Annotated in this window: 56 protein-coding genes (2 of these 56 cut by a window edge); 40 read left to right on the forward strand and 16 right to left on the reverse strand. The window is 56.1% G+C overall.

The window, feature by feature from the left end:
- The 6 genes from BMW97_RS04145 to uspE form a co-directional block, all read left to right on the forward strand.
- Positions 1-1,434, forward strand: the 3' portion of a protein-coding gene (locus BMW97_RS04145; RefSeq protein WP_045910352.1) for a M20 family metallopeptidase. Its footprint begins 12 nt before the window's first position; 1,434 of the gene's 1,446 nt are visible here — the last part of the coding sequence; the start codon falls outside the window, past its left edge; the stop codon is at positions 1,432-1,434.
- Between the two features lie 41 nt (positions 1,435-1,475).
- Positions 1,476-3,002: a p-aminobenzoyl-glutamate transporter gene (abgT, locus tag BMW97_RS04150; protein WP_045910351.1), complete on the forward strand. Its 1,527-nt coding sequence runs from the start codon at positions 1,476-1,478 to the stop codon at positions 3,000-3,002.
- Positions 3,003-3,012: 10 nt separating this feature from the next.
- Positions 3,013-3,528 (forward strand): methylated-DNA--[protein]-cysteine S-methyltransferase, encoded by a 516-nt coding sequence (gene ogt / locus BMW97_RS04155; protein ID WP_045910350.1) that lies wholly within the window; start codon positions 3,013-3,015, stop codon positions 3,526-3,528.
- Positions 3,529-3,711: 183 nt separating this feature from the next.
- Positions 3,712-4,464: a fumarate/nitrate reduction transcriptional regulator Fnr gene (gene fnr / locus BMW97_RS04160; protein ID WP_006174991.1), complete on the forward strand. Its 753-nt coding sequence runs from the start codon at positions 3,712-3,714 to the stop codon at positions 4,462-4,464.
- A gap of 147 nt (positions 4,465-4,611) precedes the next feature.
- A complete protein-coding gene (locus BMW97_RS04165; protein ID WP_223540366.1) occupies positions 4,612-4,794 on the forward strand; it encodes a hypothetical protein in 183 nt (60 codons plus the stop codon).
- Between the two features lie 109 nt (positions 4,795-4,903).
- Entirely contained in the window at positions 4,904-5,854 is a 951-nt protein-coding gene (gene uspE / locus BMW97_RS04170; protein WP_090392558.1) for a universal stress protein UspE, read from the forward strand.
- A gap of 120 nt (positions 5,855-5,974) precedes the next feature.
- Here the strand turns inward: uspE and pntB are convergent, their stop codons facing one another.
- Together pntB and pntA are read right to left on the reverse strand one after the other, a co-directional pair.
- Positions 5,975-7,363: a Re/Si-specific NAD(P)(+) transhydrogenase subunit beta gene (gene pntB, locus BMW97_RS04175; RefSeq protein WP_021241158.1), complete on the reverse strand. Its 1,389-nt coding sequence runs from the start codon at positions 7,361-7,363 to the stop codon at positions 5,975-5,977.
- Positions 7,364-7,373: 10 nt separating this feature from the next.
- Complete coding sequence (pntA, locus tag BMW97_RS04180; RefSeq protein WP_008500544.1) at positions 7,374-8,903, reverse strand: Re/Si-specific NAD(P)(+) transhydrogenase subunit alpha; 1,530 nt, start codon at positions 8,901-8,903, stop codon at positions 7,374-7,376.
- A 535-nt stretch (positions 8,904-9,438) separates the two neighbouring features.
- Here pntA and ydgH point away from each other — a divergent pair.
- From ydgH to folM, 3 genes are all read left to right on the forward strand, one after another.
- On the forward strand, positions 9,439-10,383 hold the full coding sequence (gene ydgH / locus BMW97_RS04185) for a DUF1471 family protein YdgH (RefSeq protein WP_045910349.1): 945 nt from the start codon (positions 9,439-9,441) through the stop codon (positions 10,381-10,383).
- 184 nt (positions 10,384-10,567) lie between these two features.
- Entirely contained in the window at positions 10,568-11,950 is a 1,383-nt protein-coding gene (locus tag BMW97_RS04190) for an amino acid permease (RefSeq protein ID WP_045910348.1), read from the forward strand.
- Between the two features lie 39 nt (positions 11,951-11,989).
- Entirely contained in the window at positions 11,990-12,712 is a 723-nt protein-coding gene (folM, locus tag BMW97_RS04195) for a dihydromonapterin reductase (protein ID WP_045910347.1), read from the forward strand.
- Here folM and BMW97_RS04200 read toward each other — a convergent pair.
- Positions 12,709-13,044, reverse strand: a complete 336-nt coding sequence (locus BMW97_RS04200; RefSeq protein WP_045910346.1) for a GlpM family protein — start codon at positions 13,042-13,044, stop codon at positions 12,709-12,711. The genes folM and BMW97_RS04200 overlap by 4 nt on opposite strands.
- 128 nt (positions 13,045-13,172) lie before the next feature.
- Between BMW97_RS04200 and rstA the strand changes: the two genes are divergently transcribed.
- The 4 genes from rstA to tus all read left to right on the forward strand — a co-directional run bounded on the left by rstA (position 13,173) and on the right by tus (position 16,772).
- Positions 13,173-13,889, forward strand: a complete 717-nt coding sequence (gene rstA / locus BMW97_RS04205) for a two-component system response regulator RstA (RefSeq protein ID WP_021241154.1) — start codon at positions 13,173-13,175, stop codon at positions 13,887-13,889.
- Positions 13,890-14,133: 244 nt separating this feature from the next.
- The gene (locus tag BMW97_RS04210) at positions 14,134-14,394 is read left to right on the forward strand and encodes a hypothetical protein (RefSeq protein WP_045910345.1); all 261 of its coding nucleotides are present in this window, start codon (positions 14,134-14,136) and stop codon (positions 14,392-14,394) included.
- Positions 14,395-14,469: 75 nt separating this feature from the next.
- Entirely contained in the window at positions 14,470-15,768 is a 1,299-nt protein-coding gene (gene rstB / locus BMW97_RS04215) for a two-component system sensor histidine kinase RstB (protein ID WP_045910344.1), read from the forward strand.
- A 74-nt stretch (positions 15,769-15,842) separates the two neighbouring features.
- Positions 15,843-16,772: a DNA replication terminus site-binding protein gene (gene tus / locus BMW97_RS04220; RefSeq protein WP_045910343.1), complete on the forward strand. Its 930-nt coding sequence runs from the start codon at positions 15,843-15,845 to the stop codon at positions 16,770-16,772.
- Here tus and fumC read toward each other — a convergent pair whose 3' ends face one another.
- Together fumC and fumA are read right to left on the reverse strand one after the other, a co-directional pair.
- Entirely contained in the window at positions 16,773-18,167 is a 1,395-nt protein-coding gene (gene fumC, locus BMW97_RS04225) for a class II fumarate hydratase (protein ID WP_025911542.1), read from the reverse strand.
- A 182-nt stretch (positions 18,168-18,349) separates the two neighbouring features.
- Positions 18,350-19,996: a class I fumarate hydratase FumA gene (fumA, locus tag BMW97_RS04230; protein WP_028012930.1), complete on the reverse strand. Its 1,647-nt coding sequence runs from the start codon at positions 19,994-19,996 to the stop codon at positions 18,350-18,352.
- Positions 19,997-20,195: 199 nt separating this feature from the next.
- On the opposite strand from fumA, the gene manA reads away from it, so the two are divergent.
- Together manA and BMW97_RS04240 are read left to right on the forward strand one after the other, a co-directional pair.
- Entirely contained in the window at positions 20,196-21,380 is a 1,185-nt protein-coding gene (gene manA, locus BMW97_RS04235) for a mannose-6-phosphate isomerase (protein ID WP_045910342.1), read from the forward strand.
- Between the two features lie 214 nt (positions 21,381-21,594).
- Positions 21,595-23,127 (forward strand): YdgA family protein, encoded by a 1,533-nt coding sequence (locus BMW97_RS04240; RefSeq protein WP_045910341.1) that lies wholly within the window; start codon positions 21,595-21,597, stop codon positions 23,125-23,127.
- 114 nt (positions 23,128-23,241) lie between these two features.
- Here the strand turns inward: BMW97_RS04240 and BMW97_RS04245 are convergent, their stop codons facing one another.
- The gene (locus BMW97_RS04245; protein ID WP_045910340.1) at positions 23,242-24,270 is read right to left on the reverse strand and encodes a Mal regulon transcriptional regulator MalI; all 1,029 of its coding nucleotides are present in this window, start codon (positions 24,268-24,270) and stop codon (positions 23,242-23,244) included.
- A 179-nt stretch (positions 24,271-24,449) separates the two neighbouring features.
- Here BMW97_RS04245 and malX point away from each other — a divergent pair, with 179 nt between their 5' ends.
- The 3 genes from malX to add all read left to right on the forward strand — a co-directional run bounded on the left by malX (position 24,450) and on the right by add (position 28,361).
- Complete coding sequence (gene malX / locus BMW97_RS04250) at positions 24,450-26,042, forward strand: maltose/glucose-specific PTS transporter subunit IIBC (RefSeq protein ID WP_045910339.1); 1,593 nt, start codon at positions 24,450-24,452, stop codon at positions 26,040-26,042.
- 48 nt (positions 26,043-26,090) lie between these two features.
- A complete protein-coding gene (locus BMW97_RS04255) occupies positions 26,091-27,263 on the forward strand; it encodes a MalY/PatB family protein (RefSeq protein WP_045910338.1) in 1,173 nt (390 codons plus the stop codon).
- A gap of 96 nt (positions 27,264-27,359) precedes the next feature.
- A complete protein-coding gene (gene add / locus BMW97_RS04260; RefSeq protein WP_023343982.1) occupies positions 27,360-28,361 on the forward strand; it encodes an adenosine deaminase in 1,002 nt (333 codons plus the stop codon).
- A 54-nt stretch (positions 28,362-28,415) separates the two neighbouring features.
- On the opposite strand, the gene BMW97_RS04265 is transcribed toward add, so the two are convergent.
- Entirely contained in the window at positions 28,416-29,456 is a 1,041-nt protein-coding gene (locus BMW97_RS04265) for an oxidoreductase (protein ID WP_045910337.1), read from the reverse strand.
- A 243-nt stretch (positions 29,457-29,699) separates the two neighbouring features.
- On the opposite strand from BMW97_RS04265, the gene blr reads away from it, so the two are divergent.
- From blr to gstA, 12 genes are all read left to right on the forward strand, one after another.
- On the forward strand, positions 29,700-29,825 hold the full coding sequence (gene blr / locus BMW97_RS04270; protein WP_168112406.1) for a division septum protein Blr: 126 nt from the start codon (positions 29,700-29,702) through the stop codon (positions 29,823-29,825).
- Positions 29,826-30,056: 231 nt separating this feature from the next.
- Complete coding sequence (ydgT, locus tag BMW97_RS04275) at positions 30,057-30,272, forward strand: transcription modulator YdgT (protein WP_013096896.1); 216 nt, start codon at positions 30,057-30,059, stop codon at positions 30,270-30,272.
- An 86-nt stretch (positions 30,273-30,358) separates the two neighbouring features.
- Entirely contained in the window at positions 30,359-30,799 is a 441-nt protein-coding gene (locus BMW97_RS04280) for a DUF2569 domain-containing protein (protein ID WP_045910336.1), read from the forward strand.
- 76 nt (positions 30,800-30,875) lie between these two features.
- Positions 30,876-31,457 (forward strand): electron transport complex subunit RsxA, encoded by a 582-nt coding sequence (gene rsxA, locus BMW97_RS04285; RefSeq protein WP_008500564.1) that lies wholly within the window; start codon positions 30,876-30,878, stop codon positions 31,455-31,457.
- Complete coding sequence (rsxB, locus tag BMW97_RS04290) at positions 31,457-32,035, forward strand: electron transport complex subunit RsxB (RefSeq protein ID WP_032651615.1); 579 nt, start codon at positions 31,457-31,459, stop codon at positions 32,033-32,035. Before rsxA ends, rsxB begins: the two co-directional genes overlap by 1 nt.
- The gene (gene rsxC / locus BMW97_RS04295; protein WP_045910335.1) at positions 32,028-34,049 is read left to right on the forward strand and encodes an electron transport complex subunit RsxC; all 2,022 of its coding nucleotides are present in this window, start codon (positions 32,028-32,030) and stop codon (positions 34,047-34,049) included. The genes rsxB and rsxC overlap by 8 nt, the downstream gene beginning before the upstream one ends.
- Positions 34,050-35,102, forward strand: a complete 1,053-nt coding sequence (gene rsxD / locus BMW97_RS04300) for an electron transport complex subunit RsxD (protein WP_045910334.1) — start codon at positions 34,050-34,052, stop codon at positions 35,100-35,102.
- A gap of 10 nt (positions 35,103-35,112) precedes the next feature.
- Positions 35,113-35,733, forward strand: a complete 621-nt coding sequence (gene rsxG / locus BMW97_RS04305; protein ID WP_045261492.1) for an electron transport complex subunit RsxG — start codon at positions 35,113-35,115, stop codon at positions 35,731-35,733.
- 2 nt (positions 35,734-35,735) lie between these two features.
- A complete protein-coding gene (locus tag BMW97_RS04310; RefSeq protein ID WP_008500569.1) occupies positions 35,736-36,422 on the forward strand; it encodes an electron transport complex subunit E in 687 nt (228 codons plus the stop codon).
- Positions 36,419-37,054, forward strand: a complete 636-nt coding sequence (nth, locus tag BMW97_RS04315; protein ID WP_008500570.1) for an endonuclease III — start codon at positions 36,419-36,421, stop codon at positions 37,052-37,054. Before BMW97_RS04310 ends, nth begins: the two co-directional genes overlap by 4 nt.
- Positions 37,055-37,645: 591 nt before the next feature.
- Positions 37,646-39,154: a dipeptide/tripeptide permease DtpA gene (gene dtpA, locus BMW97_RS04320; RefSeq protein ID WP_045910333.1), complete on the forward strand. Its 1,509-nt coding sequence runs from the start codon at positions 37,646-37,648 to the stop codon at positions 39,152-39,154.
- A gap of 105 nt (positions 39,155-39,259) precedes the next feature.
- A complete protein-coding gene (gene gstA, locus BMW97_RS04325; protein ID WP_025758353.1) occupies positions 39,260-39,865 on the forward strand; it encodes a glutathione transferase GstA in 606 nt (201 codons plus the stop codon).
- Positions 39,866-39,942: 77 nt separating this feature from the next.
- Here the strand turns inward: gstA and pdxY are convergent, their stop codons facing one another.
- The 5 genes from pdxY to anmK all read right to left on the reverse strand — a co-directional run bounded on the left by pdxY (position 39,943) and on the right by anmK (position 44,525).
- The gene (gene pdxY / locus BMW97_RS04330; RefSeq protein WP_045910613.1) at positions 39,943-40,803 is read right to left on the reverse strand and encodes a pyridoxal kinase PdxY; all 861 of its coding nucleotides are present in this window, start codon (positions 40,801-40,803) and stop codon (positions 39,943-39,945) included.
- A 66-nt stretch (positions 40,804-40,869) separates the two neighbouring features.
- Positions 40,870-42,144, reverse strand: coding sequence for a tyrosine--tRNA ligase (tyrS, locus tag BMW97_RS04335; RefSeq protein WP_008500574.1), 1,275 nt, complete (start codon positions 42,142-42,144; stop codon positions 40,870-40,872).
- 125 nt (positions 42,145-42,269) lie between these two features.
- Positions 42,270-42,926 (reverse strand): pyridoxamine 5'-phosphate oxidase, encoded by a 657-nt coding sequence (gene pdxH, locus BMW97_RS04340; RefSeq protein WP_008500575.1) that lies wholly within the window; start codon positions 42,924-42,926, stop codon positions 42,270-42,272.
- A gap of 57 nt (positions 42,927-42,983) precedes the next feature.
- Positions 42,984-43,307, reverse strand: coding sequence for a C-type lysozyme inhibitor (gene mliC / locus BMW97_RS04345; RefSeq protein ID WP_025758348.1), 324 nt, complete (start codon positions 43,305-43,307; stop codon positions 42,984-42,986).
- 93 nt (positions 43,308-43,400) lie between these two features.
- On the reverse strand, positions 43,401-44,525 hold the full coding sequence (anmK, locus tag BMW97_RS04350) for an anhydro-N-acetylmuramic acid kinase (RefSeq protein WP_045910332.1): 1,125 nt from the start codon (positions 44,523-44,525) through the stop codon (positions 43,401-43,403).
- A 255-nt stretch (positions 44,526-44,780) separates the two neighbouring features.
- Here anmK and slyB point away from each other — a divergent pair, with 255 nt between their 5' ends.
- Together slyB and BMW97_RS04360 are read left to right on the forward strand one after the other, a co-directional pair.
- Positions 44,781-45,248 carry an outer membrane lipoprotein SlyB gene (gene slyB / locus BMW97_RS04355; RefSeq protein WP_008500578.1) on the forward strand — a complete coding sequence of 156 codons (468 nt, stop codon included), beginning with the start codon at positions 44,781-44,783 and terminating at the stop codon, positions 45,246-45,248.
- Positions 45,249-45,444: 196 nt separating this feature from the next.
- A complete protein-coding gene (locus BMW97_RS04360) occupies positions 45,445-46,806 on the forward strand; it encodes a sensor domain-containing diguanylate cyclase (RefSeq protein ID WP_045910331.1) in 1,362 nt (453 codons plus the stop codon).
- Between the two features lie 35 nt (positions 46,807-46,841).
- On the opposite strand, the gene slyA is transcribed toward BMW97_RS04360, so the two are convergent.
- Positions 46,842-47,282 (reverse strand): transcriptional regulator SlyA, encoded by a 441-nt coding sequence (slyA, locus tag BMW97_RS04365; RefSeq protein WP_021241135.1) that lies wholly within the window; start codon positions 47,280-47,282, stop codon positions 46,842-46,844.
- Positions 47,283-47,468: 186 nt separating this feature from the next.
- Between slyA and BMW97_RS04370 the strand changes: the two genes are divergently transcribed.
- Genes BMW97_RS04370 through BMW97_RS04380 form a run of 3 tightly spaced genes read left to right on the forward strand, consistent with a single transcriptional unit; the run spans position 47,469 to position 50,601 of the window.
- The gene (locus tag BMW97_RS04370) at positions 47,469-47,705 is read left to right on the forward strand and encodes a DUF1656 domain-containing protein (protein ID WP_024909360.1); all 237 of its coding nucleotides are present in this window, start codon (positions 47,469-47,471) and stop codon (positions 47,703-47,705) included.
- A gap of 2 nt (positions 47,706-47,707) precedes the next feature.
- Positions 47,708-48,568, forward strand: a complete 861-nt coding sequence (locus BMW97_RS04375) for an efflux RND transporter periplasmic adaptor subunit (protein ID WP_045910330.1) — start codon at positions 47,708-47,710, stop codon at positions 48,566-48,568.
- The gene (locus BMW97_RS04380) at positions 48,568-50,601 is read left to right on the forward strand and encodes an FUSC family protein (RefSeq protein ID WP_045910329.1); all 2,034 of its coding nucleotides are present in this window, start codon (positions 48,568-48,570) and stop codon (positions 50,599-50,601) included. Before BMW97_RS04375 ends, BMW97_RS04380 begins: the two co-directional genes overlap by 1 nt.
- Here the strand turns inward: BMW97_RS04380 and sodC are convergent.
- From sodC to BMW97_RS04395, 3 genes are all read right to left on the reverse strand, one after another.
- Positions 50,580-51,098 (reverse strand): superoxide dismutase [Cu-Zn] SodC, encoded by a 519-nt coding sequence (gene sodC, locus BMW97_RS04385; protein WP_048030739.1) that lies wholly within the window; start codon positions 51,096-51,098, stop codon positions 50,580-50,582. The genes BMW97_RS04380 and sodC overlap by 22 nt on opposite strands.
- A gap of 80 nt (positions 51,099-51,178) precedes the next feature.
- The gene (locus BMW97_RS04390) at positions 51,179-52,075 is read right to left on the reverse strand and encodes an aldo/keto reductase (protein ID WP_045910328.1); all 897 of its coding nucleotides are present in this window, start codon (positions 52,073-52,075) and stop codon (positions 51,179-51,181) included.
- A 48-nt stretch (positions 52,076-52,123) separates the two neighbouring features.
- On the reverse strand, positions 52,124-52,363 hold the full coding sequence (locus BMW97_RS04395; RefSeq protein WP_008500587.1) for a DUF1289 domain-containing protein: 240 nt from the start codon (positions 52,361-52,363) through the stop codon (positions 52,124-52,126).
- Between the two features lie 149 nt (positions 52,364-52,512).
- Here BMW97_RS04395 and eptA point away from each other — a divergent pair, with 149 nt between their 5' ends.
- From eptA to rnt, 5 genes are all read left to right on the forward strand, one after another.
- The gene (eptA, locus tag BMW97_RS04400) at positions 52,513-54,138 is read left to right on the forward strand and encodes a phosphoethanolamine transferase EptA (RefSeq protein WP_045910327.1); all 1,626 of its coding nucleotides are present in this window, start codon (positions 52,513-52,515) and stop codon (positions 54,136-54,138) included.
- A gap of 41 nt (positions 54,139-54,179) precedes the next feature.
- Positions 54,180-54,779 carry a TetR/AcrR family transcriptional regulator gene (locus BMW97_RS04405; protein ID WP_045910326.1) on the forward strand — a complete coding sequence of 200 codons (600 nt, stop codon included), beginning with the start codon at positions 54,180-54,182 and terminating at the stop codon, positions 54,777-54,779.
- A 54-nt stretch (positions 54,780-54,833) separates the two neighbouring features.
- Positions 54,834-55,931: an alkene reductase gene (locus BMW97_RS04410; protein ID WP_039023853.1), complete on the forward strand. Its 1,098-nt coding sequence runs from the start codon at positions 54,834-54,836 to the stop codon at positions 55,929-55,931.
- A gap of 100 nt (positions 55,932-56,031) precedes the next feature.
- Positions 56,032-56,439: a lactoylglutathione lyase gene (gene gloA / locus BMW97_RS04415; RefSeq protein WP_045910325.1), complete on the forward strand. Its 408-nt coding sequence runs from the start codon at positions 56,032-56,034 to the stop codon at positions 56,437-56,439.
- A gap of 95 nt (positions 56,440-56,534) precedes the next feature.
- Positions 56,535-56,957, forward strand: partial view of a ribonuclease T gene (gene rnt / locus BMW97_RS04420; protein ID WP_023618191.1) — the 5' portion only. The gene runs 237 nt beyond the window's last position; the window shows 423 of its 660 coding nt (coding positions 1-423); the start codon lies at positions 56,535-56,537; its stop codon lies beyond the right edge, outside the window.

Here is a 56,957-nt window from a genome sequence, read left to right on the forward strand (position 1 = left end):
TACGCTTTTATTGCCGATGCGATCGATACGCGATGTCGGACGTTAACCGATATTGCCGACGCGATCTGGGATCGCCCCGAAACCCGCTTTGAAGAGTTCTGGTCCGCCGAACGGCTGGCCAGCGAGCTGGAAGCCGAAGGCTTCACGCTGACCCGCGAGGCAGGCGGTATTCCAAATGCCTTTATCGCCAGCTTCGGCAGCGGAAAACCGGTTATCGCCCTGCTGGGCGAGTACGACGCGCTGGCCGGGTTAAGCCAGCAGGCACACTGCGCGACCGCGCAAACCGCCACGCCGGGGGCTAACGGCCACGGCTGCGGACATAACCTCTTAGGCACCGCGGCGCTTGCGGGCGCGGTGGCGGTGAAAAGCTGGCTGGAGCAGCACGGCGGCAGCGGAACGGTGCGTTTTTACGGCTGTCCCGGTGAAGAAGGCGGCTCCGGGAAAACCTTTATGGTGCGCGAAGGGCTGTTTGATGACGTCGATGCCGCCGTCACCTGGCACCCGGAAGCCTTTGCCGGGATGTTTAACGTCAGCACGCTGGCGAATATTCAGGCCGCCTGGCGTTTTCACGGCGTGGCGGCGCACGCGGCCAACTCCCCTCACCTGGGACGCAGCGCGCTGGACGCCGTGACGCTGATGACCACCGGCACCAACTTCCTTAACGAACACATTATCGAGAAAGCGCGCGTCCATTACGCCATTACCGATACCGGCGGGATTTCGCCCAACGTGGTGCAGGCGCAGGCCGAGGTGCTGTACCTGATCCGCGCCCCGGAGATGGCGGATGCGCAGCAAATCTACGAGCGCATCGAGAAAATTGCCCAGGGCGCGGCGTTGATGACTGAAACCACCGTCGAATGCCGCTTTGATAAAGCCTGCTCCAGCTACCTGCCGAACCGCACGCTTGAGGCGGCGATGTATCGCGCCCTGCAGCACTACGGCACGCCGGAGTGGACCGACGAAGAGCGAGAGTTTGCCCGCGAGATCCGCGCCACGCTGACGCCCAACGATTTGCAAAACAGCCTGAAAAATATTGCCGCCACGGGTGGTGAAGCGGGTAAAGCCTTTGCCCGTCGTCATCAGGCGACGCTGTTGGTGGATGAAGTCGCGCCTTATGCCGTCACCGACAACGTGCTGGCAGGTTCAACCGACGTGGGTGACGTCAGCTGGAAAATGCCGGTCGCCCAGTGCTTCAGCCCCTGCTTTACCGTCGGCACGCCGCTGCACACCTGGCAACTGGTATCTCAGGGGCGAACCTCTATTGCCCACAAAGGCATGCTGCTGGCCGGGAAAGTGATGGGCGCGACCGCGCTCAATCTGCTGCAAGACGCCGCGCTGCTGAAAAAATGCCGTGAAGAGTTCGAACAACAAATACAAGAAAAACCGTACGAGTGTCCTATCCCACGAGGCGTGACACCGTCACCTTTAAAATAAAAAAACACAACACAACAACACAACAGTCCCGAGGAACGCCCATGAGTATGTCATCCATACCTTCGCATTCCCCATCCGGTAAGCTCTATGGCTGGGTTGAAAGGATCGGCAATAAAGTGCCGCACCCTTTCCTGCTTTTTATCTATTTGATTGTGATTTTGATGGTCGCCACCGCCGTGCTCTCCGCCTTTGACGTCAGCGTGCGCAGCCCGGCCGACGGCAGCCTGGTGGCGGTGAAAAACCTGCTGAGCATTGAAGGGCTGCACTGGTTTTTACCCAACGTGATTAAAAACTTCAGCGGATTCGCCCCGCTCGGCGCCATTCTGGCGCTGGTGCTGGGCGCCGGGCTGGCTGAACGCGTCGGCCTGTTGCCTGCATTGATGGTGAAGATGGCTTCTCACGTCAGCGCGCGCTACGCGAGCTACATGGTGCTGTTTATCGCCTTCTTCAGCCATATCTCCTCCGACGCCGCGCTGGTGATCATGCCGCCGATGGGGGCGCTGATCTTCCTCGCCGTCGGGCGCCATCCCGTGGCGGGGCTGCTGTCCGCGATTGCAGGCGTGGGCTGCGGCTTTACCGCCAATCTGCTGATCGTGACCACCGACGTGTTGCTCTCGGGCATCAGTACGGAGGCGGCGAAAACCATTGATGCGGCCATGCACGTCAGCGTGATCGACAACTGGTACTTTATGGCAAGCTCGGTGATTGTCCTGACGATTGTCGGCGGGCTGATTACCGATAAGATCGTCGAGCCGCGGCTGGGTAAATGGGAAGGCCGCAGTGATGAAAAGCTGGAAACCCTGAGCAAAGAGCAGCGCTTCGGCCTGCGCGTGGCGGGGATTGTCTCGCTGGCGTTTATTGCCGCGGTGGCGCTGATGGTGGTACCGGAAAACGGCATATTGCGCGATCCGGTTAAACATACCGTCCTGCCTTCGCCGTTTATCCAGGGCATCGTGCCGCTGATTATCCTCTTTTTCTTCGTCGTCTCGCTCGCCTACGGTATCGCCACCGGTAAAATCCGCCGCCAGGGCGATCTGCCGCAGCTGATGATCGAACCGATGAAGGAGATGGCGGGCTTTATCGTGATGGTGTTCCCGCTGGCCCAGTTTGTGGCGATGTTTAACTGGAGCAACATGGGTAAGTTTATGGCCGTGGGCCTGACCGACGCGCTGGAGGCGGCCGGGTTAAGCGGCGTACCGGCGTTTGTCGGCCTGGCGCTGCTCTCCTCCCTGCTGTGCATGTTTATCGCCAGCGGTTCCGCCATCTGGTCGATTCTGGCCCCGATCTTTGTGCCGATGTTTATGATGCTGGGGTTCCACCCGGCTTTCGCGCAGATCCTGTTCCGCATCGCGGACTCTTCGGTCATTCCGCTGGCGCCGGTTTCGCCGTTTGTTCCGCTGTTTTTAGGCTTCCTCCAGCGCTATAAACCCGAGGCCAAACTGGGTACCTACTATTCGCTGGTTTTACCCTACCCGCTTATCTTTTTAGGGGTATGGCTGGTGATGCTGGTGGCATGGTATCTTGTCGGCCTGCCGATTGGACCGGGGATTTACCCGAGGCTGAACTAAAGGAATGAGGATGCTGAGATTACTCGAAGACAAGATTGCGACGCCGCTTGGCCCGCTGTGGGTGCTCGCGGACGAGCAGTTTTGTCTGCGCGCCGTTGAGTGGGAAGAGCACAGCGACCGCATGGAAGAACTGCTTGCGATTCACTACCGCTCACAGGGGTATGAACGTATCCGCGCCACCAATCCGGGTGGACTGAGCGACAAGCTAGCGGCGTACTTCGAAGGCGATCTCAGCATCATCGACACGCTGCCCACCGCCACGGCAGGCACCCCTTTTCAGCGCGAAGTGTGGCAGGCGCTGCGGGCCATTCCCTGCGGACAGGTGATGCATTACGGCCAGCTCGCGGAGCAGTTAGGTCGCGCAGGAGCCGCTCGTGCCGTAGGCGCCGCGAACGGCTCTAATCCGGTCAGCATCGTGGTGCCCTGCCATCGCGTCATTGGCCGCAACGGTACCCTGACCGGCTATGCCGGTGGCGTGCAGCGAAAAGAGTGGTTACTGCGTCACGAAGGGTATCTTTTGCTCTAGTTCCCAGGCTTTTTGTGCTTAATTTTCTACCGGTTAGGCTAAAAATCCATAATCAAGCTGTGGAATTTCAAGAAGATGGCGACGCATTGTCGTCTCTTGTCCTTATTGAGGGTTTGTCAGGCTTACGTACTTACCAAAAAGATGTTAAAATTGACCAATATCAATTAAGGCTTGAGCAAACCTATGATCCCGGAAAAGCGAATTATACGACGCATTCAGTCTGGCGGTTGTGCTATCCATTGCCAGGATTGCAGCATCAGCCAGCTCTGTATCCCGTTTACCCTGAATGAGCATGAACTCGATCAGCTTGATAATATCATCGAGCGTAAAAAGCCTATTCAGAAAGGGCAGACGCTGTTTAAAGCGGGAGACGAACTGAAATCGCTCTATGCTATCCGTTCTGGCACCATCAAGAGCTACACCATCACCGAGCAAGGTGATGAGCAGATCACCGGCTTCCATCTGGCGGGTGACCTGGTAGGCTTTGATGCCATCGGTACGGGCCATCACCCGAGCTTTGCTCAGGCACTCGAAACCTCGATGGTTTGCGAAATTCCGTTTGAAACCCTGGACGATCTGTCCGGCAAGATGCCTAACCTGCGTCAGCAGATGATGCGTCTGATGAGCGGTGAGATCAAAGGCGATCAGGACATGATTCTACTGCTTTCTAAAAAGAATGCAGAGGAGCGCCTGGCCGCGTTTATCTACAACCTCTCCCGCCGCTTCGCCGAACGTGGCTTCTCGCCGCGTGAATTCCGTCTGACCATGACGCGTGGCGATATCGGTAACTACCTGGGTCTGACCGTAGAAACCATCAGCCGTCTGCTGGGTCGTTTCCAGAAAAGCGGGATGCTGGCCGTTAAGGGTAAATACATCACTATCGAAAACGGTGAAGCGCTGGCCGTTCTTGCCGGGCACGCCCGCAACGTGGCGTAAACGCCATACGTATACAGCCAGACCGATAAATTTTCCTGATTTAGCGGTCTGGCCTGTCACCCCGTCCTTTATCTGACCTTTTCACCGTAGCACGTCCCCACACAGCACCCAAAAGGTTCTCGTTGAGGTTATGAATTGAGAGAAAGTTTGTTTTTCGTTTCAGTCGTGATTGCCTCCGTGACCTTTATCTTCATCTGGATCATGCTTGTCGGCCCAATGAAGGGGGAGGAAAAAACCTACGTTCAGGATTCCACGACCTTTGCGATAGCGGTGATGGTGCTGCTGTTTATTGCGTTTGTTGCGGTAACGACCACGGTGCTTTTCCTCTGATAAATTTTCATGAATTATTGATCTGGCAAAACCTCCCCTCTGTTTCATTCAGGATATATAGGTTACTCTTTTAATTACAGACTGTGGTGACAGTAGTAAGGAGACCTGTATGGCCAAGTATCAAAACATGCTGGTAGCAATCGATCCGAATCAGGACGATCAGCCGGCATTACGACGTGCTGTGTATTTACATCAACGGATTGGTGGCAAAATCAAAGCGTTTTTGCCGATCTATGACTTCTCGTATGAGATGACCACCCTTCTGTCGCCTGACGAGCGCACCGCTATGCGTCAGGGCGTCATCAGCCAGCGTACCGCGTGGATCCGCGAACAGGCGAAGTATTACCTGGAAGCGGGTGTGCCCATTGATATTAAAGTGGTCTGGCACAACCGACCTTTCGAAGCCATCATTCAGGAAGTCGTTGCCGGTGGACACGATCTGCTGCTGAAGATGGCGCACCAGCACGACAAGCTGGAATCCGTGATCTTCACCCCGACCGACTGGCATTTGCTGCGTAAATGCCCTTGCCCGGTCTGGATGGTGAAAGACCAGCCGTGGCCTGAAGGCGGGAAAGCCGTTGTGGCGGTAAACCTCGCCAGCGAAGAGGATTACCACAATTCGCTGAACGAGAAGCTGGTGAAGGAGACTATCCAGCTTGCCGACCAGGTCAATAATACCGAAGTGCATCTGGTTGGCGCCTATCCGGTCACCCCGATTAACATTGCCATTGAACTGCCGGAATTTGACCCGAGCGTGTACAACGACGCGATCCGCGGTCAGCATCTGCTGGCCATGAAAGCGCTGCGCCAGAAATTCAGCATCGATGAGAAAATGACCCACGTGGAAAAAGGGCTGCCTGAAGAGGTGATCCCGGACCTGGCTGAACACCTGCAGGCGGGGATTGTGGTGCTCGGTACCATTGGCCGTACAGGTATTTCTGCCGCCTTCCTCGGCAATACCGCCGAGCAGGTGATCGACCATCTGCGCTGCGACCTGCTGGTTATCAAGCCGGATGAGTACCAGACGCCGGTTGAGCTCGACGATCCGGAAGACGATTGACCCCTAACGCCCGGCGGCGCAAGCTTGCCGGGCCTACAAAACCGTAGGCCGGGTAAGCGTAAGCGCCACCCGGCAATAAAAAAACCGCCGGATTCGGCGGTTTTTTCGTTTCAACGCAACTTACAGCGCTTTCAGAATCGCATCCACGCTGGCTTTGGCATCGCCAAACAGCATATGGGTGTTCTCTTTGAAGAACAGCGGGTTCTGCACACCGGCATAGCCGGTATTCATTGAACGTTTAAACACGATCACGTTCTGCGCCTTCCACACTTCCAGAACCGGCATCCCGGCGATTGGGCTACGTGGATCGTCCTGCGCCGCCGGGTTAACGGTGTCGTTAGCGCCAATGACCAGCACGGTGTCGGTGTCGGCGAAATCATCGTTGATCTCGTCCATCTCCAGTACGATGTCGTAAGGCACTTTCGCCTCCGCCAGCAGCACGTTCATGTGGCCTGGCAGACGCCCCGCCACCGGGTGAATACCAAAGCGCACCTTGATGCCGCGCGCTCGCAGCTTCTCGGTGATTTCCGCCACCGGATACTGCGCCTGCGCCACCGCCATGCCGTAGCCCGGGGTGATAATGACCGAGTGCGAGTTTTTGAGCATCTCGGCGGTATCTTCCGCACTGATCTCACGGTGCTCACCCACTTCCTCATCGGAGCCGGTAGACGAGCCGTCAGAACCAAAGCCACCGGCGATGACGCTGATGAACGAGCGGTTCATCGCCTTACACATGATGTAAGACAGGATCGCACCCGAAGAACCCACCAGCGCACCGGTGACGATCAGCAGATCGTTGCTCAGCATAAAGCCCGCCGCCGCCGCCGCCCAACCGGAGTAGGAGTTCAGCATGGAGACCACCACTGGCATATCCGCACCGCCGATGGACGCCACCAGATGCCAGCCGAAGGCCAGCGCGATAATGGTCATCACCAGCAACGCCAGCACCTGCAGACCGACGCTTTCGGTACGCACGAAGACCACCAGCAGCACAAACGACACCACCAGCGCCGCCAGGTTCAGCTTATGGCGGTTTGGCAGCATCAGCGGCTTAGAGGAAATCTTCCCGCGCAGCTTGCCGAACGCGACAATGGAGCCGGTGAAGGTGACCGCACCGATGAAGATACCGAGGAACACTTCCGTCAGGTGAATATTCACCAGAATCGGTTCCAGACCCGGCGTGTGGTACAGGTAGCTGTTGAAGCCCACCAGCACCGCGGCCAGACCCACAAAGCTGTGCAGAATCGCCACCAGTTCCGGCATCTCGGTCATTTCAACGCGTTTCGCCAGGCGAATACCAATCGCACCGCCGATGATCATCGCCACCAGGATCCACGCTACGTTGCCAGTATCCGGCCCGAAGATGGTGGCAATCAGCGCAATCGCCATCCCGGCGATACCAAAGTTATTCCCCTGCTGAGACGTTTCGTGTTTGGAAAGCCCCGCCAGACTGAAAATAAACAGGATTGCAGCAACAATGTATGCGGCTGTCACTAATCCTCCAGACATATGCTACCCCTTAGCCTTTACGAAACATTTTCAGCATGCGCTGAGTCACGGTGAAACCACCAAAAATATTGATACTGGCGATCAGCACTGCGATAAAGCTCAGGAAGCTGATCCAGCCGCCGTGGCCAATCTGCAGTAACGCCCCCACCACGATGATCCCGGAGATGGCGTTGGTTACCGACATCAGCGGCGTATGCAGCGCATGGGAGACGTTCCACACCACGTAGTAGCCCACGACGCAGGAGAGCGCGAAGACGGTAAAGTGGCCGAGGAACTCTTTCGGCGCGACGTCAGCCAGCCAGCCGAAGAGAATAATCACCAGCGCCATGATCGCGTATTTGCGCCACGGGGAAGCCGGTTTGGCAGGTTCTTTTGGCTCAGGCGCCGCTTTAGGCGCTGCCTGAGGCTGGGCCGAAACCTGAATCGGTGGCGCAGGCCAGGTAATTTCACCTTCACGCACCACGGTCACACCGCGCACCACCACGTCGTCAAAATCGACGGTAATGTTGCCGTCTTTCTCTTTGCAAAGCAGCTTCAGCAGGTTGACGAGGTTGGTGCCGTACAGCTGAGACGATTGCGTCGGCAGGCGACCCGGCAGATCGGTATAGCCGATCACCTTCACGCCGTTCGCGGTCGTGGTCACCTGATTCGCTACGGTATATTCACAGTTGCCGCCGTTTTGCGCGGCCAGGTCGACAATCACGCTGCCCGGCTTCATGGAGTCAACCATCTCACGGGTAATCAGCTTCGGCGCCGGTTTACCCGGGATAAGCGCGGTGGTGACAATGATGTCGACATCTTTCGCCTGCGCGGCGAAAAGTTCCATTTCGGCTTTGATAAAGGCTTCGGACATCACCTTCGCGTAACCATCACCGCTGCCCGCTTCCTCCTTGAAGTCCAGCTCAAGGAATTCGGCACCCATACTCTGGACCTGTTCCTTCACTTCAGGACGGGTATCGAACGCGCGCACGATAGCGCCCAGGCTGTTTGCCGCACCGATGGCGGCAAGTCCCGCCACGCCCGCGCCAATCACCATCACCTTCGCCGGAGGAACTTTACCCGCCGCGGTGATCTGACCGGTAAAGAAGCGACCAAATTCGTGGGCCGCTTCAACGATGGCGCGATAGCCCGCAATGTTTGCCATCGAACTTAAGGCGTCCAGCGACTGGGCGCGCGAAATACGCGGCACGGAGTCCATCGCCATGACGGTGACGCCGCGCGCGGCCAGCTTTTCCATCAGCTCAGGATTTTGCGCAGGCCAGATAAAGCTCACCAGCGTGGTGCCCGGATTCAGCAGCGCTATCTCACTCTCTTCCGGTGCATTGACCTTCAGAATTACCGGCGACTGCCATACGTCGGCACCGTCCACCACTTCCGCGCCAGCCTGGATAAAGGCCTCGTCATCGAAACTCGCCAGTTTGCCTGCGCCGCTTTCAACCGCGACGGTAAAACCCAGCTTAAGCAGTTGCTCCACCGTTTTCGGTGTTGCCGCTACGCGGGTTTCATTGGCTAACCGTTCTTTTGGTACCCCAATACGCATAGTTTTCCCTTCCATCGGTTTTTGATGATGGTTTATCGATAAATGCCCGCGGTTTGTATCATTTTTCGCCATCACACAAGCAATGAGACACAATTCACCCCGGAAAATAAAACAGTAACAAACTGTCTATAACCTACTGAAAATACCGGCCGTGATCTACCGCCAGAAAACACTATTTCTTACTTTATCTGTGAAAAATAAGCGATCGGCGTCACTGACAGTGATATTTACCTTAAATTCATCGCCAGAACCGATAATTCGCGCAAGCGAAGCGGTAAAAACATGATATAGCGCCATAAGAGAACAACTTATTAACATTAAATTAACTTGTAAAAGTCATAAGCTTTATCAGTTTTACTTGTCAAACGCGTGTTTTTTCAACATATCACTAAATGTTATCGAATAAGGTGATTCAGTGAGCACAGGCAGTGAAAAATGGCGCAGACAGCGACGGGTTTTAAATGCCATAATCGGGACCGTCTCAAATTAACAACAATACCAGTACATGGTTTGCGCAAGGCGAAGGATCATTTTTATGAAGCTTAAGAACACACTCCTGGCGTCCGCACTTCTCTCCGCGACCGCCCTGTCTGCGAATGCCGCAACAGAGTTAACGCCGGAGCAAGCGGCAGCGTTAAAACCTTTTGACCATAAGGTCATTGTGGGTCGTTATAATTCTATTGGCGACGCCGTCGCCGCTGCATCAAAGGCCGCTGATAAAAACGGGGCAGCCTCGTTTTATGTTGTTGACCAGTCTGATAACGGCAACAGCGGTAACCAGCGCGTGACTATTGCGCTGTATAAAGACAACGCGCCAAAAGCTGACGCACCGAAAAATCGCGTGATCAACGGTGTTGTTGAACTGCCGAAAGATCAGGCAATTGCGCTGGAACCGTACGACACTGTCACCGTTCAGGGCTTCTACCGCAGCCAGCCTGAAGTGAACGATGCCATCACCAAAGCCGCGAAAGAGAAAGGGGCCTACTCGTTCTACATCGTGCGTCAGGTCGATGCTAACCAGGGCGGCAACCAGCGTATTACCGCGTTCATCTATAAAGAAGATGCGAAAAAACGTGTTCTGCAGAGCCCGGATGCGATTCCGGCGAACTCAGAAGCCGGTCGCGCGGCGATAGCGAAAGGTGGCGAAGAAGCGAAGAAAGTGGAAATCCCAGGCGTCGCAACGACGGCTGCGCCAAGCGCTGAAGTGGGCCGTTTCTTTGAAACGCAGTCCACGAAAGGTGGCCGTTATTCGGTTACGCTGCCAGACGGTACCAAAATTGAAGAGCTGAACAACGCCACTGCCGCGCAGATGGTGCCGTTCGACAGCATCAAATTTACCGGCAACTACGGCAATATGACGGAAGTCTCTTACCAGGTCGCGAAGCGTGCGGCGAAGAAAGGGGCGAAGTTCTACCACATCACCCGCCAGTGGCAGGAACGTGGAAACAACGTGACCATCAGCGCCGATCTGTACAAGTAACAAAATCGTTTAAGAAAGGCGGCGCAATGCCGCCTTTTTTGTTACTTTTTTTGAATTTCTGCCACACGTCATTGCATGCTTTCGTTACACTCCGTAAAATCCCGCGCCTTAGTGTGATCCACCATTTTTATGCGCCTGAGCGAAATAATTATTCTGGATTTTGACCTTTCATAACAGGAAGCCAATGGAAAAGAAACTTGGCCTGAGTGCTCTGACTGCACTCGTTTTAAGCTCAATGCTGGGTGCGGGCGTATTCAGTTTGCCGCAAAATATGGCGGCCGTCGCCAGCCCGTCTGCGCTCATCATTGGCTGGGGCATTACGGGAGTCGGAATATTGCTGCTGGCCTTCGCCATGCTGCTGCTGACCCGCATTCGCCCGGACCTGGACGGCGGCATTTTCACCTATGCCCGTGAAGGCTTCGGCGAGCTGATTGGCTTCTGTTCCGCATGGGGATACTGGCTGTGTGCGGTTATCGCCAACGTCTCCTATCTGGTGATTGTCTTCTCGGCGCTCAGTTTCTTTACCGATACGCCTGAATTGCGCCTCTTTGGCGACGGGAATACCTGGCAGTCTATCGTGGGTGCCTCGGTGCTGCTGTGGTTCGTCCACTGGCTGGTGCTGCGTGGCGTACAAACGGCCGCCAGCATTAACCTGGTGGCGACGCTCGCGAAGCTGGTTCCGCTCGGCCTGTTTATCGTTCTGGCCTTCATTGCGTTCCGTCTCGACGTGTTTAAGCTCGATTTCAGCGGCGTTGCGCTGGGCGTCCCCGTCTGGGAGCAGGTGAAAAACACGATGCTGATTACCCTGTGGGTATTCATCGGCGTTGAGGGTGCGGTTGTGGTTTCTGCCCGGGCCCGAAATAAACGCGATGTAGGCCGCGCCACGCTGCTGGCCGTACTGGCTGCGCTCGGGGTTTATCTGCTGGTCACGCTGCTGTCGCTGGGCGTGGTGGCGCGTCCTGAACTGGCTGAAATGCGTAACCCGTCAATGGCAGGCCTGATGGTGAAAATGCTCGGCCCCTGGGGCGACGTGGTGATTGCGGCGGGTCTTATTATCTCCGTCTGCGGAGCCTACCTGAGCTGGACCATCATGGCGGCTGAAGTGCCCTTCCTGGCCTCTACACACAAAGCGTTCCCACGGCTGTTTGCGCGTCAAAACAAAAACAGCGCACCGTCTGCCTCACTCTGGCTGACCAACATCAGCGTTCAGATCTGCCTGGTGCTGATCTGGCTCACAGGTTCAGACTATAACACGCTGCTGACCATCGCCTCGGAGATGATTCTGGTACCCTATTTCTTAGTGGGTGCGTATTTGTTAAAAATTGCCACTCGTCCCGCGCATTATGTCGTGGGTGTCGGAGCCTGTATTTACGGCCTGTGGTTGTTGTATGCTTCCGGACCTATGCATCTGCTGCTGTCGGTGGTGCTGTACGCACCGGGCCTGCTGGTGTTTATCTACGCCCGCCGCACGCATCAGCTGGAGAACGCGCTGAAACGCCGCGAAATGGCATTAATTGGACTCTTACTGGTTGCTGCCGTGCCGGCAACCTGGATGTTAGTGGGATAGCATCGCCTTTCCCATTGTTGAACTGTAAAGGAGAATACGATGGGAAATGCACCGCTTCGCCCCATACTGATCACCGGTGGAGGCCGCCGTATCGGCCTCGCTCTCGCCCATCACTTTCTCAACCTTCGCCATCCGGTCATTGTGAGCTACCGTACGGAATACCCGTCGATTGAAGGGTTACGCAAAGCCGGGGCGGTCTGCATTCAGGCTGATTTTTCAACCGATGAAGGCATTCTGGCCTTTGCGGAAAAGGTGAAATCCACCACTGCGGGGCTGCGCGCCGTGATCCATAACGCCAGCGCATGGCAGGCCGAAAAATCCGGTACCTCACTCAGCGAAACGCTTGCCGCCATGTTGCAGATCCATGTTAATACCCCTTATCTGCTGAACCATGCTCTGCAGGATCTGCTTCGCGGCCACGGGCATGCTGCGGGCGACATCATTCACTTCACTGATTATGTGGTGGAGCGCGGCAGCGACAAGCACATCGCCTATGCGGCCAGTAAAGCCGCGCTGGATAACATGACCCGCTCGTTTGCCCGCAAGCTCGCCCCCGAGGTGAAGGTGAACGCCATCGCCCCGGCGATGATTTTATTCAACGAAAACGATGATGCGGAGTATCGCCAGCAGGCGCTGAATAAGTCGCTCATGAAAATTGCCCCGGGCGAGAAAGAGGTCATCGACCTCGTGGATTACCTGCTCACCAGTTGCTACGTCACCGGCAGAACCTTTGCCGTGGACGGCGGCCGACCGCTGCGTTAGTGAAAGCGGCTCCAGAAGAAAATTAACAGCCAGGCGCTGAGCCCCCAGCAGACCACCGCCCCGCTCAGCGCCAGTGGGAGACGCAGAAAACCGGTGAAATACCACAGCGAAAGCAGGTAGAGAAAATACGGAATGATTGACCACATGCCAAACACGATGGTCGTGCGTAACGCTTCCGTACCGCGTTCAGATGCCACGATATAGTGGGCAATGAGCGCAAAGGTCGGGAAGAGAGGGATCAGCCCGGCAATATAGTAGTTTTTCGTTTTCGCCAGCATGCCAATCAGCAACACCACCAGCGCGCCCAGCCCGGCTTTGATCACCAGCCCCATCGTTTTCCCTATAATAATCAACTCACAATATCAGCCAGAATAACGGAACCGGCGTTAATTTTGAAAGATTAATGGAAGGTTAAGGTTTCGCGGTGTATGTTGGCTTTTTTCACGAAAACAGACGCTGTATGAATAAGATTGTTTATGTTGAAGACGAACCCGAAGTCGGGCAGCTGATCGCCGCCTATCTGGGTAAACATGATATGGACGTCATTGTTGAACCTCGCGGCGATCGTGCCGAAGAGGTGGTCGTCCGTGAAAACCCGGATCTGGTATTGCTGGATATTATGTTGCCAGGCAAAGACGGCATGACGCTCTGCCGGGACCTGCGCGCCCGTTGGGAGGGCCCTATCGTCCTGCTCACCTCACTGGACAGCGATATGAACCATATTTTGTCGCTGGAGATGGGTGCCAATGATTACATTCTGAAAACCACGCCGCCTGCCGTCCTGCTCGCTCGCCTGCGCCTCCATTTACGCCAGCACGCCAGCATCGAACGCGAAGCACCGGCGCCGTCTCTGACGCCGCACAAAGCGATGCGCTTCGGTACGCTGTCTATTGATCCGATTAACCGTCAGGTGCTGCTCTCTGGCGAGCTTATCGCCCTTTCCACCGCAGATTTTGACCTGCTGTGGGAGCTGGCAACGCATGCCGGGCAGATCATGGACCGTGACGCGCTGCTGAAAAACCTGCGTGGCGTAAGCTACGACGGAATGGACCGCAGCGTTGACGTGGCGATTTCGCGTCTGCGCAAAAAACTGCAGGATAACGCCACCGAGCCCTACCGCATTAAAACCGTGCGTAACAAGGGCTATCTGTTTGCCCCACATGCGTGGGAAACCTGATCGCCGGATAAGATAACCTGTGCGAAATGAAGGCATTGCGCGACGATGCCTTCTCTTCGGGCGTTTATTTTTACGTTTGCGCAACAATTAACTTGCTAAGCACGCGAACTATTCCATAATTACCTTCTCGACTCTCCTTTCTTCAGCTCGCCCCGCTCTTGCGATTGTTTTACTCATTTTCGCCGTGAAGCTTTCACGACATCTCTCCAATAAATCTTGAAATGAGGATTTAAGCTCATGAATTATGTATAGCTACGGTCAGGTAGAAGCGATAAAAACCAATCTTGAGTGGATTGTTAATCAGGCAACCCTGAACCACGCCTCCCCCTCACGCACCGATCAAAAAGCGCTCTTTGACCTGCTGGAACTCATTCAGTCTTACGAAATACTGCTGGACCTCATCAGCGAATACGGAACGGATGTGATTGATACGCACATTGCGGAAGGCCTGGCCGTGACGGAAAAATTCATCGCCAAGGTAAAAAACAGCGCGAAAGCCATGTAACACGCTCGACTGACGTGAAAAACCCGAAGGGTTTTCATGTATATTCTGCATATAGCGTTTTTTCGGTGAGATCCAATGAAAAAGCTGTTTGTGCAGTTTTATCTTTTACTGTTTGTCTGCTTCCTGGTGATGACCATGCTGGTCGGGCTGGTCTATAAATTTACTGCCGAACGTGCGGGCAGGCAGTCTCTGGACGACCTGATGAAAAGCTCGCTGTATTTGATGCGCAGCGAGCTGAGAGAGATCCCGCCACACGACTGGGCGAAAACCCTGAAAGAGCTGGATCTCAACCTGTCATTCGATTTACGCATCGAGCCGTTGAAAGATTTCGATCTGGACCCGCCCGCCATGCAGCGTCTGCGCGACGGGGATATCGTCGCGCTGGATGAGAAATACACCTTTATTCAGCGTATTCCGCGCAGCCATTACGTGCTGGCCGTCGGGCCGGTGCCCTATCTCTATTATCTGCATCAGATGCGCCTGCTGGACATGGCGCTAATGGCCTTTATCGCCATTTCGCTGGCGTTTCCGGTTTTTATCTGGATGCGCCCGCACTGGCAGGACATGCTGAAGCTGGAATCCGCCGCGCAGCGTTTTGGTGAGGGACACTTTACCGAGCGCATTCACTTCGACAGCGGTTCCAGCTTTGAACGTCTGGGCGTGGCCTTTAACCAGATGGCCGATAACATCAATGCCCTTATCGCCAGTAAGAAACAGCTCATCGACGGGATTGCGCACGAGCTGCGCACGCCGCTGGTGCGCCTGCGCTATCGTCTGGAAATGAGTGAGAATCTGACGGAAGCAGAGTCTCAGGCGCTTAACCGCGACATTGGCCAGCTTGAGGCGCTGATTGAGGAGCTGCTGACCTACGCGCGCCTCGATCGCCCGCAAAACGAACTGAACCTCAGCACGCCGGATCTGCCCGCGTGGCTGCAAACCCACATTGACGACGTTCAGAGCGTGAACCCGCAGCGTACGCTGTTGACACGCGTTACGCCGGGTGACTACGGCGCACTCGATATGCGCCTGATGGAACGCGTGCTGGACAATCTGATGAACAACGCCATGCGCTACAGCGAAAGTACGCTACAGATTGGGCTGGATTTGCAGGGTAATCAGGCCAGCCTGACGGTAGAGGATGACGGGCCGGGGATTGCGCCGGAGGCGCGCGAAACCGTGTTTGAACCGTTTGTCCGCCTCGATCCCAGCCGCGATCGCGCCACCGGAGGCTGTGGTCTGGGGCTGGCCATTGTCTACTCTATCGCGCAGGCCATGGGCGGCACGGTACATTGCGAGGAGAGCGAGCTCGGCGGCGCGCGCTTCTGCTTTAGCTGGCCGGTGTACCATAACATCGCCCTTCCCGTTCCTGCCTGACCTCAACCGCACGCTGGCCTGACCCGGCGTGCTGTGCTATATCATGAGTATGTTGTAACTAATGAGAGGGGCTTATGGCGACCTACGATCTTATCGAACGGCTTAACAGCACGTTTCGGGAAATAGAACACGAGCTGCTGACCCTGACAGAACGTTTGCAGACCTGCCGCCTGCTGGCCGCGCGCGTCTTTACCCTGCCCGAGGTGGTCAAAGGGGCCGAGCACGATCCGCTGGACACCATCGACGTGAAGCAGCACATCGGCAAGGCCGCGCTGGAACTGGCGATGAAACACTATCGACATCTTTTTATCCAGCAGCAGTCTGAACAGCGCAGCAGCAAGGCAGCCGTGCGGCTGCCGGGCGTGATCTGTCTGCAAACCGATGCAGTATCGCGCGAGGCGCTGGAAAGCCAGATTGCCCATATCAACAGCCTGAAAGCGGCATTTGAGAAGATCGTTACCGAGGAGTCGGGCCTGGCCCCTGCCGCCCGGTTTGAATGGGTCCACCGTCAGCTTCCGGGGTTAATTACGCTGAATGCCTATCGTACGCTGACGGTACTGCGCCACCCCGCCACGCTGCGCTTCGGCTGGGCGAATAAGCACATCATTAAAAACTTCACCCGGGATGAGATCCTGGCGCAGCTGGAAAAAAGCCTCAAGGCGCCACGCACCGTCGCGCCGTGGTCGCGTGAGCAGTGGATTGAGCGCCTGGAGCAGGAGTACCACAGCATCGCCTCGCTACCGGCGGATACGCGCCTCAAAATTAAGCGCCCGGTGAAGGTTCAGCCTATCGCCCGCGTCTGGTATTCCGGCCAGCAAAAACAGGTGCAGTATGCCTGTCCAACGCCGCTGATTGCGCTCTATGATGCCGATCAGGGGGCTATCGTGCCGGATATTGGTGAGTTGCTGAATTACGATGCTGAAAATGTCCAGCACCGTTACCGACCCCAGGCGCAGCCGCTACAGCTGATTATTCCGCGGCTGCACCTGTACGTGGCGAGTTGATTATTTCAGACTGCCGACCATCGCTTCAGGGCGCACCCAGGCATCGAACTCCGCCTCCGTCAGATAGCCCAGCGCCAGGGCGGAGGCTTTCAGCGTCAGCCCCTCCTTATGCGCTTTTTTGGCGATCTCGGCGGCTTTGTCGTAGCCAATGTGGGTATTGAGCGCGGTCACCAGCATCAGCGACTCATTTAACAGCTGGCTGATGCGCTCGCGGTTTGGCTCGATCCCCACCGCGCAGTGTTCGTTAAAGCTCTCCATGCCGTCTGCCAGCAGACGAATCGATTGCAGAACGTTGTGGATCACCATCGGGCGATAGACGTTCAGCTCGAAGTTGCCGGATGCACCGCCCAGGTTAACGGCCACGTCGTTGCCCAGTACCTGACAGCAGAGCATGGTCATGGCTTCGCACTGGGTCGGGTTGACTTTACCCGGCATGATGGAGCTGCCCGGCTCGTTTTCCGGAATGCTGATTTCACCGATGCCGCAGCGCGGGCCCGAGGCCAGCCAGCGCACGTCGTTGGCGATTTTCATCAGCGACGCCGCCAGCCCTTTCAGCGCGCCGTGGGTGTGGACCAGCGCATCGCAGGTCGCCAGCGCTTCGAACTTGTTGGGCGCCGTGACGAACGGCTGTCCGGTAATGGCCGCAAGCTCCTCCGCCACGCGCACCGCATACTCAGGATGGGTGTTTAATCCGGTGCCCACCGCCGTGCCGCCGAGCGCCAGCTCCGCCAGGTGCGGCAGGCTGTTCTCAATGTGCTTCAGGTTGTGTTCCAGCATCGCCACCCAGCCGGAAATCTCCTGGCCGAGCGTCAGCGGCGTGGCGTCCTGCAGGTGTGTACGGCCGATTTTGACGATGTCGCGGAAGGCCTGCGCCTTCTCGTTGAGCGTAGATTTCAGGACGTTTAGCTGTGGGATAAGCTGTTCGCGAATAGCAATCACCGCCGCCACGTGCATGGCCGTGGGGAAGACGTCGTTAGAACTCTGGCTCTTGTTGACGTCATCGTTCGGATGAACCTTACGCTCCATGCCGCGCACGCCGCCCAGCAGTTCGCTTGCCCGGTTCGCCAGCACTTCGTTCATGTTCATGTTGCTTTGGGTGCCGGAACCGGTCTGCCAGATGGCGAGAGGGAATTCGTCGGGATGCTTGCCCGCCAGCACTTCGTCGGCGGCATTTATGATGGCGGTGGCCTTGTCTGCCGCCAGCAGGCCTAAATCCTGGTTCACTTTTGCGGCCGCGCGTTTGGTGAGGGCCAGCGCCTGAATCAGCGAGACGGGCATTTTTTCAGTCGAGATACGGAAATGCTCCAGCGAACGCTGGGTTTGCGCGCCCCATAGCTTGTCGGCCGGGACGTCGATGGCGCCCATCGAGTCTTTCTCATGGCGTACCGTTGTCATTACTTTCTCCTTGATAACACTGTCGGGATTGCTCACATGCTTAAGGGATAAGTATTGATGACTTCTGAGAAACGTTATGGCGCTTTGTGCGCTCTTTTTGGTGTCGGGTGGCGGCTGCGCCTTAACCGACCTACGAGAATCCAGGCCGGGTAAGCGTCAGCGCCACCCGGCAATTTACAAAATTACTTCACACACGCCGAACACTGGGACGACTGGATCTGCTTGAAGAAGTCGTTGCCTTTGTCATCCACGAGGATAAACGCCGGGAAATCTTCCACTTCAATTTTCCAGATCGCTTCCATACCCAGTTCCGGGTATTCCACGCACTCCAGGCTCTTGATGCTGCCCTGCGCCAGAACCGCAGCCGGGCCGCCGATGCTGCCGAGGTAGAAGCCGCCGTGCTTGTGGCAGGCGTCCGTCACCTGCTGGCTACGGTTGCCTTTCGCGAGCATGATCATGCTGCCGCCGTTAGCCTGCAGCTGGTCGACGTACGAGTCCATACGGCCTGCCGTAGTCGGGCCTAACGAGCCAGAGGCGTAGCCTTCAGGCGTTTTCGCCGGGCCCGCGTAGTAGATCGGGTGATCTTTAATGTACTGCGGCAGCCCTTCGCCGTTGTCCAGGCGCTCTTTCAGCTTCGCGTGCGCGATATCGCGGCCCACGATAATCGTGCCGTTGAGGGAGAGACGGGTCGAAACCGGATACTGAGACAGCTGCGCCAGAATCTCTTTCATCGGACGGTTCAGGTCAACGCGAACCGCTTCCCCCTCACCCGCTTTACGCAGCGCTTCCGGAATGTATTTACCCGGGTTGTTTTCCAGTTTTTCGATCCACACGCCTTCGCGGTTGATCTTCGCCTTGATGTTGCGATCCGCAGAGCAGGAGACGCCCATCCCGACCGGGCAGGAAGCGCCGTGACGCGGAAGACGGATCACGCGCACGTCGTGAGCGAAGTATTTGCCGCCAAACTGCGCGCCGAGGCCCAGGTTACGCGCTTCTTCCAGCAGCTCCTGCTCAAGCTGCACGTCGCGGAACGCCTGACCATGTTCGTTACCTTCGGTAGGCAGGCCGTCGTAGTATTTGGTTGAGGCCAGCTTCACAGTTTTCAGCGTGCTTTCCGCCGAGGTACCGCCAATCACAAACGCGATATGGTACGGCGGGCACGCCGCGGTGCCGAGGGTGCGCATCTTCTCAACCAGGTAATTCTTCAGCTTGCCCGGGGTAAGCAGCGCTTTGGTTTCCTGATAGAGATAGGTTTTGTTGGCCGAACCGCCGCCTTTAGCGATACAGAGGAATTTGTACTCATCACCGTCGACGCTGTAGAGGTCAATCTGTGCTGGCAGGTTGGTGCCGGTGTTGACCTCTTTGTACATGTCCAGCGCGGCGTTTTGCGAATAGCGCAGGTTGTCTTCGGTGTAGGTGTTATAAACACCGTGCGCCAGCGCCGCTTCATCACCGCCGCCGGTCCAGACGCGCTGGCCTTTTTTACCGACGATGATCGCCGTACCGGTATCCTGACAGGTTGGCAGAATGCCTTTCGCCGCGATATCGGAGTTACGCAGGAACTGCAGGGCAACGTACTTATCGTTTTCGCTGGCTTCCGGGTCACTCAGAATATCGGCTACCTGCTGCTGATGGGCAGGACGGAGCATAAACGAGGCGTCGTGGAAAGCGTGCTGCGCCAGCAACGTCAGCGCCTGTGGATCCACCTTGAGGATCTCTTGTCCTTCAAACTCAGAGACGGAGACGTGATCGCGGGTTAACAGGTAATACTCGGTCTGATCCTTACTGAGGGGAAAAGGATCCTGATAATGGAAGGGTTTATTCGACATTGTTCTCTCACTTACTGCTTCGGTCTGTTTATTCAGGGCAGATGTTCCGCTGCCCGGCTTAAAAGCGAGTCAGCTTATCCTACACAATTTTTTAACAAAAACTGAGACTAGTACGACTTTTTACATCCACAGGTTACTTCCATGTGGTTTATTGCTTTAATACCCGAAGTTAATTCCATCATTGAATCAGGGCTTGATAATGCAAAAACTCATTAACTCAGTGCAGAACTACGCCTGGGGAAGTAAAACTGCGTTAACGGATCTCTACGGTATCGCGAACCCGAACAACCTGCCGATGGCAGAACTATGGATGGGGGCGCACCCGAAGAGCAGCTCAAAAATTGAAGACGCCAGCGGTCAGGTACGCAGCCTGCGTGACGTAATAGAGGCCAACAAAGCCGCGCTGCTGGGCGACAAGGTGGCTCAGCGCTTTGGCGAACTGCCGTTCCTGTTTAAAGTGCTGTGCGCAGACCAGCCGCTCTCCATCCAGGTTCACCCGAACAAGCAAGCGTCTGAAATCGGCTTTGCGAAAGAGAACGCGGCAGGTATTCCGTTAGACTCCGCCGAGCGTAACTACAAAGATCCTAACCACAAGCCGGAACTGGTGTTCGCGCTGACGCCTTTCCTGGCGATGAACGCGTTCCGCGAGTTTTCCGAAATTATCTCCCTGCTGCAGCCGGTCGCGGGTGCCCATAACGCTATCGCGCATTTCCTTGAAAACCCGAACGCCGACGCGCTGAGCCAGCTGTTTGCCAGCCTGCTGAATATGCAGGGTGAAGAGAAGTCCCACGCGCTGGCGGTACTGAAAGCCGCCCTGGACAGCCAGCAAGGTGAACCGTGGGAGACCATCCGTCTGATTTCCGAATTCTATCCGGACGACAGCGGCCTGTTCTCCCCTCTGCTGCTGAACGTGGTGAAGCTGAATCCGGGTGAAGCAATGTTCCTGTTCGCTGAAACCCCGCACGCCTACCTTCAGGGCGTGGCGCTGGAGGTGATGGCCAACTCCGATAACGTGCTGCGCGCGGGCCTGACGCCAAAATACATCGACATCCCCGAGCTGGTTGCCAACGTTAAGTTTGTGGCGAAACCTGCCGCACAGCTGCTGACTCAGCCAGTGAAAAACGGCGCAGAGCTGGACTTCCCGATTCCGGTGGACGATTTTGCCTTCTCCCTGCACGACCTGAGCAGCGACGAAACGTCGGTCGCTCAGGAGAGCGCGGCGATCCTGTTCTGCGTCGAGGGCGAAGCGACGCTGCACAAAGGCGAACAGCGTCTGGTGCTTAAGCCCGGTGAGTCAGCATTCGTTGCTGCCAATGAGTCTCCGGTTAGCGTAAGCGGCACCGGTCGCCTGGCGCGCGTTTTCAATAAGCTATACCCTAAATAATTCGAGTTGCATGAAGGCGGCGACGCAGCGAATCCCCAGGAGCGTACATAAGTACGTGACTGGGGTGAGCGAGGAAAGCCAACGCACAGGCAACTTGAAGTATGACGGGTATTAGGGACTTACTGATTTTTTTAACAACTCTTGCTAAGCTAGTTGCAGGCTTAATATCTCCAGGCGGTTTTTACCGCCTGGTTTCATTTTAGGGATAGTCGCAATGAAAAAATCGGTCGTAGCGGTAGGAGTGATTGTAGCGTTAGGCGTGGTCTGGACGGGTGCCTCCTGGTTTACCGGGAAACAGCTGGAAGGCCGTCTGGCTGAGATGGTGGCGCAGGCTAACGGAGAGATTAAGCGCAGCGCGCCGGAAGCGGGCCTTGAGCTGAGCTACCAGAACTACGAGCGCGGTGTGTTTACCAGCCGTATGCAGGTTGTGGTGAAGCCGGTTGCCGGTACGGAGAACGGCTGGCTGAAACCGGGCCAGAGCGTGGTGCTGGATGAAGTGGTAAGCCACGGTCCATTCCCGCTGGCGCAGCTGAAGTCCTTTAATCTGATCCCGTCGATGGCGTCCGTTCACACGGTCCTGGTGAATAACGACGTCACCAAACCGCTGTTCGATCTGGCAAAAAATACCTCACCTTTCGAGATCGACACCCGCATCAGCTATGCCGGTGACACGAGTTCTGATATTGCCCTGAAAGCGCTGAACTACGAGAAAGAGAATGAGAAAGTCGCTTTTAGCGGCGGTCACTTCAAACTTGACGCGGACCGCGACGGGAACGTGTTCTCCCTGACGGGTGAAGCGGAAAGCGGCCTGGTCAATGCCGTGAACGAATACAATCAAAAAGTTCAGCTCACCTTCAACAACCTGAAAGCCGACGGCAACAGCCGCATGACCGATTTCAAAGAGCGTATCGGCGATCAGAAACTGTCTCTCGATAAAGTTGCCATTGCGGTTGAAGGGAAAGAGATGGCCGTGCTGGAAGGCATGGACGTGAACGGAAAATCCGACGTGTCCAAAGACGGTAAGAGCATCAATACCCAGCTGGATTACACGCTGAAGAGCCTGAAAGTACAGAATCAGGATCTGGGCACCGGCAAACTGTCGCTGAAGATCGGCAATATCGACGGCCAGGCGTGGCACGAATTTAGCCAGAAATACAGCAAAGAGAGCCAGGCGCTGCTGACCGATACCGCGCTGCAGCAGAATCCGGAAGTGTACCAGCAGCAGGCGATGGCGGTACTGTTCAACAACCTGCCGATCCTGCTGAAAGGCGAGCCGGTGATCACCGTTGCGCCGCTGAGCTGGAAAAACAGCAAAGGCGAAACCAGCTTCAACCTGTCTCTGTTCCTGAAAGATCCGGCCACTGCAACGGGTGAACCGCAGACGCTGGCGCAGGAAGTGGATCGCAGCGTGAAGTCGCTCGACAGCAAGCTGACCATCCCGATGGATATGGCGACCGAGTTTATGACCCAGATTGCGAAACTGGAAGGCTACGGCGATGAAGATGCCGGCAAGCTGGCGAACCAGCAGGTGAAAGGTCTGGCGGCAATGGGCCAGATGTTCCGCATCACGAAGGTGGACAACAACACGATTTCCACCAGCCTGCAGTACGCCAACGGCCAGGTCACGCTCAACGGCGACAAAATGCCGCTGGAAGACTTCGTCGGCATGTTTGGTATGCCTGCTCTGGGGATGCCGGAACCGGCTGAACCGGCAGCGCCAGCCGAACCGGCGGCACCGCAACAGTAAACGTCAAAACCCCTCGCATGAGGGGTTTTTTATTGCCGGGTGGCGCTGACGCTTACCCGGCCTACGATTCAGAGCCGTTGTAGGCCCGTGCAAGCGCACCGCCGCCGGGCGATATTATTTCACCTTCACTAACCGCGCCGCCACAATCTGGTGCCCGGCCTGCACATCCGCATTGTCGATACGCTGCATGATTCTGTCCGCCAGGGTGTAACCCATCTCGCGCGCAGGGGTAGTGGCCCAGACGATCGGCAGGTCGTCGAGGGCGTTTTCTCCAACGTCGGCGAACGCCCCCAGCGCCACCTGGTGGCCGAAAAAGGTTTCCACCCCGCCCTCGCCGCTCTGACGCCCGGCGCGGATCAGGCCAAACCAGGCGCCCATGGCGATCACATCGTTATAACAAATGACAGCGCTGATGGTCGGGCTGCTTCGCAGCAGCGCGCCTATCGCTTCCGCCGCCATCTTCTGGCTGGACTCACACTCAACAACCCACTCGCTGTGGAACGGCAGGCCGTATTTAATCAGCGTCGCACAATAGCCGCCGACCCGCTCGGCGCGGGTAAGGGACGAGCTTTTACCGCCCAGCCAGGCAATGCGCTGATGCCCACGACGAATAAGATGCTCGGTCAGCATTTGCGCGGCCTGCATGTTATCCGGGCGCAACGTATCGGCTTCGTCGAGGTAGCTGGCGCGCGAGGCAAACACCAGCGGCACGCCTTTTTCGGCGGCGCGCTCGCACAGTTCACTGCCCACGCCCGATGCTCCGGCGACGATCACCCCGTCCACCCCCTGGTTCAGCAGCATATCGAGCCGGGAAAGCAGCTGATCGGCCTCGCGACCGCCATGCAGCAGAAAGACCATCCGCCCCTGCGCTTCAAGCGCTTCGGTTAAGCCGGCGGTTAACTCCGCATAGAACGGTGACGTCAGGTCACGAACAATCAGGCCAATCACCCCGCTTTGCCCACCACGCAGCGCCGACGCCTGGCGGTTACGCACAAAGCCCAACTGTTCAACCGCCTCGTTCACCCGCTGACCGGTCGCGGGAGAGATGCGCCCTTTTCCGCTCAGTACCAGAGAAACGGTGCTGACGGAAACCCCCGCCGCCAGCGCGACATCGTTGATGGTGACTTTCTTCGCTACAGCCATGTCCTGGAGTGACTCCCTGAAAAATGAGATCGGTAAAACGTTTTATCAATACGTTATCTTTATACTACCAGTCAAAGCCTGAGAATGTGATTTAGCGCGCACTAAACTTTGATAAAACGTTTTATCTTCTCGCAGCATTGAAGCAGACAAACTGATTTTAACAATAAAGGAGTCGTTTTATGACGGCGAAAGCAGCACAAAAAATATCGCTGTGGGAATTTTTCCAGCAACTGGGTAAAACCTTTATGCTGCCCGTGGCACTCCTCTCGTTCTGCGGGATCATGCTGGGTATCGGCAGCTCCCTCAGCAGTAAAGACGTCATCACGCTGATCCCGTTCCTCGGCACCCCCGTGCTGCAGGCGATCTTTATCTGGATGAGTAAAGTCGGCTCCTTCGCGTTTAGTTTCCTGCCCGTGATGTTCTGTATTGCTATCCCGCTGGGCCTGGCCCGCGAGAACAAAGGCGTCGCGGCGTTTGCCGGTTTTGTGGGTTACGCGGTGATGAACCTCGCGGTTAACTTCTGGCTGACCGCGAAAGGCATTCTGCCGACCACCGACGCTGCCGTGCTGAAAGCTAACAACATTCAGAGCGTGATTGGTATCCAGTCTATTGATACCGGGATCCTCGGGGCGGTGATCGCCGGGGTGATTATCTGGATGCTGCACGAGCGCTTCCACAATATCCGTCTGCCGGATGCCCTGGCCTTCTTCGGCGGTACCCGATTTGTGCCGATTATCACCCTGGTGGTGATGGGCCTGTTTGGTCTGATCATTCCGCTGATCTGGCCGGTCTTCGCGATGGGCATCAACGGCATTGGCCGCATCATCAACGGCGCGGGAGATTTCGGTCCGATGATCTTCGGTACCGGCGAGCGTCTGCTCCTGCCGTTTGGCCTGCAGCACATCCTGGTGGCCCTGATTCGCTTCACCGAAGCGGGCGGGACGATGGAGGTGTGCGGTCACGACGTGAGCGGTGCGCTGACCATCTTCCAGGCGCAGCTGAGCTGCCCGACGACACACGGCTTCTCCGAAAGCGCCACCCGCTTCCTGTCTCAGGGTAAAATGCCGGCCTTCCTCGGCGGCCTGCCGGGTGCCGCACTGGCGATGTACCACTGCGCGCGTCCGGAAAACCGTCATAAAATTAAAGGCCTGCTGATTTCCGGCGTGATCGCCTGCGTCGTGGGCGGGACCACCGAGCCTATCGAGTTCCTGTTCCTGTTCGTTGCGCCGGTGCTGTATCTGATTCACGCTGTGCTGACCGGTCTGGGCTTTACCGTGATGGCGGTGCTTGGCGTCACCATCGGCAACACCGACGGCAACGTGATTGACTTCGTGGTCTTCGGGATCCTGCACGGCCTCTCCACCAAGTGGTATCTGGTCCCGGTCGTGGCGGCAATCTGGTTCGTGGTGTACTACGGGATCTTCCGCTTCGCCATCACCCGCTTTAACCTGAAAACGCCAGGCCGCGATACCGATACGGCCACCAGCGTGGAACAGGCGGTTGCCGGTACCGTGGGTAAATCCGGCTACAACACCCCTGCCATTCTGGCGGCGCTGGGCGGTGCGGAGAACATCACCTCGCTGGATAACTGCATTACCCGCCTGCGTTTGTCGGTGGCGGATATGTCAAAAGTGGATACCAAAGCCCTGAAAGCCAACCGGGCCATCGGCGTGGTACAGTTAAATCAGCACAATTTGCAGGTGGTTATCGGCCCGCAGGTACAGTCAGTGAAAGATGAGCTGGCAACCCTGATGCGAACAGTAGAAGCCTGATGCCTCCGCCCCCTCACCATGAGGGGGTTTTACGTTAAGGATTAAAGCATGTTTGATTTCTCCACCGTCGTGGATCGACACGGCACCTGGTGTACGCAGTGGGACTACGTCGCCGACCGTTTTGGCGCGGACGATCTGCTGCCCTTCACCATCTCGGATATGGATTTCGCCACCGCCCCCTGCATAATCGACGCGCTGCATCAGCGCATTCGTCACGGCGTGTTTGGCTATAGCCGCTGGAAAAACGACGAGTTTCTCGCCGCCGTCGCGCACTGGTTCCAGCAGCGTTTTAACAGCCGGATTGATACTGAAAGCGTGGTTTATGGTCCGTCAGTCATCTACATGGTCTCTGAACTGATACGCCTCTGGTCAACCCCCGGCGACGGCGTGGTGGTGCACACCCCGGCTTACGATGCGTTTTATAAAGCCATAGAGGGTAACGCGCGTCGTGTTGTGGCGGTTGAGATGGAAAAGCAGGCTGCAGGCTGGCAGGGCAGTATGGCGGCCCTCGAAGCGGCGCTGGCGAAACCGGAAAACAAAATTTTGTTGCTGTGCAGCCCGCAGAACCCGACCGGCAAGGTCTGGACGCGGGATGAGCTGACGCACATGGCGGAACTGTGCGCACGCTATGACGTGGCGGTTATCAGCGATGAAATCCATATGGACATGGTGTGGGGAGAACATCGTCACACGCCGTGGAACGCCGTGGCTCGGGGCAAATGGGCGCTTCTGACCTCCGGCTCGAAAAGCTTTAACATTCCGGCGCTGACGGGGGCTTACGGCCTGATCGGCGATGTAGAGAGCCGTAACGGCTATCTCAGCGCGCTAAAAGGACGGGACGGGCTCTCTTCCCCTTCCGTGCTGGCGCTGACGGCGCATATCGCCGCCTACCAGCAGGGGGAGCCGTGGCTGGATGCCCTGCGGGGTTATCTCGAAGGGAATTTGTCGTATATTGCGCAGGAAGTAAACCGCGCTTTTCCGAAACTGAACTGGCTGCCACCGGAAGCGACCTATCTGGCCTGGATCGATCTGCGCCCGCTGAACATTGACGATCGGGCGCTGCAAAAAGTGCTGATCGAGCAGCAAAAAGTCGCCATTATGCCGGGATATACCTACGGGAAAGAGGGAAATGGTTTCGTGCGCTTAAATGCGGGCTGCCCCCGCAGCAAGCTTGAGCAAGGAGTTCAACGCCTCATCGCCGGGATTAACACGCTCCTGTAATTAACTTGCGCAACGGAATATTCCCTTGCGCAAATAGCTTTTTACCCCGTTTTGTTTTTATAATATGGCGCACTTTAACCAGAAAAGAGTGCGACCATGATTGATACACGCCTGCCTTTAACTGATATTCATCGTCACCTTGACGGTAACATTCGTGCCCAAACCATCCTCGATCTTGGCCGCCAGTTCAATTTAACGCTTCCTGCTCAGACCCTTGAGTCCTTGATCCCTCACGTACAGGTGACCTCTAATGAACCGGACCTGGTGAGCTTCCTGAGCAAACTCGACTGGGGCGTGAAGATGCTGGCGTCGCTGGATGCCTGCCGCCGCGTGGCGTTTGAGAACATCGAAGATGCCGCCCGCAACGGCCTGCACTACGTCGAGCTGCGCTTCTCGCCGGGCTATATGGCGATGACCCACAACCTGCCCGTTGCAGGCGTGGTGGAAGCCGTTATTGAAGGCGTCCGCGAAGGGTGTAAAACCTTCGACGTTCAGGCCCGTCTGATCGGCATCATGAGCCGTACGTTCGGTGAAGCCGCCTGCCTGCAGGAGCTGGAGGCGCTGCTGGCCCATCGTGATGCCATCACCGCCGTCGACCTCGCCGGTGACGAACTGGGCTTCCCGGGTAGCCTGTTTCTCTCCCACTTCAACCGCGCGCGCGATGCCGGCTGGCACATCACCGTACATGCGGGTGAAGCGGCTGGCCCGGAAAGCATCTGGCAGGCCATCCGCGAGCTGGGCGCAGAGCGTATTGGTCACGGCGTGAAGGCGGTCGAAGATCGCGCGCTGATGGATTTCCTGGCGGAGCAGCGTATCGGGATTGAGTCGTGCCTGACGTCTAACATTCAGACCAGCACCGTAGCATCGCTGTCGCAGCACCCGCTGAAAACGTTCCTTGAACACGGCGTGCTGGCCTCTCTGAATACGGACGATCCGGCGGTTCAGGGCGTGGATATCATCCACGAGTACAACATCGCAGCTCCGCAGGCGGGGTTGAGCCGCGAGCAGATCCGTCAGGCGCAGATTAACGGGCTGGAAATTGCCTTCCTGACGCCTGCTGAGAAGCAGGCGCTGCGGGATAAGGTGGCAACAGCGTAAACCCTTTTGCCGGGTGGCGGCTACGCCTTACCCGGCCTACAAAATATTAAAAAACTATGCCAGGCAGAGCGTGGCGCGATGTTTGGCAGATTCGATGCCCAGCTCAATCAGCTCCATAATCTGTATCGCCTGGCTGGCCGGAACCGGGTTCTCCCCCGTGCCGTTTAGCGCATCGCGGATAGCGGCATAATACGCCGGATAGTTACCCGGTATCGTTAGCAAGGTCTCTTCGACCAGCTCCTCGCCTTCCACCCGCGTGACAACGCCGTCGCGCATATCATAGCCCCAGTCTTCCTGCGGCAGACGCTCACCGTTTTTCAGCCTGTCTTCCTGCGGGTCGAGACCAAACTTCACGTAGCTCCCGCGCGTGCCGTGAATAATATAGCGGGCAGATTCTGCAGCCGCGACCATCGTACCGTGCAGCACAATCCGCCGCTGCGGGTAACTGAGCACCGCGTGGAAGTAATCGGTTGTCTGCGCCCCGGGTCTGAGCTGGGCCAGATCGACCGTCATGCTCACCGGAAGGCCAAAAAGATTGACGGCCTGATCCAGCAGATGCGGGGCTAAATCATACCAGATGCCGCTGCCAGGGCCGGCCTGCTCGCGCCAGCGGTTTCGTACCTGCGGACGAAAACGGTCAAAGTGGGATTCAAAAAAGAGGATCTCCCCTAACGTGCCTTCACTGAGAAGCCGTTTTACCGTCAGAAAATCGCTGTCCCAGCGGCGGTTATGAAACACCGACAGCAGCCTGCCCAGACTCTTTGCCAGCGCATCCAGCTCGCGTGCCTGTGACAGTGTCACGGTGAAGGGTTTATCGACAACCACATGTTTCCCGGCTTCCAGCGCGGCCTTTGCCAGCGGAAAGTGGGTATCGTTCGGCGTGGGGATGACGATTAAATCAATATTGGGATCGTTGAAAAGATGTTTCGGCTCTGAGACAACCGGCACGGAAGGCCAGTCGGCATGGACTTTTGTAGCGTCGCTGCTGGATACCGCCGCCAGCGCCATGCCCGGCGTCCCGGCTATCAGAGGCGCATGAAACGTTTTGCTAGCGTACCCGTAACCGATAAGCCCAACGCGGATATTATCACTCATAGTGCCATCCTCTGTTATGACGTTCTTATTTCACACTGGCTAGCCTGGCATTACCACGGATTAATAATGTGCCCTATGACGTAAAATAGCAGGTTATACGGATTGTTTTTGTTACATAGTATTAACCTACTGATTTTGTTTAAGGGAACCGTTCCCAAAGCCCTTGCCGTCAGGGAAACGTCGCTGTAACATTTGCGCCCTGTCTTTATGGATAAAGTACAATTACGTATCATGACGTCAATTATTAATCGAATCATTGAATTAGCGGGATGGATTGTCCTTGGGGTTTCGGTCATTTTGCTGGGCGTTGCCAGCCATATCGATAACTACCAGCCGCCGGAGCCTGTCACCGTCGCTCAACCTAAGTAACCGGTTACTGCAATAAAGAGTGACATAATATGTCAGTTACTTATTGCCAGCCCTGGTGAACACGGTTAACCTTCTCTTCCAGGCATCGTCTGATGCCTGAATTTCAGCAAAGAAAACTCCTAATTTCGTCGCGTTACCTGAGTGGGCTGTTTACGTCTTTATTAATCCGTTTATTATTCGAACGAATTACCTTAACTGGTATTACTCACTTTTATATGGAAACTTATTAATATGACAGTTCAGGACTATTTATTAAAATTTCGCAAGATCAATTCGCTTGAGAGCCTGGAAAAACTGTTTGACCATCTGAACTACACCCTGTCGGATAATCAGGACATCATTAATATGTATCGCGCCGCTGACCATCGCCGTGCGGAGCTGGTCTCCGGTGGTCGTTTGTTCAACGTCGGCGAAGTGCCTAAGTCCGTATGGCGTTACGTTTTATAAGAAAGTAGCCATCCGCGCGAAATGTTATATACTCTCCGCCCTGCCAACTGGCTGTACAACATTTCGCGCAGATTATGGGAGAGTTCATGACCGCAACGCCTGGAGAACGCATTGGAGGCTGGTTAATCGCCCCACTGGCATGGCTGCTGGTTGCCTTATTAAGCGCATCACTTGCGCTGCTGCTTTATACCACCGCACTGATTACCCCCCACGCCATCCAGACCCTGATGTCGCAAAGCGTGCTTAATATTGCTTTGTGGTTTGTGTCGTTCGTTTTCGCGATCGGGATGTGGTACTACACGCTGTGGCTGACCATTGCCTTCTTTAAGCGCCGTAAGAATGTGCCTAAGCACTACATTATCTGGCTGCTGGTTTCGGTCCTGCTGGCGGTGAAGGCATTTGCTTTTTCGCCCGTTTCAGACGCGCTGGCCGTTCGTCAGCTGCTTTTCCCGTTGCTGGCCGCGGCGCTGCTGGTGCCCTACTTCAAGCGTTCGACACGGGTGAAAAACACCTTCGTGAACCCGTAATAACCCTACAGATAACCTGTTGTCGCCTGCGTGTGTTTGTCCGATAATAGGCGGCTTTTTTATTTCAGGCTAAATAATGACCGATTACTTACTGCTCTTTGTCGGCACCGTGCTGGTTAACAACTTCGTTCTGGTGAAGTTCCTTGGCCTGTGTCCGTTTATGGGCGTTTCCAAAAAACTGGAAACGGCAATGGGCATGGGGCTGGCGACGACCTTCGTCATGACGCTGGCGTCCATCTGCGCCTGGTGGATTGATACCTGGATCCTCATTCCGCTGGGGTTAACCTATCTCCGTACGCTGGCTTTTATTCTGGTTATCGCGGTGGTGGTGCAATTTACCGAAATGGTGGTACGCAAAACCAGCCCGGCGCTTTATCGCCTGCTGGGTATATTCCTGCCGTTGATCACCACCAACTGCGCCGTTCTCGGCGTGGCGCTGCTGAACATCAACCTTGGCCATAACTTTATGCAGTCGGCGCTGTATGGTTTTTCTGCGGCCGTCGGTTTCTCGCTGGTCATGGTGCTGTTTGCCTCTATTCGCGAGCGCCTGGCGGCAGCGGATATTCCTGCGCCCTTTCGCGGTAACGCGATTGCGCTGGTGACCGCGGGTTTAATGTCTCTGGCCTTTATGGGCTTTAGTGGTCTGGTGAAGTTGTAATGAATGCTATCTGGATTGCCATCGCCTCTATCAGCGTCCTGGGGTTGGTGTTTGGCCTTATCCTGGGTTACGCCTCCCGCCGTTTCGCGGTAGAGGACGATCCCGTTGTAGAGAAAATTGATGAGCTTCTGCCACAAAGCCAGTGCGGGCAGTGTGGCTATCCCGGCTGCCGCCCCTATGCCGAAGCGGTAGGGGTTCAGGGTGAGAAAATTAACCGCTGTGCGCCCGGTGGCGAAGCGGTGATGTTGAAAATTGCGGCCCTGCTAAACGTTGATCCGCAGCCTGTTGACGGCGATGCGGATGTGCAGGAGCCGGTCCGCGCGCTGGCCGTGATCGACGAAGCGAACTGCATCGGCTGCACCAAATGTATTCAGGCCTGCCCGGTCGACGCCATTGTTGGCGCAACGCGCGCCATGCACACCGTGGTGGCGGACCTGTGCACCGGCTGTAACCTCTGCGTAGCACCCTGCCCGACGCAATGTATCGAGCTGCGCCCGGTTGAAACGACTACCGAAAGCTGGAAGTGGGATCTTCAAACCATTCCGGTTCGCAATATTCCTGTGGAACAACATGCTTAAGTTATTTTCTGCTTTCAGAAAAGAGAAGATTTGGGACTTTGACGGGGGTATTCACCCACCGGAGATGAAAACCCAGTCTAACGGCACGCCGCTGCGTCAAATTCCGCTGGCGACCCGTTTCGTTATACCGCTCAAGCAGCACATCGGCGCGGAGGGTGAGCTGTGCGTGAAAGAAGGCGATACCGTCCTTCGCGGTCAGCCCCTGACCTTTGGTCGTGGACGTATGCTGCCGGTGCACGCCCCCACCTCCGGTAAGGTGGTCGCCATCGCGCCCCATACGGTGGCCCATCCGTCAGCGCTCTCAGAGCTGAGCGTGATGATTGAAGCCGACGGCGAAGACCGCTGGATCGACCGTGACGGCTGGAGCGACTACCGCTCCCATAGCCGCGAAGCGCTCATCGAGCGCATTCATCAGTTCGGCGTTGCCGGTCTCGGCGGCGCAGGCTTCCCGACCGGCGTCAAACTGCGCGGCGGTGGCGATAATATTCAGACGCTGATTATCAACGCCGCCGAATGCGAACCGTACATCACCGCCGACGATCGTCTGATGCAGGACTGCGCCGCCCAGGTGGTGGAAGGCATCCGCATCCTCGCGCACATTCTGCAGCCGCGGGAAGTGCTGATCGGTATCGAAGACAATAAACCGCAGGCTATCTCAATGCTGCGCGCCGTGCTGGCCGGTAGCCACGATATTAGCCTGCGCGTTATCCCGACTAAGTACCCCTCTGGTGGTGCTAAACAGCTGACGCAAATTCTCACCGGTAAGCAGGTTCCGCACGGCGGACGCTCTTCGGATATTGGCGTGCTGATGCAGAACGTCGGCACCGCGTACGCCGTGAAGCGCGCGGTAATCGACGGCGAGCCGCTGACCGAGCGCGTGGTAACGCTGACCGGGGAAGCGGTCTCTCGTCCGGGCAACGTCTGGGCGCGTCTGGGTACGCCGGTGCGTCACCTGCTGGAGCAGGCTGAGTTTTGCCCGTCAAGCGACCAGATGGTGATCATGGGCGGTCCGCTGATGGGCTTTACCTTGCCGTGGCTCGATGTGCCGGTAGTCAAAATCACCAACTGCCTGCTCGCCCCTTCTCCGACCGAGATGGGTGAAGAGCAGGAAGAAAAAGGCTGTATTCGCTGCAGCGCCTGTGCCGACGCCTGCCCGGCGGATCTGCTTCCGCAGCAGCTGTACTGGTACAGCAAAGGCCAACTGCACGACAAGGCGAAAGCCCATAACCTGGCCGACTGTATCGAATGCGGCGCCTGCGCCTGGGTCTGCCCTAGCAACATTCCTCTGGTGCAGTATTTCCGCCAGGAGAAGGCGGAAATTTATGCCATTTCCATGGAAGAAAAACGCGCAGCAGAAGCCAAAGCGCGCTTTGAAGCACGTCAGGCGCGACTGGAACGCGAAAAAATTGCCCGTCAGGAGCGCCATAAGCAGGCCGCCGTTCAGCCTGGCGAGAAAGATCAGGATGCGATTAACGCCGCACTGGCGCGCGTTCGCGAGAAAAAAGCCACTGCGGCGCAGCCCGTGGTGATCCCGGCCGGCGAGAAGCCGGACAACAGCGAAGCGATTGCTGCGCGTGAAGCGCGTAAAGCTCAGGCCCGCGCCCGTCAGGCAGAAAAAGCGCAAACGCCCCAGGCGGATGCTGAGGTTGACCCACGCAAAGCCGCCGTTGAAGCGGCAATAGCCCGCGCCAAAGCACGCAAAGCCGGTGAGCAGAATGTGGTGGTCGAGCAGGACGCTGTCGACCCTCGCAAAGCGGCCGTTGAGGCGGCGATTGCCCGTGCCAAAGCGCGCAAGGCGGCACAGCAGACGCAAACCGCAGAACCCGAAGCGCCGGTCGACCCGCGTAAAGCCGCCGTCGAAGCGGCGATTGCCCGCGCTAAAGCGCGCAAAGCGGCGCAGCAGGATGAACAACCGCAGGCCGCCAACGATGACCCGCGCAAAGCCGCCGTCGCCGCCGCCATTGCGCGCGTTCAGGCAAAGAAAGCCGCACAGCAAGCAGTTAACGAGGATTAAATGGTTTTCAGAATCGCAAGCTCCCCTTACACCCACAATCAGCGCCAGACATCGCGCATCATGATGCTGGTCTGCCTGGCGGCGCTGCCGGGCATTGCCGTTCAGTGCTGGTTTTTCGGCTGGGGAACCCTGTTCCAGATAATCCTGGGCTGCGCCAGCGCCCTGGCGGCGGAAGCGCTTGTGCTTAAGCTGCGCAAGGCAGCGGTCTCCCGCATTCTTGCCGATAACTCCGCGTTGCTGACCGGCCTGCTGCTGGCTATCAGTATCCCGCCGTTTGCCCCGTGGTGGATGGTGATCCTCGGCACCGTATTTGCCGTGATCATTGCCAAACAGCTGTATGGTGGACTGGGCCATAACCCGTTTAACCCGGCGATGATTGGCTACGTGGTGCTGCTGATCTCCTTCCCGGTACAGATGACCAGCTGGCTGCCACCGCACGAGATTGCGGCCACGGTTCCGGGCTTCATGGATGCTCTGCACGTGATCTTTACCGGCCATACGGCACTCGGTGCCGATATGAACGCGCTGCGTATGGGCGTGGACGGTATCAGCCAGGCGACGCCGCTTGATACCTTTAAAACGTCCCTGCATGCCGGGCACAGCGTTGAGCAGATCATGAAATCGGCGATCTACAGCGGCGTGCTGGCGGGTGCCGGCTGGCAGTGGGTCAACCTGGCGTATCTGCTGGGCGGCCTGTTCCTGCTGCAGCAGAAAGCCATCCGCTGGCATATTCCGGTCAGCTTCCTCGTGACGCTGGCGGTCTGCGCCACGCTGGGCTGGGTATTCTCTCCTGAATCACTGGCCAGCCCGCAGATGCACCTGTTCTCCGGCGCGACCATGCTGGGTGCCTTCTTTATCCTGACGGATCCGGTGACGGCCTCAACGACTAACCGCGGACGCCTGATCTTCGGCGCGCTGGCAGGCCTGCTGGTCTGGCTCATTCGCAGCTTTGGTGGCTACCCGGACGGCGTGGCTTTTGCCGTCCTGCTCGCCAACATTACCGTTCCGCTCATCGACTATTACACGCGTCCACGCGTGTACGGTCATCGTTAAGGGTTTCGCCATGTTAAAAACGATGCAGAAACACGGCGTCACGCTGGCTGTCTTCGCCGCGGTCCTGACAGGGCTGACGGCGCTGGTTAATGCGCTGACCAAAACGACCATCGAAGAGCAGGCCTCGAAGCAGCAAAAGGCGCTGTTCGATCAGGTGATCCCGTCCGACTTCTACGATAACGACCTGCAAAAAAGCTGCTTTGTGGTAGACGCGCCGCAGCTTGGGAAAGGCCCGCACCGCCTCTTTATTGCCCGCAAAGGGGATAAACCGGTCGGCGCAGTGATGGAAGCGACGGCGCCTGATGGCTATTCCGGTGCCATTCAGCTGCTTGTGGGCAGCGATTTCTCCGGCACCATACTGGGCACCCGCGTGACGGAACACCATGAAACGCCGGGTCTTGGCGATAAAATTGAAACCCGTCTGAGCGACTGGATTTTGCACTTTGCCGGTAAAGTGATCCATGGTGAAGATGACACCGCGTTTGCGGTGAAGAAAGATGGCGGCGAGTTTGACCAGTTCACCGGTGCGACCATCACCCCACGTGCGGTGGTGAATGCCGTAAAACGAGCCGGGCTGTATGCTGAAACGCTGCCCGCGCAAATCAACAATCTTCCGGCCTGTGAGGAGTAATCATGAGCCAGGTTAAAGAGGTCATTGTCCAGGGGTTGTGGAAGAACAACTCCGCGCTGGTTCAGCTTCTGGGCATGTGCCCACTGCTGGCGGTGACATCCACCGCCACCAACGCGCTCGGTCTGGGTCTGGCAACCACGCTGGTATTGACCCTGACCAACCTCTCCATCTCTGCCCTGCGCCGCTGGACGCCGTCGGAAATTCGAATTCCCATTTACGTCATGATCATTGCGTCGGTGGTCAGTATTGTTCAGATGCTGATTAACGCCTACGCGTTCGGTCTGTACCAGTCGCTCGGGATCTTTATTCCCCTTATCGTCACCAACTGTATCGTGGTCGGGCGTGCGGAAGCCTTCGCGGTGAAAAACAGTCCGGCCATGTCGGCGCTGGATGGTTTTTCCATTGGCATGGGCGCCACGTGCGCCATGTTCGTGCTGGGATCCCTGCGTGAAATCCTCGGCAACGGTACGCTGTTTGACGGCGCAGATGCGCTGCTGGGCGGCTGGGCCAAAGCGCTGCGCATTGAAGTGTTCCACACCGATACGCCATTCCTGTTGGCGATGCTGCCGCCTGGTGCGTTTATTGGCCTTGGCATGATGCTGGCGATAAAATACCTGATTGATGAGAAACGTAAGCGCCGCGCGGCTGAGCGCAGCGTTCTGGAAGGGACACCCGAGAAGGCCTCATGAATAAAGAAAAGCGCATTGCGATCCTGACCCGTCTGCGGGACGAGAACCCGCACCCGACGACGGAGCTGAATTTTACCTCCCCGTTTGAGCTGCTGATCGCGGTGTTGCTCTCTGCACAGGCGACCGACGTGAGCGTCAATAAAGCCACCGCCCTGCTCTATCCGGTCGCCAATACGCCGAAGGCCATGCTGGAGCTGGGCGTGGAAGGCGTGAAGTCGTATATCAAAACCATCGGCCTGTTTAACAGCAAAGCCGAGAACGTCATTAAGACCTGCCGGATCCTGCTGGAACAGCACGGAGGCGAAGTGCCGGAAGACCGTGCTGCGCTGGAAGCCTTACCGGGCGTAGGTCGTAAAACCGCGAACGTGGTGCTCAATACCGCGTTTGGCTGGCCTACTATCGCCGTCGATACGCATATATTTCGCGTGTCTAACCGGACCAACTTTGCGCCGGGGAAAAATGTCGAGCAGGTCGAAGAGAAGCTGCTTAAAGTGGTTCCGGCTGAATTTAAGGTTGATTGCCATCACTGGCTGATTCTGCACGGCCGTTACACGTGTATTGCCCGTAAGCCTCGCTGCGGCTCCTGCATTATTGAAGATCTCTGCGAATACAAAGAAAAAGTATATCCCTGAACCACAAAACCCCACACCAAAAGAAGGGTGATGGTGCACGCTTCTTTTGGCCGCTATTTGTTCGCCTTTCGTCTCCCCCAGGCTGTCACTTGTTCGGTGCTTTAACGCTCAAACAGGTTAATACTTTTTTCATAGCCGAAAATTTCTATACATCTGTGATCGCGATCACCCTGATAACTTCATGTTGTTTTTTTGTTGTCAAAATCGAGCTAAAGCCTTTGTCTGACAAGACACTCTTCTTTTTTTACCGACGATAAGACCAGCTATTTTTCAGAATTTGGGCTATATCACTGCCAGAGACGGCAAATAGCAGAACATATCGCCAAACACCGGTCCTGACGGGTCTCTGCCAGTCGAAAAAACTACCTTTACACATCGTATAAAATTTAACGCTGAATAACATTTGTATGAACCGACGATTATACCACCCCAGATATATGTAACAGATTATTACAAACGTATTGCCAGATGGGGCAGGATAGTGAACATTACCCGCCGTTTCTCCTCCCAATATAACTATAAGGCGTATGGACTACGGCCATCACGCTATGAACACCCCCGTTAATATGGGATGTAAAAAAAGAGGTATATGTGTCTACTGCAAACAATAAACCAACAGATGAAAGCGTGAGTCTTAACGCTTTTAAACAACCAAAAGCGTTCTATCTCATCTTCTCTATCGAGTTATGGGAGCGTTTTGGTTATTACGGCCTGCAAGGGATCATGGCAGTTTACCTGGTGAAACAGCTGGGTATGTCCGAAGCCGATTCCATCACGCTGTTCTCCTCCTTCAGTGCTCTGGTGTACGGTCTGGTCGCGATTGGCGGCTGGCTGGGCGATAAAGTCCTCGGCACTAAACGTGTCATCATGCTGGGCGCCATTGTCCTGGCAATTGGCTATGGTCTGGTTGCATGGTCAGGGCACGATGCCGCTGTCGTGTATATGGGTATGGCGACGATTGCCGTCGGTAACGGTCTGTTCAAAGCGAACCCGTCCTCCCTGCTCTCTACCTGCTACAGCAAAGACGATCCGCGTCTGGACGGTGCATTTACCATGTACTACATGTCCATCAACATCGGTTCGTTCTTCTCAATGCTGGCCACCCCATGGCTTGCAGCAAAATTCGGCTGGAGCGTGGCGTTTGCGCTGAGCTTCGTCGGTATGCTGATCACCGTGGTGAACTTCCTGTTCTGCCGCAGCTGGGTTAAAAACTACGGTTCAAAACCGGACTTCGAGCCTGTGCATATGGGCAAACTGCTGGCGACCATTGTGGGCGTTGTTGCCCTGGCGGCGATCGCCACCTGGCTGCTGCACAACCAGGGCATCGCACGTGCCGTTCTGGGCGTGGTCGCGCTGGGTATCGTGGTCATCTTTGCGAAAGAAGCATTCGCTATGCAGGGTGCTGCCCGCCGTAAGATGATCGTGGCGTTCATTCTGATGCTGGAAGCGATTATCTTCTTCGTACTGTACAGCCAGATGCCAACCTCTCTGAACTTCTTCGCCATTCGTAACGTTGAGCACTCCATCCTGGGTATTGCGTTCGAGCCGGAGCAGTATCAGGCGCTGAACCCGTTCTGGATCATGATTGGTAGCCCAATTCTGGCCGCTATCTATAACAAGATGGGCGACCGTCTGCCAATGCCGCACAAGTTCGCTATCGGTATGGTGCTGTGCTCCGGCGCGTTCCTGGTGCTGCCGCTGGGTACCAAATTTGCTACCGACGCCGGTATCGTATCCGTTAACTGGCTGATCCTGAGCTACGCGCTGCAGTCTATCGGCGAACTGATGATCTCCGGTCTGGGTCTGGCGATGGTTGCACAGCTGGTGCCACAGCGTCTGATGGGCTTCATTATGGGTAGCTGGTTCCTGACGACTGCGGGTGCAGCCATTATCGCAGGCAAGATTGCGAACCTGATGGCCGTACCGGAAAACGTCACTGACCCACTGGTTTCTCTGAACGTCTACGGTACCGTGTTCATGCAGATTGGTATCGCGACTGCCGTTATTGCCGCTCTGATGCTGCTGACTGCACCGAAACTGAATCGAATGACTCAGGACGACGACAAGACCGCTAAGGCGACCAAAACCGCTACCGCGTGATATCCGTGAGAAACGACTGACCAGAAGCCGCTAATTGATTAGCGGCTTTTTTTTTATCCGTTTGCGCACTAACATAGCTGAAACCTCAGCGAAAAGGAGTTACCGATGAAACTGTTCTACAAACCGGGCGCGTGCTCTCTTGCTTCCCATATCACCCTGCGCGAGAGCGGCAAAGATTTCACGCTGGATGGCGTTGATCTGATGAAAAAACGTCTGGAAAACGGCGATGATTTTCTTGCCATTAACCCGAAAGGACAAGTTCCGGCGCTCCTGCTGGATGACGGTACTCTGCTGACCGAAGGCGTGGCGATTATGCAGTTCCTGGCCGATAGTGTGCCCGATCGCCAGCTGCTGGCCCCGGTCAGTACCATTTCTCGCTATAAAACGCTGGAGTGGCTGAACTACATTGCCACCGAGCTGCACAAAGGCTTTACCCCCCTGTTCCGCCCGGATACGCCGGAAGAGTTTAAACCTACCCTGCGCGCCCTGCTGGAGAAAAAGCTGCAGTACGTTAACGAATCGCTGAAAGACGAGCAGTGGATTGGCGGGTCGCGCTTCACGATTGCCGATGCGTACCTGTTCACCGTGCTGCGCTGGGCGCGTGCGGTTAAGCTGAATCTGGAAGGGTTAGACCACATTGCATCTTATATGAAGCGTGTGGCAGAGCGTCCTGCGGTGGCTGCGGCGCTGAAAGCGGAAGGGCTTAGCTAATATCGCCCGGCGGCGCTTCGCTTGCACGGGCCTACGGGTGTTGTAAGCCGGGTAAGCGCAGCGCCACCCGGCATCGTTTAAAGCTGGGTTGCGCTGAAATAGTGCTCCGGCTTCGCGATTCGATCCTGTGCTGCGACCACCTGCAGCTCATATTCCTGCATCTCTTTCGTCGCCGTCATAATTTCGTACACTGCCGCAGTAACATGCTCCAGCGCATCGCGCAGCGTTGCCCCTTGCAGTAATTTCACCAGCAGCAGGCCGCTGGTCACATCCCCCACGCCCACCGGCTGACGCTGCCCAAAATCCACCAGCGGACGGCTGATGTGCCAGGCATCCTCTTTCGTCACCAGCAGCATCTCAAAGCGATCCTGACTTAGCCCTGCGCGCGCGAGGTGTTTTACCAGCACAACCTCAGGCCCCTGCGCGATCAGCTCGCGGGAAGCGCTTACGGCCTCTTCTACGCTGTTAACCGGATGCTCGCAGAGAATTTCCAGTTCAACCAGGTTTGGCGCAATGATATCGCTGGCGGGCAGCGCATGACGAACGTGGAATTCTGCCACGCCTGGCGCCACGATACAGCCTTTCTCCGGATGGCCCATGACGGGGTCGCAGAAATATTTTGCCGACGGGTTAGCGGCCTTCACCTGGCGTACGATGCCGAGGATATGCTCCCCCTGCTCCGCGGAACCAAGATAACCGCTCAGTACGGCGTCACAGCGCTTGAGCTGGCCGATATCGGCAATGCCCTGCACCACCTCGGTGAGGTGTGAAGGCGGCATTACGCAGCCGGTCCATTTGCCGTACTGCGTGTGGTTGGAAAACTGAACGGTATTGAGGGGCCAGACGTTGGCGCCGAGGCGGCGCATCGGGAATTCCGCTGCGCTGTTGCCAGCATGTCCAAAAACAACGTGGGACTGAATGGCGAGGATGTTCTTCATTTTATGCTTACCCAACCCTGAAAAAACAAAAGGGGCGTGGTTTCCCACGCCCCTGGAGACTGTGACTTATTTCCAGCAGACAAGGCAGTAGTTTTTCTTACCGCGACGCAGCAGGGTGTAGCGGCCATACAGACGGTCGCCGTCAACAAAGGTGTATTCCGGGTCGGCCTGCTTTTCACCGTTGATGGTGATGGCATTGGACGCGATGGTTTTACGCGCCTGACCGCGTGAAGGCTGGAGTTCAGAGTCCACCAGCGCCTGCATCAGGTCAGCCCCTTTCTCCATCTCAACCATTGGCACGCCGTCCTGCGCCAGCTGTTCGAAGTCCGCTTCGCTCAGATCGCTCAGGGTACCGTTAAACAGGCTAGCGGTAATGCGTTTTGCCGCGGCCAGACCTTCTTCACCGTGAACCAATTTGGTCACTTCATCCGCCAGCACGTACTGCGCGCGCGGCGCTTTACCGCTGTTCTTGTCTTCTTCTTCCAGCGCGTTGATGTCTTCAATATCCATAAAGGTGAAGAACTTCAGGAAGCGGTAAACATCGGCGTCCGCCGTGTTGATCCAGAACTGGTAGAATTTGTACGGGCTGGTTTTCTTCGGATCGAGCCATACCGCACCGCCTTCCGTCTTGCCGAATTTGGTGCCGTCTGCTTTGGTGATCAGCGGAACGGTCAGACCAAACACCTGATTCTGGTGCAGGCGACGGGTCAGGTCGATACCGGAGGTGATATTACCCCACTGGTCAGAACCGCCAATCTGCAGGGAAACACCGTGCAGTTTGTTCAGGCAGGCAAAGTCATAGCCCTGCAGCAGGTTGTAGGAGAACTCGGTGAAGGAGATACCCTGGTCGTCACGGTTCAGACGCTGCTTCACGGCCTCTTTGTTAATCATCTGGTTAACAGAGAAGTGCTTACCGATGTCACGCAGGAAGGTCAGCACGTTCATGCTGCCAAACCAGTCGTAGTTGTTCGCGGCAATCGCGGCGTTATCGCCACAGTTGAAGTCGAGGAACGGTGCAACCTGTTTGCGGATCTTATCGACCCACTCCTGCACGGTATCTTCGGTGTTCAGTTTACGCTCAGCGGCTTTAAAGCTTGGGTCACCAATCAGACCGGTCGCGCCGCCCACCAGGGCAACAGGCTTATGGCCCGCCATCTGGAAGCGTTTCAGGCATAACAATGGAACAAGATGCCCCAAATGCAAGCTGTCAGCGGTGGGATCGAAGCCGCAATAGAGCGCGATCGGGCCTTGCGCCAGTCGCTCTGCTAACGCTTCCTCGTCCGTCACCTGGGCCACGAGGCCCCGCTCTTGCAATTGTTTAATCAAGTTACTGCTTGCCATCAAATTCTCCATGTATAAACGACTGCACCTTTGCCGGTACACGACTTTTCGCCTGATGCGAAAGGACCATAGAATAAAGCGCAAGCGCGGTGTGCGCTAGCGCTTAAATCAACAAATTTCGGGGATTACGGCGCCAGTCTGTCGATTTTCCAGCCGCCATTCTCGCGCTGGTATAAAAAGCGGTCGTGCAGGCGATGTTCGCCCCCCTGCCAGAACTCGATTTGCTCAATCGGGATGCGGAAACCACCCCAGAAGCTCGGCAGCGGGATTTCGCCCTGCTGGAACTTCTGCTTCAGCTCGAGGAATTTACTTTCCAGCACCCCGCGGGCGGAAATGCGGCTGGACTGTTTTGATACCCAGGCACCAATCTGGCTGTCACGCGGGCGGCTGTGGAAATACTTCACCACTTCCAGCGTCGAGAGACGTTCCGCTTTGCCGGTCACCATGACCTGACGTTCCAGCATGTGCCAGGGGAACAGCAGGCTGATACGCGGATTGTTTTCCAGATGGTGTGCTTTGCGGCTGCCAAGGTTGGTGTAGAACACCAGTCCTTTCTCGTCATAATGCTTGAGCAATACGATGCGCTGATAGGGTTGACCATTTTCATCCACCGTCGCGACGACCATGGCCGTGGGGTCGGCAAGTTTCGCTTCGCAGGCCTGTTTCAGCCAGCGTTCAAAAAGAACGAGGGGTTCAGCGGGAAGATCCTGGCGACGCAGGCCGCCTTTGGTGTATTCACGGCGCAGATGCGCAATTTGCTGCAGTTCGTCGTTATCTGACATGGCGTTAGCTGACATTGAGAGTGGGTGGCGCTATTGTGCGCCGCCCCTGTAAAAATCTCAACGCTTCGGATTTTCGAGCTGGCAATTGTTCAGCACAATACGGTCACGTTTGTAGACCGTGGCGCTGTCGCCTTTCGACCAGAAGACATAGATACCGTCGGTGTAACGCGCGCCCGAGGCTGAAATGCCCTGCTTCAGCGTCAGCAGTTTATTGTCATAAACAAAACTGGCTTCCTGGCGTGGATTGTTCAGCTTCACGGTCAGCGGTTTTTCGTCGCAGCGATACTCAAGCGTATCGGTCTGCATGCGCTCAAGGAGCTGGTTGTAGACGCTGCATCCTGACAGCAACAAAGGGGCGGCAATAAGAAGAAGTTTTTTCATGGGCGTATTCCGAAGACTTTCCTGGTCCTGGAGGGCATGGCTGCCCCCCTGTTTCGTTCCATTTTAACGACGACGCGCCGCGCTGAATTTCAGTTAACTCTGATTATGACGCGGATTTGCCGGGAAAATCGCCCCAAGGACGCTCGCCTCGCGCGCGCCGGTTACCGACGGTAAGTTGCCCGGCAGCCCGGCAATGGTGCGCCAGGCAAGCCAGGCGAAGGCCAGCGCCTCCATATCATCACCGCTGATGCCAGCCTCATCGGTCGTCGACACTTCGGTGCCCGGCAGCAGCCCGGCAAGACGCGCCATCACCAGCGGGTTACGGCTTCCCCCGCCGCACACCAGCAGGCGTTCACATCCGCCGCTGAGGAGCACCTGTTCGGAAATCGACACGGCCGTAAGCTCGGCAAGCGTCGCCTGAACATCCTGCGGCGCGAGTGCCGGGAATGACGCCAGCTGGCGCTCAAGCCAGCCAAAGTTGAAGTATTCACGCCCCGTGCTTTTCGGTGCCGGTAAAGCAAAATAAGGATCGCTCAGCATGGACTGCAACAGCGGGATAATCACCTTACCCTCGCTCGCCCACTCCGCGTTTTTATCATAAGGTTGACCGCACTGTCGCCAGATCCAGGCATCCATTAACATATTGCCCGGGCCGGTATCGTAGCCGCGGACCGGCTGCCCGGGGATAAGCATCGACAGATTGGCGATCCCACCAATGTTGAGCACCATACGCCGTTCTGAAGGGTGCGCCAGTAGCGCCTGATGAAACGCGGGCACCAGCGGTGCGCCCTGTCCGCCAAGGGCAATATCGCGACGACGGAAATCGCCGACCACCGTGACGCCCGTCTTCGCCACAATCTGGTTGTTATCGCCGATTTGCAGAGTATGCGGAGCCTCTCCGATGGGCTCATGCCAGACCGTTTGTCCGTGACACCCGATGGCGACCACATCCTGCGGGCGAAGATGTTCTTTTTGCATCAAAGCCTGCACCGCATCCGCAAACAGCGCCCCGAGGCGGACATCCAGCTGTCCAAGCTGGGAAAGGGTCAGCTGCTGCCCCTGACAGATACTGAGAATATCCTCTTTCAGTGAAATGGGGATTGGCCAGGTCAGGCTCGCCTGCTGTGCCACCATGTTTTCATCAATGGCGGCCAGAACGACATCTACCCCATCCAGACTGGTGCCTGACATCACACCAATGTAGCGACCCGATTTCATGCGCTTTCCTTACGTTGCGTGGGCTAAGGATATCCACTCAACCATAAACGGCGTCGCTTTGCCATCCGGCAATAATATTTTTTAACAATGTCAGACGGGTAGCGCGGGCGGATCCTGTTTATGTCTCGTTAAGTCAAATTCAAGTACAATTTTCCTATTGTTAGTGCAAAGATATGAACTATGGCTCCTTATGCCATATAATTTAGCCATAACGGATGCCCCCAATCGGGCGTTTTTGGTGAACAGGAGATTCAAATGATTTTACGTGTACTGGGCGTTTCGCTGATTGGTTTAACTCTGGCTGGCTGTGTGAATGACAGTTCACTTTCTGGCGACGTTTACAGCGCTTCTGAAGCGAAACAGGTTCAGAACGTGACTTACGGTACCGTTGTTAACGCACGCCCTGTACAGATTCAGGGTGGTGATGAAAACAACGTGATGGGCGCAATCGGCGGTGCCGTTCTGGGTGGTTTCCTGGGTAATACCGTCGGCGGTGGTACGGGACGCTCTCTGGCGACAGCCGCAGGTGCCGTTGCAGGTGGCGTAGCCGGCCAGGGCGTTCAGGGTGCGATGAACAAAACTCAGGGCGTAGAGCTGGAAATTCGTAAAGACGACGGCAGCACAATCATGGTTGTTCAGAAACAGGGCAGCACCCGCTTCTCTGCAGGCCAGCGCGTTGTACTGGCGAGCAACGGAAGCCAGGTGACCGTTTCTCCACGTTAATTAAAAGTGGATGTGGTCCTCGGGCCACATCCATTTACAATATATATCACTCTCACAAATATAATTACAAAATACATTCACACCATCCATTATTAATCACCCCTTATATTGTTTCTGCGCAAAGTATTTATTGCACTAATTGATTAGACTCTTCGCAATCACCTTCTCTTTATTCATTATAATTTGTAAAAATTCTATGCTTGCGAATCGTCGTGCTCTAACGAGCCGTTATATCGCGTTCTGTCTCGGTTGCCTTGTTGTTATCGGGATATTACACGCGCTGTTTTTAAAACTCGTTGAATGGGTTCCGTCCTTTTCACCGCTTTTATTCCCTACGCTCACCATTTTTCTTCTGGTGTTTCACCTGTTTATTGCCTGTTTTATGGCGATGAAATACGGGTGTGACAAAAGACGGTTGTATCTGGTCGCAATCGCCTTTGCCTTTGCCGGATCCGCATTGCTGATGGTCGGAACGCTGACCAGCTTCCCCGCCTGGCTGGATCTCTATCAGTTCAACGTCGTGAACTACAACGATGCGATGATCTACTATATGTTCCGCCACTTTTTAATGGCGGTGCTGTTCATCGTGGCGGCAATACTCTACCCCATGCGCAATTACCCTCTTTCACGGCTGGCGCATATCTCAATTGTGAGCGGGGCGTCTCTTTTTACCGCCTGTGCCGTGGGACTGGCCTGGATATATTCCAGCCACTCGCCCTTGTTATCGATTGACCTGGTTGATAATGAAACCCGGCAGTTTATGGTCCTCTGGAGCCATTGCATTAATATCTCTTTAATTGTTTTCTGGGTGATAACATTAGTAGCGCTGATGTTTGTCACGCGCGTGCGCAATTTATTCTGGGTAGGCGGAAATTTTCTGTGCGTTTGCTATATCGTCACACTTTCAATGCTGTTAGCGGGTGGACATGCCGAAGATATCTCCTGGTACCGCGCCCGGTTATTTGAAACTGTCGCCACGCTGCTGATTATTTTTGTTCTGCTTTACGATGTCTTCAGACTGTATCGCGACTCGCACGTAAAATATCAGCAGTCCTATCAGAACTCGATCCGCGATCCGCTCACTCGCCTTTATAACCGCAGCTATTTTTATGAATCGTTAAACCAGGCGCTGGATATCGCCAGACCCAACCGCCCCGTTTCCGTCATTGTCAGCGATCTCGATCGCTTCAAGCGCATTAACGACACCTACGGGCATCTTCAGGGCGATAAAGTCCTGCAGTTTGTCGCCAACCTGCTGATGGATTCCGTGCGCCCGCAGGACATCGCGGCCCGTATCGGCGGCGAGGAGTTTGTGCTGATGCTGGCCAACACGTCGTCAGACTCCGCGTACCAGGTGGCCGAGCGCATACGTCTGAAGCTAAGCAGCTTTGATAAAACCAGCAGCGGCGGTCAGTTGCCGGAGCCCATCACCATCAGTATGGGGGTGTTTACGGCAACGTCATCAACGATAACCGCAGAAGCGTGCGTGGAAAATGCCGACAAGGCGATGTATGAAGCGAAGGAGACGGGTCGTAATCGTGTGGTTGTCTTTAAGTAAAAAAAGGCCTTGCTGGTGCAAGGCCTTCGTGTTTATCAGTCGCGAGACTGCAGCTCATGGATATTTTGCTCAAGGCGAGCAATGAGGCTGATGAGCATTTCCAGCTCCGCCGGTGAAACGCCTGAGAGGATTTCACCGCGCGTTTTGGTGATGACGGCTTCCATTTCGGTGATGATAGGCGCCGCTTTCTCAGTGAGTTTAATCCGCTTAGCACGACGATCGCTGGCGCAGGTTTGTCGGGAGATCAACCCCTTCTCTTCCAGCTGATCAAGCGTGCGCACCAGCGACGGTTGCTCAATGCCTATCGCTTTTGCCAGCTGAATTTGTGACTGATCGGGCGGCAGCTGATGAATGTTGTGCAGCGTGACCCAATGCGTCTGTGTTAATTCCAGAGGTTTCAGGCGATGGTCAATCAGAGCACGCCAGACGCGTACCAACCTTGCCAGATCAGAACCTAATGGCGATTCCAATTTCATCTCCTTATAATTAGCTTGCTAAGTTATTATACTGATTTTAGAATAGTGTGCAGCATTTGTATTGCCAAAACAAATGCAATACTGCATTCATCGAACTTAAAAGTATGACTTACACTGAATTGTGATGCTTCATCATACTAAGACAAGCCAACGCGGCATTCTGTTCACTGCAAAGGATTTCTGCCCGTGACGTTTTTTCATCGCTCAGAGGGGTTACCCCTTCAGGATCTGATCTTCGGTGCGTCAGTCTACTTTCCTCCCCTGTTTAAGGCCGTGCTGGTGGGCTTTATTCTCTGGCTCATCGCGCATCGTCTGCTTCGCGACTGGATGTACTCCGGCGAAATCTGGCATCCCATGCTGATGGATCTTTCCCTGTTTGCCCTCTCCGTATGTCTGGGCCTTGCTGTCTTGATGGTGTGGTGACTATGCCTCTGAAAACGCTGAAGTACTTTTCCACCCTTTTTGTTCTCGCCCTCGCGCTGGTTGCAGGCTGGTGGATGTGGAATTTTTATATGCAGTCCCCCTGGACCCGTGACGGCAAAATTCGCGCTGAACAGGTCAGCATCACCCCGCAGGTGTCGGGAAGCATCACGACGCTGCTCGTTAAGGATAACCAGTACGTCAAAAAGGGTGAGGTACTCTTCCGGATCGACGATACCCCATACCACATCGCGATTCTGAACGCCGAGGCGCAGCTGGCAAAAGCCCAGTCAGACTTAGCGAAAGCGAATAACGAAGCCAACCGCCGCCGGCATTTATCGCAAAATTACATCTCAGCGGAAGATTTAGACACCGCCAACATCAACGTGAAAGCCATGCAGGCGAGCGTCAACGTGGCCGAAGCCACGCTGAAGCAGGCCCAGTGGGAGCTGACCCAAACGGTGATTACCGCGCCGGTTGACGGGTGGGTAACCAACCTTTCCGCTCGCGTGGGGAATTATGCCACCACGGGACAACCCGTTTTTGCCCTCGTCGACAGCCACTCCTTCTACGTGGTGGGCTATTTTGAAGAGACCAAGCTTCGCCATATTCGCGAGGGATCGCCCGCCGCCATTACGCTTTATAGCGGCTCGCAGAAGTTACAGGGTCACGTATCCAGCATTGGCCGCGCCATTTACGATCAAAGCGTCGAAACGGATTCCGGCCTGGTGCCGGACATCAAGCCGAACGTGCCCTGGGTGCGTCTCGCTCAGCGCGTGCCCGTTCGCGTGGAGTTTGACCATTTACCGCAGGACATCACGCTGGTCTCCGGCACCACCTGTACTGTCTCCATCGGAAACCGGTGATGAAGCTGCCAGCACTCTCCTGGCAAAACACGCCGTGGATCAAAGCGACGCGCCCTCAGTGGCGCTACGCGCTGCGTAACGGAATTGCCATGTGTCTGGCGCTGACCGTCGCCTATTACCTGAACCTGGATGAACCCTACTGGGCGATGACGTCTGCCGCGGTGGTGAGTTTTCCTACGGTCGGCGGGGTGATCAGTAAGAGCCTTGGACGCATCGCCGGCAGCCTGCTGGGTGCCACGGCGGCGTTAATTATCGCCGGCCATACGCTGAATGATCCGTGGATGTTCCTGCTGAGCATGGCGGCGTGGCTGGGGTGCTGTACCTGGGCCTGCGCCCATTTTACCAATAACGTCGCCTACGCTTTCCAGCTGGCGGGCTATACCGCCGCCATTATCGCCTTCCCGGTCGTCAACGTGCTCGACACCACCGAACTGTGGGATATCGCGCAGGCGCGCGTCTGTGAAGTCATTGTCGGGATCCTCAGCGGCGGCTTCATGATGATGATCCTCCCCAGCACCTCCGACGGCACCGCGCTTATCACCGCCCTCAAGACCATGCACACCCGGCTGCTTGAGCACGCGAGCCTGCTGTGGCAACCGGATACCAGCGATGAGATCCGCCTCGCGCATGAAAAGGTGATCGGACAGATCCTGACGATGAATCTGTTGCGTATTCAGGCGTTCTGGAGCCACTACCGCTTTCGTCGTCAGAACACCCTGCTAAATTATTTACTACACCAGCAGCTGCGTATGACCAGCGCCATCTCCAGCCTGCGCCGGATGCTGCTCAACTGGCCGACGCCGCCGGAAAACACCCGTGCCGTCATCGAAACGCTGCTCTCGGCTCTTGCGCGCCCGGATGCGGACATCTACACCGTTGCGAAGATCATCGCCCCGCTCGCCCCGGTTGATGAGTACGACTATCGCCATCGCGCCTTCTGGCAGCGTCTGAATTACTTTTGCCGACTCTACCTGCGCAGCAGCCGCTGGATTATCGCGGTTGAGAATGCCACGCCGGTCACGGAGTTCAACGTGCCCGGGAGCCCGGCTCTCGCCCGCCATACCGACTACCTGGAAGCACTGTGGAGCGGTTTTCGCACCTTCTGCGCGCTGATGCTGGTGGGGGCGTGGAGCATCACCACGCAGTGGGAGTCCGGTACGGCGGCCCTGACGCTTGCTGCCATCAGCTGCGTGCTTTACTCCGTCGCGGCCTCGCCGTTCAACTCGCTGACGCTCCTGCTACGCACCCTGGTGCTGCTGTCGTTGTTCAGTTTTGTGGTGAAGTTTGGCCTGATGGTGCAGATAAGCGATCTGTGGCAGTTCCTGCTGTTTCTGTTTCCGCTGTTGACCACCATGCAGCTACTCAAGCTGCAAATGCCAAAACAGGCGGGCCTCTGGGGGCAGCTGATTGTCTTTATGGGCTCGTTTATCTCCGTGACCAATCCGCCGGTTTATGATTACGCCGATTTTCTTAATGACAACCTGGCGAAAATCCTTGGCGTGGGGCTGGCGTGGCTGGCTTTCGCGGTGTTGCGCCCCGGCTCCGATGCCCGCAAAAGCCGCAGGCATATCCGGGAGTTACGCCGGGGGTTTGTGGACCAGCTCAGCCGTAAACCGCATCTTCGTGAAAACGAGTATGAATCGCTGGTGTATCACCACGTCAGCCAGCTCAATAACAGCCAGGACGCGCTCTCCCGGCGCTGGCTGCTGCGCTGGGGCGTGGTGCTGTTGAACTGTTCGCACGTGGTCTGGCAGCTTCGCGGGTGGGAAACACGTTCCGACCCGCTGTCGCAGGTTCGCGATGTGTGCATCTCTCTGCTGCGCGATGTGATGAGCGAACGCGGTGTCCAGCAGCGACCGCTGGCAACCACGCTGAATGAACTACAGCGGATCTGCGATACGCTTGCACGACATCATCTCCCCGCCGCCCGTGATTTGGCCTCGATAATCTGGCGGCTGCACTGCTCGCTGTCGCAGCTGGAACAGGCACCACCGCCGGGTACCATTGGGGATCAGATCACGCCGCAGGCATAACGCGCCCCGCCGCCGCCAAGCGGTTTAGGCTGATCGGACATATTGTCGCCGCCGACATGAATCATTAGCGCTTTACCTTTTACCTCATCCAGCTTTTTCAGACGCGGCGCGACAACGGGATCGGTGGCTTTACCGTCGTTATTGACCACCAGCACGGGCAGATCGCCCAGGTGTCCCATTCCATCCGGGCCCTCATGCTTGCCGGTATGCTGGGGATCCAGGTGCCCCCCTGCCGCTTCCGCCGCTGACGCTTTACCCTCTTTTAATGCGGGCTGACAGCTTCCTTTGGCGTGAACATGGAAACCATGCTCACCGGGAGGGAGTGCTTTGAGGTTGGGAGCGAACTCCAGCCCTTTGTCGGTTTCCGTGATTTTCACCGTACCGATGGACTGACCCACACCCTGAGAGGTGACGAGATTCATTTCCACTTCGTCGCTGGCTGCCTGCGCCCCTGCGCAAACAACCAGCGCGACCATTGCCAGAGCAAAACGCTTCATATGACCTCCGCTGGTTATTTTTTGCCCCTTAAGTGTATACCAGGGGCAAAGATTTCACCGGAAAGTCACCTTCTGGCGGTTTATGGCACGTCGTAACCCAGCGCGGCTTTGCGGATGCGGAACCACTGCTGGCGGGTCATCTGCAGCTCTTCAGCGGCCAGTGCAGAACGCACGCGTTCTATTTTGCCAGAACCAATAATGGGCAGCGGTTTTGACGGCAGACGAAGGATCCAGGCGTAAACCACCTGTTCGATGCTCTCCGCGTTCAGCTCGCGGGCGATAGTGTCCAGCTCGTTGCGCAGCGGCTGGAATTCATCATCATTAAACAGGCGTCCACCTCCCAGGCACGACCAGGCCATCGGGCGAATACGCAGCTGTTGCAGCTGGTCGAGGGTACCGTCCAGCAGCAGCGGCTGGTGTACCGGGGAGATCTCCACCTGGTTGGTGGCCAGGGTAAACGGCAGGCGAGACTGAAGCAGTGCAAACTGCGCCGGGGTAAAGTTGGAAACGCCAAAGTGACGCACTTTGCCGCTCTGATGCAGGTTCAGGAAGGCTTCTGCCACCTCATCGGCATCCATGAGCGGATCCGGACGGTGGATTAACAGCAGGTCGATACGGTCGGTCGCCAGATTGACCAGCGACTGCTCAGCGCTCTTGATGATATGCGCGCTGTCGGTGATGTAATGCCCAAGGGCGTGTTCCGGTTTTGCCGTGGTGGCAATCCCGCACTTCGTGACGATCTCCATGCGGTCGCGGAGTGCCGGAACCAGCTTAAGCGCCTCGCCGAATGCGGCTTCACACTGATAGGCACCGTAAATGTCCGCATGGTCGACCGTGGTAACGCCCAGATCGATATGCTCTTCAATAAAGCTCGCCAGCTGGAGGGGGGACATATTCCAGTCCATCAGGCGCCAGTAGCCCATCACAAAACGGGAGAATTCTGGCCCCTGGGGGGCAAGGGTAATTCGCTGAACCATAACATTTTCCTCAAGGACGTGATGTCATGAGTATACGCAATTACCGTGTTAAAAAAGTGAAGGTTGCTGGGGTTCTTCGGTCTCACCGGCTTTGTTTGCGCGTATTTTGCGCAGAAGACGCTGTCGGCAGAGGCGTAGCACCTCCTGCTTTTGCGTGTCGCTGAAGTTTTGCCAGTTGAAACGCTCGTCGCGGGTACGCATGCAGCCGCGGCAATATCCGCGTTCATCCACCTGACAAATCCCCCGGCACGGGCTCTGGATGGGGAAAAACTCCAGCTGCTCTGCCACACTCACCTCCGGATAACCACTCTCACCTACAGTGAAGACGCTAAACGCGCCACGTGCAAGGCCTATACCACAGATTTGTGGCATTAAGGTTTCACTAATCTTCCCTCTTTATACTCTGCCCATCATGACAATGACAGGTTTACCGATCGATGTGGTTAATCAAAAAGTTACAATGTAACGACATTAAATTTACTCTGGGCTGTGCACTCTTCTTTACGCTAATCAACGGGCTGTTTATCCAGCGCAGCTGGGCCATTATTGCCCCTGCGCACCTGCACGACATCCTCTTTGCCGCGTCCGTACCGCTGGTGCTGTTTTGCGGCTGGGTGATTGTCTTTAGCCTGCTGAATATCCCCTATATCCGCAAGCCGCTGCTGATTGTATTGACGATCGGATGCGCAGCGGCAACCTACTTTATGTACACCTACGGCGCGGTGATCGATCAGAACATGATTGTGAACGTGTTCGAAACCAACTCTCAGGAAGCGACAGCCCTGGTGACGCCGCAGATGATTCTGTGGATTGTTATCGCTGGCCTCGTGCCTTCCGTGGTGCTGGCGCTGACCCGCATTCGTACCGGGAAATGGTGGTATGCCCTGCTGACGCGCGTTGCCGCGATGCTTGGCGCCCTGCTGGTGATTATCCTGATTGCGGCAGTGTTTTATAAAGATTACGCCTCGCTGTTTCGCAACAACAAAAGCATCGTCAAAATGGTGACCCCGGCCAACTATGTCAGCGCGGTGGTGAAGTACAGCAAAATGCGCTGGTTTGCCGGCGATCAAACGCTGGTACGGATTGGCGAAGATGCCCATAAAGGGCCGTTGATTTCAGGTCAACAAAAGAAAACCGTTCTGATACTGGTCGTTGGGGAAGCCTCTCGCGCGGCGAACTACTCCCTGAATGGTTACGATCGTGAAACGAACCCGGAGCTGAAAAAGCAGGATGTCATTAACTTCCCGCAGGCCTCCTCATGCGGCACTGAAACCGCCGTTTCCGTTCCGTGCATGTTCTCGGGCATGACGCGTAGCAAATACGATGCCGACCTGGCGCACCATCAGGAAGGTCTGCTCGATGTGCTCAAGCATGCGGGTATCAACCTGCTGTGGCGCGACAACGACGGCGGCTGTAAAGGCGCCTGCGATCGCGTGCCGCATACCGATATGACGCAGTGGAGTCTGGATCAGTTCTGCAAAGACAAATCCTGTATTGATGATGTGAATTTCTACCGTCTGGACAATGTGCTGGATGGTCTGAAGCAGGACACGGTGCTGGTTATCCACCTGATGGGGAGCCACGGTCCGGCGTACTATCGCCGTTACCCGGACACTTTCCGTAAATTCACCCCAACCTGCGACACCAACGAGATTCAGGATTGCGATCATCAGGCGCTGATGAATACCTATGACAACACCATCCTGTATACCGACAGCATGGTCAGCAAAACCATTGATGCCCTGAAAGCACGCCAGGCAAGCATGAATACCGCGCTGATTTATCTCTCGGATCACGGTGAGTCACTGGGTGAAAGCGGCATTTATCTGCACGGGACGCCGTACATGCTGGCGCCGGAGCAGCAAACGCACATTCCGTTTATGTTCTGGCTGTCACCGGACTACGCGAAAAACTTTGGCATCAATGAACAGTGTTTACGCGACCATGCAGCAAAAAATGCGGTCTCCCAGGACAATTTATTCTCAACCGTATTGGGTATGATGGACGTCAAATCAACGGTTTATCAACAGCAGATGGATATTCTGAACGCATGTCGGCAATAAACTCGCTTGCATTAGACCGAACGGTCTATTAGAGTGCGGCCATGAGCAGAAATACTGAACACGATACCCGCGAACATCTACTGGCAACCGGCGAGCGTCTTTGCATGCATCGCGGGTTTACCGGTATGGGGTTGAGCGAGTTATTAAAAACCGCTGAGGTACCGAAGGGGTCGTTTTATCACTACTTCCGGTCCAAAGAGGCCTTTGGCGTGGCAATGCTGGAGCGTCATTACGCGGGCTACCACCAGCGTCTGGCGACCCACTTTGCGTCGGGGGAAGGAAACTATCGGGATCGTGTTCTGAACTACTATCAGGAAACGCTGAACCAGTTCTGTCAGCAGGGCATTATCAGCGGATGCCTGACGGTCAAACTGTCTGCCGAGGTGTGCGATCTTTCCGAAGATATGCGCTCGGCGATGGATAAGGGTGCCCGCGGCGTGATCGCCCTGCTGGCCCAGGCGCTGGAAAAAGGCCGCGACGAAAAAACGCTGGCCTTTTCCGGCGATCCCTTAATGCAGTCTCAGGTGCTCTACTCCCTCTGGTTAGGGGCCAACCTGCAGGCAAAAATTTCGCGCAGTGCCGTGCCGCTGGAAAGCGCGCTGGCACATGTGAAAAACAGCATTACTGCGCCTGGCGTATAACGGGCGCTTTTTATTTACCTTATCACTAGTCGACTGGTCTACTCAGGAGTCTTTATGTCAGCTGAAAAACTGTTTACCCCATTGAAAGTGGGTGCCGTCACGGCGCCAAACCGCGTGTTCATGGCTCCGCTGACCCGTCTGCGCAGCATTGAGCCGGGTGACATCCCCACCCCGCTGATGGGCGAATACTATCGTCAACGCGCAAGCTCTGGCCTGATCATCACCGAAGCCACGCAGATCTCTGCGCAGGCGAAGGGTTACGCCGGTGCGCCGGGCCTTCACAGCCCGGAACAGATCGCGGCATGGCAGAAAATCACCGCGGGCGTTCACGCTGAAGAGGGTCGTATTGCGGTCCAGCTGTGGCATACCGGTCGTATCTCACACAGCAGCATCCAGCCTGGCGGTCAGGCACCGGTCTCCGCGTCGGCCCTGAGCGCCAATACCCGTACTTCCCTGCGCGATGAAAACGGCAACGCGATCCGCGTGGATACCTCTATGCCGCGTGCGCTGGAGCTGGACGAAATCCCGGGGATTGTTAACGACTTCCGTCAGGCCGTGGCCAACGCCCGTGAAGCCGGCTTTGACCTGATTGAGCTACACTCCGCGCATGGCTATCTGCTGCACCAGTTCCTGTCACCGTCGTCTAACCACCGCACCGATCAGTACGGCGGCAGCGTCGAAAACCGCGCCCGTCTGGTGCTGGAAGTGGTGGATGCGGTATGCAAGGAGTGGAGCCCGGACCGTATCGGGATCCGCGTTTCCCCAATCGGGTCTTTCCAGAACGTCGACAATGGCCCGAACGAGGAAGCGGACGCGCTTTATCTGATTGAAGAGCTGGCCAAACGCGGTATTGCCTATCTTCACATGTCCGAGCCTGACTGGGCCGGCGGTAAGCCTTACACTGAAGCCTTCCGCCAGAAAGTGCGCGAGCGCTTCCACGGGGTGATCATCGGTGCAGGTGCCTATACGCCTGAGAAAGCCGAAGATCTGATTAATAAAGGGCTGATCGATGCCGTCGCGTTTGGCCGCGACTACATCGCCAACCCGGATCTGGTTGCTCGCCTGCAGAAAAAAGCGGCACTCAACCCGCAGCGTCCGGAAAGCTTCTACGGCGGCGGCGCGGAAGGCTACACCGACTACCCTTCACTGTAATCTCGCCATTGTTCATTGATAGCGGCGACAGTTCGCCGCTATACTAAAACATCGTTTCTGATCAAAAAGCTTTTTTATTCCATTGGTTAATGAGGAAATTATGCGCCTACTTCACACCATGCTGCGCGTTGGCGACCTGCAACGTTCTATCGATTTCTACACTAACGTCCTGGGCATGAAGCTGCTGCGCACCAGCGAAAACCCGGAATATAAATACTCACTGGCATTCGTGGGTTACGGCCCGGAAACGGATGAAGTGGTGATCGAGCTGACCTACAACTGGGGCGTTGACAGCTATGAGCTGGGCACGGCCTACGGCCATATCGCGCTGGAAGTGGATAACGCGGCCGACGCGTGCGAACGCATTCGCAAAAATGGCGGTAACGTCACGCGCGAAGCGGGCCCGGTAAAAGGCGGCACCACCGTGATTGCGTTTGTGGAAGATCCGGACGGTTACAAAATCGAGCTGATTGAAGCCAAAGATGCCGGTCGCGGTCTGGGCAACTGATCCCTCAGGGCGCAACGTGCGCCCGTAGTTTTACTGCATCACCCCGCAAAATTTGCCATAATGCGCTCTGCTTTTTCCCCATGTAAGAGACCCTGATGTCCGATAACGCTCAATTTAGCGGTCTGTGCGACCGTTTTCGTGGTTTTTATCCCGTTGTCATTGATGTAGAAACAGCCGGATTTAACGCTAAAACCGATGCGCTGCTCGAAATTGCCGCCATCACGCTGAAGATGGATGAACAGGGCTGGCTTACACCGGACACCACGCTGCATTTCCACGTTGAACCTTTCGAAGGGGCAAACTTACAGCCGGAAGCGCTGGCGTTTAACGGTATCGATCCGCATAACCCGCTGCGCGGTGCCGTCAGTGAATATGACGCGCTGCACGCCATTTTTAAAATGGTGCGTAAAGGCATGAAAGAGAGCAACTGCAGCCGCGCCATTATGGTGGCCCATAACGCCACCTTCGATCACAGCTTTACCATGGCTGCCGCGGAGCGCGCGTCGCTCAAACGCAAC

The organism is Enterobacter sp. NFIX58, assembly GCF_900110475.1.
Taxonomy (GTDB): Bacteria; Pseudomonadota; Gammaproteobacteria; order Enterobacterales; family Enterobacteriaceae; genus Enterobacter; species Enterobacter quasiroggenkampii.

What these genes read in the sequence shown, in the direction of transcription:
- abgT (WP_045910351.1), top strand. Translation starts at nt 1,476, where the DNA reads ATGAGTATGTCATCCATACCTTCGCATTCCCCATCCGGTAAGCTCTAT.
- ogt (WP_045910350.1), top strand. Translation starts at nt 3,013, where the DNA reads ATGCTGAGATTACTCGAAGACAAGATTGCGACGCCGCTTGGCCCGCTG.
- fnr (WP_006174991.1), top strand. Translation starts at nt 3,712, where the DNA reads ATGATCCCGGAAAAGCGAATTATACGACGCATTCAGTCTGGCGGTTGT.
- uspE (WP_090392558.1), top strand. Translation starts at nt 4,904, where the DNA reads ATGGCCAAGTATCAAAACATGCTGGTAGCAATCGATCCGAATCAGGAC.
- pntB (WP_021241158.1), bottom strand. Translation starts at nt 7,363, where the DNA reads ATGTCTGGAGGATTAGTGACAGCCGCATACATTGTTGCTGCAATCCTG.
- pntA (WP_008500544.1), bottom strand. Translation starts at nt 8,903, where the DNA reads ATGCGTATTGGGGTACCAAAAGAACGGTTAGCCAATGAAACCCGCGTA.
- ydgH (WP_045910349.1), top strand. Translation starts at nt 9,439, where the DNA reads ATGAAGCTTAAGAACACACTCCTGGCGTCCGCACTTCTCTCCGCGACC.
- BMW97_RS04190 (WP_045910348.1), top strand. Translation starts at nt 10,568, where the DNA reads ATGGAAAAGAAACTTGGCCTGAGTGCTCTGACTGCACTCGTTTTAAGC.
- folM (WP_045910347.1), top strand. Translation starts at nt 11,990, where the DNA reads ATGGGAAATGCACCGCTTCGCCCCATACTGATCACCGGTGGAGGCCGC.
- BMW97_RS04200 (WP_045910346.1), bottom strand. Translation starts at nt 13,044, where the DNA reads ATGGGGCTGGTGATCAAAGCCGGGCTGGGCGCGCTGGTGGTGTTGCTG.
- rstA (WP_021241154.1), top strand. Translation starts at nt 13,173, where the DNA reads ATGAATAAGATTGTTTATGTTGAAGACGAACCCGAAGTCGGGCAGCTG.
- BMW97_RS04210 (WP_045910345.1), top strand. Translation starts at nt 14,134, where the DNA reads ATGTATAGCTACGGTCAGGTAGAAGCGATAAAAACCAATCTTGAGTGG.
- rstB (WP_045910344.1), top strand. Translation starts at nt 14,470, where the DNA reads ATGAAAAAGCTGTTTGTGCAGTTTTATCTTTTACTGTTTGTCTGCTTC.
- tus (WP_045910343.1), top strand. Translation starts at nt 15,843, where the DNA reads ATGGCGACCTACGATCTTATCGAACGGCTTAACAGCACGTTTCGGGAA.
- fumC (WP_025911542.1), bottom strand. Translation starts at nt 18,167, where the DNA reads ATGACAACGGTACGCCATGAGAAAGACTCGATGGGCGCCATCGACGTC.
- fumA (WP_028012930.1), bottom strand. Translation starts at nt 19,996, where the DNA reads ATGTCGAATAAACCCTTCCATTATCAGGATCCTTTTCCCCTCAGTAAG.
- manA (WP_045910342.1), top strand. Translation starts at nt 20,196, where the DNA reads ATGCAAAAACTCATTAACTCAGTGCAGAACTACGCCTGGGGAAGTAAA.
- BMW97_RS04240 (WP_045910341.1), top strand. Translation starts at nt 21,595, where the DNA reads ATGAAAAAATCGGTCGTAGCGGTAGGAGTGATTGTAGCGTTAGGCGTG.
- BMW97_RS04245 (WP_045910340.1), bottom strand. Translation starts at nt 24,270, where the DNA reads ATGGCTGTAGCGAAGAAAGTCACCATCAACGATGTCGCGCTGGCGGCG.
- malX (WP_045910339.1), top strand. Translation starts at nt 24,450, where the DNA reads ATGACGGCGAAAGCAGCACAAAAAATATCGCTGTGGGAATTTTTCCAG.
- BMW97_RS04255 (WP_045910338.1), top strand. Translation starts at nt 26,091, where the DNA reads ATGTTTGATTTCTCCACCGTCGTGGATCGACACGGCACCTGGTGTACG.
- add (WP_023343982.1), top strand. Translation starts at nt 27,360, where the DNA reads ATGATTGATACACGCCTGCCTTTAACTGATATTCATCGTCACCTTGAC.
- BMW97_RS04265 (WP_045910337.1), bottom strand. Translation starts at nt 29,456, where the DNA reads ATGAGTGATAATATCCGCGTTGGGCTTATCGGTTACGGGTACGCTAGC.
- ydgT (WP_013096896.1), top strand. Translation starts at nt 30,057, where the DNA reads ATGACAGTTCAGGACTATTTATTAAAATTTCGCAAGATCAATTCGCTT.
- BMW97_RS04280 (WP_045910336.1), top strand. Translation starts at nt 30,359, where the DNA reads ATGACCGCAACGCCTGGAGAACGCATTGGAGGCTGGTTAATCGCCCCA.
- rsxA (WP_008500564.1), top strand. Translation starts at nt 30,876, where the DNA reads ATGACCGATTACTTACTGCTCTTTGTCGGCACCGTGCTGGTTAACAAC.
- rsxB (WP_032651615.1), top strand. Translation starts at nt 31,457, where the DNA reads ATGAATGCTATCTGGATTGCCATCGCCTCTATCAGCGTCCTGGGGTTG.
- rsxC (WP_045910335.1), top strand. Translation starts at nt 32,028, where the DNA reads ATGCTTAAGTTATTTTCTGCTTTCAGAAAAGAGAAGATTTGGGACTTT.
- rsxD (WP_045910334.1), top strand. Translation starts at nt 34,050, where the DNA reads ATGGTTTTCAGAATCGCAAGCTCCCCTTACACCCACAATCAGCGCCAG.
- rsxG (WP_045261492.1), top strand. Translation starts at nt 35,113, where the DNA reads ATGTTAAAAACGATGCAGAAACACGGCGTCACGCTGGCTGTCTTCGCC.
- BMW97_RS04310 (WP_008500569.1), top strand. Translation starts at nt 35,736, where the DNA reads ATGAGCCAGGTTAAAGAGGTCATTGTCCAGGGGTTGTGGAAGAACAAC.
- nth (WP_008500570.1), top strand. Translation starts at nt 36,419, where the DNA reads ATGAATAAAGAAAAGCGCATTGCGATCCTGACCCGTCTGCGGGACGAG.
- gstA (WP_025758353.1), top strand. Translation starts at nt 39,260, where the DNA reads ATGAAACTGTTCTACAAACCGGGCGCGTGCTCTCTTGCTTCCCATATC.
- pdxY (WP_045910613.1), bottom strand. Translation starts at nt 40,803, where the DNA reads ATGAAGAACATCCTCGCCATTCAGTCCCACGTTGTTTTTGGACATGCT.
- tyrS (WP_008500574.1), bottom strand. Translation starts at nt 42,144, where the DNA reads ATGGCAAGCAGTAACTTGATTAAACAATTGCAAGAGCGGGGCCTCGTG.
- pdxH (WP_008500575.1), bottom strand. Translation starts at nt 42,926, where the DNA reads ATGTCAGATAACGACGAACTGCAGCAAATTGCGCATCTGCGCCGTGAA.
- mliC (WP_025758348.1), bottom strand. Translation starts at nt 43,307, where the DNA reads ATGAAAAAACTTCTTCTTATTGCCGCCCCTTTGTTGCTGTCAGGATGC.
- anmK (WP_045910332.1), bottom strand. Translation starts at nt 44,525, where the DNA reads ATGAAATCGGGTCGCTACATTGGTGTGATGTCAGGCACCAGTCTGGAT.
- slyB (WP_008500578.1), top strand. Translation starts at nt 44,781, where the DNA reads ATGATTTTACGTGTACTGGGCGTTTCGCTGATTGGTTTAACTCTGGCT.
- BMW97_RS04360 (WP_045910331.1), top strand. Translation starts at nt 45,445, where the DNA reads ATGCTTGCGAATCGTCGTGCTCTAACGAGCCGTTATATCGCGTTCTGT.
- slyA (WP_021241135.1), bottom strand. Translation starts at nt 47,282, where the DNA reads ATGAAATTGGAATCGCCATTAGGTTCTGATCTGGCAAGGTTGGTACGC.
- BMW97_RS04375 (WP_045910330.1), top strand. Translation starts at nt 47,708, where the DNA reads ATGCCTCTGAAAACGCTGAAGTACTTTTCCACCCTTTTTGTTCTCGCC.
- BMW97_RS04380 (WP_045910329.1), top strand. Translation starts at nt 48,568, where the DNA reads ATGAAGCTGCCAGCACTCTCCTGGCAAAACACGCCGTGGATCAAAGCG.
- sodC (WP_048030739.1), bottom strand. Translation starts at nt 51,098, where the DNA reads ATGAAGCGTTTTGCTCTGGCAATGGTCGCGCTGGTTGTTTGCGCAGGG.
- BMW97_RS04390 (WP_045910328.1), bottom strand. Translation starts at nt 52,075, where the DNA reads ATGGTTCAGCGAATTACCCTTGCCCCCCAGGGGCCAGAATTCTCCCGT.
- eptA (WP_045910327.1), top strand. Translation starts at nt 52,513, where the DNA reads ATGTGGTTAATCAAAAAGTTACAATGTAACGACATTAAATTTACTCTG.
- BMW97_RS04405 (WP_045910326.1), top strand. Translation starts at nt 54,180, where the DNA reads ATGAGCAGAAATACTGAACACGATACCCGCGAACATCTACTGGCAACC.
- BMW97_RS04410 (WP_039023853.1), top strand. Translation starts at nt 54,834, where the DNA reads ATGTCAGCTGAAAAACTGTTTACCCCATTGAAAGTGGGTGCCGTCACG.
- gloA (WP_045910325.1), top strand. Translation starts at nt 56,032, where the DNA reads ATGCGCCTACTTCACACCATGCTGCGCGTTGGCGACCTGCAACGTTCT.